Annotated in this window: 54 protein-coding genes (1 of these 54 only partly in view); 15 read left to right on the top strand and 39 right to left on the bottom strand. The window is 68.0% G+C overall.

Annotated elements, in window-relative coordinates; all coding sequences use genetic code 11:
* The 4 genes from otsB to J3476_RS24700 form a co-directional block, all read left to right on the top strand.
* Window positions 1-1,678, top strand: partial view of a trehalose-phosphatase gene (gene otsB / locus J3476_RS24715; protein ID WP_207068947.1) — the end only. 2,309 nt of this gene lie to the left of the window's left edge; 1,678 of the gene's 3,987 nt are visible here — the last part of the coding sequence; its start codon lies beyond the left edge, outside the window; it ends in the stop codon at window positions 1,676-1,678.
* Window positions 1,679-1,769: 91 nt separating this feature from the next.
* Complete coding sequence (locus J3476_RS24710) at window positions 1,770-2,204, top strand: pyridoxamine 5'-phosphate oxidase family protein (protein WP_207068946.1); 435 nt, start codon at window positions 1,770-1,772, stop codon at window positions 2,202-2,204.
* Between the two features lie 105 nt (window positions 2,205-2,309).
* A complete protein-coding gene (locus tag J3476_RS24705) occupies window positions 2,310-4,355 on the top strand; it encodes an erythromycin esterase family protein (protein ID WP_207068945.1) in 2,046 nt (681 codons plus the stop codon).
* Between the two features lie 28 nt (window positions 4,356-4,383).
* Window positions 4,384-5,370 carry a 1-phosphofructokinase family hexose kinase gene (locus J3476_RS24700; protein WP_207068944.1) on the top strand — a complete coding sequence of 329 codons (987 nt, stop codon included), beginning with the start codon at window positions 4,384-4,386 and terminating at the stop codon, window positions 5,368-5,370.
* Window positions 5,371-5,519: 149 nt separating this feature from the next.
* Here the strand turns inward: J3476_RS24700 and J3476_RS24695 are convergent, their stop codons facing one another.
* Window positions 5,520-5,663, bottom strand: coding sequence for a hypothetical protein (locus J3476_RS24695; protein ID WP_207068943.1), 144 nt, complete (start codon window positions 5,661-5,663; stop codon window positions 5,520-5,522).
* A 396-nt stretch (window positions 5,664-6,059) separates the two neighbouring features.
* On the opposite strand from J3476_RS24695, the gene J3476_RS24690 reads away from it, so the two are divergent.
* Entirely contained in the window at window positions 6,060-6,413 is a 354-nt protein-coding gene (locus tag J3476_RS24690) for a Fe-S protein (RefSeq protein ID WP_207068942.1), read from the top strand.
* On the opposite strand, the gene J3476_RS24685 is transcribed toward J3476_RS24690, so the two are convergent.
* Window positions 6,414-7,235, bottom strand: coding sequence for an SDR family NAD(P)-dependent oxidoreductase (locus J3476_RS24685; protein ID WP_207068941.1), 822 nt, complete (start codon window positions 7,233-7,235; stop codon window positions 6,414-6,416).
* Window positions 7,236-7,265: 30 nt separating this feature from the next.
* On the opposite strand from J3476_RS24685, the gene J3476_RS24680 reads away from it, so the two are divergent.
* The gene (locus tag J3476_RS24680) at window positions 7,266-8,153 is read left to right on the top strand and encodes an alpha/beta fold hydrolase (RefSeq protein ID WP_207068940.1); all 888 of its coding nucleotides are present in this window, start codon (window positions 7,266-7,268) and stop codon (window positions 8,151-8,153) included.
* A gap of 83 nt (window positions 8,154-8,236) precedes the next feature.
* Entirely contained in the window at window positions 8,237-9,019 is a 783-nt protein-coding gene (locus tag J3476_RS24675; RefSeq protein ID WP_207068939.1) for a glucose 1-dehydrogenase, read from the top strand.
* Here the strand turns inward: J3476_RS24675 and J3476_RS24670 are convergent.
* Both J3476_RS24670 and J3476_RS24665 read right to left on the bottom strand, forming a co-directional pair.
* Window positions 9,016-11,823 (bottom strand): LuxR family transcriptional regulator, encoded by a 2,808-nt coding sequence (locus tag J3476_RS24670; protein WP_207068938.1) that lies wholly within the window; start codon window positions 11,821-11,823, stop codon window positions 9,016-9,018. The two genes, J3476_RS24675 and J3476_RS24670, sit on opposite strands and share 4 nt — an antisense overlap.
* 38 nt (window positions 11,824-11,861) lie before the next feature.
* Entirely contained in the window at window positions 11,862-12,836 is a 975-nt protein-coding gene (locus J3476_RS24665; RefSeq protein WP_207068937.1) for an NADPH:quinone oxidoreductase family protein, read from the bottom strand.
* Window positions 12,837-13,020: 184 nt separating this feature from the next.
* On the opposite strand from J3476_RS24665, the gene J3476_RS24660 reads away from it, so the two are divergent.
* On the top strand, window positions 13,021-13,983 hold the full coding sequence (locus J3476_RS24660) for an alpha/beta fold hydrolase (RefSeq protein WP_207068936.1): 963 nt from the start codon (window positions 13,021-13,023) through the stop codon (window positions 13,981-13,983).
* On the opposite strand, the gene J3476_RS24655 is transcribed toward J3476_RS24660, so the two are convergent.
* Window positions 13,959-15,338, bottom strand: coding sequence for a flavin monoamine oxidase family protein (locus J3476_RS24655; protein ID WP_286183665.1), 1,380 nt, complete (start codon window positions 15,336-15,338; stop codon window positions 13,959-13,961). The two genes, J3476_RS24660 and J3476_RS24655, sit on opposite strands and share 25 nt — an antisense overlap.
* Before the next feature lie 136 nt (window positions 15,339-15,474).
* On the opposite strand from J3476_RS24655, the gene J3476_RS24650 reads away from it, so the two are divergent.
* Both J3476_RS24650 and J3476_RS24645 read left to right on the top strand, forming a co-directional pair.
* Window positions 15,475-16,965, top strand: coding sequence for an NAD(P)/FAD-dependent oxidoreductase (locus J3476_RS24650; RefSeq protein ID WP_207068935.1), 1,491 nt, complete (start codon window positions 15,475-15,477; stop codon window positions 16,963-16,965).
* A 10-nt stretch (window positions 16,966-16,975) separates the two neighbouring features.
* A complete protein-coding gene (locus J3476_RS24645) occupies window positions 16,976-18,514 on the top strand; it encodes an NAD(P)/FAD-dependent oxidoreductase (RefSeq protein ID WP_207068934.1) in 1,539 nt (512 codons plus the stop codon).
* A 13-nt stretch (window positions 18,515-18,527) separates the two neighbouring features.
* On the opposite strand, the gene J3476_RS24640 is transcribed toward J3476_RS24645, so the two are convergent.
* Window positions 18,528-19,670 carry a hypothetical protein gene (locus tag J3476_RS24640; protein ID WP_207068933.1) on the bottom strand — a complete coding sequence of 381 codons (1,143 nt, stop codon included), beginning with the start codon at window positions 19,668-19,670 and terminating at the stop codon, window positions 18,528-18,530.
* The gene (locus J3476_RS24635; RefSeq protein ID WP_207068932.1) at window positions 19,670-20,806 is read right to left on the bottom strand and encodes a phosphotransferase family protein; all 1,137 of its coding nucleotides are present in this window, start codon (window positions 20,804-20,806) and stop codon (window positions 19,670-19,672) included. Before J3476_RS24635 ends, J3476_RS24640 begins: the two co-directional genes overlap by 1 nt.
* Window positions 20,807-20,849: 43 nt before the next feature.
* On the opposite strand from J3476_RS24635, the gene J3476_RS24630 reads away from it, so the two are divergent.
* Entirely contained in the window at window positions 20,850-21,464 is a 615-nt protein-coding gene (locus tag J3476_RS24630; protein WP_207068931.1) for a TetR/AcrR family transcriptional regulator, read from the top strand.
* A gap of 61 nt (window positions 21,465-21,525) precedes the next feature.
* Here the strand turns inward: J3476_RS24630 and J3476_RS24625 are convergent, their stop codons facing one another.
* The gene (locus J3476_RS24625; RefSeq protein WP_207068930.1) at window positions 21,526-22,176 is read right to left on the bottom strand and encodes a stage II sporulation protein M; all 651 of its coding nucleotides are present in this window, start codon (window positions 22,174-22,176) and stop codon (window positions 21,526-21,528) included.
* Window positions 22,177-22,332: 156 nt separating this feature from the next.
* On the opposite strand from J3476_RS24625, the gene J3476_RS24620 reads away from it, so the two are divergent.
* Window positions 22,333-22,920, top strand: a complete 588-nt coding sequence (locus J3476_RS24620) for a TetR/AcrR family transcriptional regulator (RefSeq protein WP_207068929.1) — start codon at window positions 22,333-22,335, stop codon at window positions 22,918-22,920.
* Window positions 22,921-22,943: 23 nt separating this feature from the next.
* Here J3476_RS24620 and J3476_RS24615 read toward each other — a convergent pair whose 3' ends face one another.
* The 17 genes from J3476_RS24615 to J3476_RS24535 form a co-directional block, all read right to left on the bottom strand.
* Window positions 22,944-23,705: an enoyl-CoA hydratase gene (locus tag J3476_RS24615; RefSeq protein WP_207069006.1), complete on the bottom strand. Its 762-nt coding sequence runs from the start codon at window positions 23,703-23,705 to the stop codon at window positions 22,944-22,946.
* A 111-nt stretch (window positions 23,706-23,816) separates the two neighbouring features.
* A complete protein-coding gene (nuoN, locus tag J3476_RS24610; RefSeq protein ID WP_207068928.1) occupies window positions 23,817-25,397 on the bottom strand; it encodes an NADH-quinone oxidoreductase subunit NuoN in 1,581 nt (526 codons plus the stop codon).
* Complete coding sequence (locus J3476_RS24605) at window positions 25,394-26,974, bottom strand: NADH-quinone oxidoreductase subunit M (RefSeq protein WP_207068927.1); 1,581 nt, start codon at window positions 26,972-26,974, stop codon at window positions 25,394-25,396. The genes nuoN and J3476_RS24605 overlap by 4 nt, the downstream gene beginning before the upstream one ends.
* Window positions 26,968-28,848, bottom strand: a complete 1,881-nt coding sequence (nuoL, locus tag J3476_RS24600; RefSeq protein ID WP_207068926.1) for an NADH-quinone oxidoreductase subunit L — start codon at window positions 28,846-28,848, stop codon at window positions 26,968-26,970. Before nuoL ends, J3476_RS24605 begins: the two co-directional genes overlap by 7 nt.
* A gap of 197 nt (window positions 28,849-29,045) precedes the next feature.
* Window positions 29,046-29,345, bottom strand: a complete 300-nt coding sequence (gene nuoK, locus J3476_RS24595) for an NADH-quinone oxidoreductase subunit NuoK (protein ID WP_207068925.1) — start codon at window positions 29,343-29,345, stop codon at window positions 29,046-29,048.
* Entirely contained in the window at window positions 29,342-30,070 is a 729-nt protein-coding gene (locus tag J3476_RS24590; protein WP_207068924.1) for an NADH-quinone oxidoreductase subunit J, read from the bottom strand. The genes nuoK and J3476_RS24590 overlap by 4 nt, the downstream gene beginning before the upstream one ends.
* Entirely contained in the window at window positions 30,063-30,710 is a 648-nt protein-coding gene (gene nuoI, locus J3476_RS24585; protein ID WP_286183662.1) for an NADH-quinone oxidoreductase subunit NuoI, read from the bottom strand. The genes J3476_RS24590 and nuoI overlap by 8 nt, the downstream gene beginning before the upstream one ends.
* A complete protein-coding gene (gene nuoH, locus J3476_RS24580) occupies window positions 30,703-31,983 on the bottom strand; it encodes an NADH-quinone oxidoreductase subunit NuoH (protein ID WP_207068923.1) in 1,281 nt (426 codons plus the stop codon). Before nuoH ends, nuoI begins: the two co-directional genes overlap by 8 nt.
* Window positions 31,980-34,364: an NADH-quinone oxidoreductase subunit G gene (locus tag J3476_RS24575; RefSeq protein WP_207068922.1), complete on the bottom strand. Its 2,385-nt coding sequence runs from the start codon at window positions 34,362-34,364 to the stop codon at window positions 31,980-31,982. Before J3476_RS24575 ends, nuoH begins: the two co-directional genes overlap by 4 nt.
* A complete protein-coding gene (gene nuoF / locus J3476_RS24570; protein ID WP_207068921.1) occupies window positions 34,361-35,719 on the bottom strand; it encodes an NADH-quinone oxidoreductase subunit NuoF in 1,359 nt (452 codons plus the stop codon). Before nuoF ends, J3476_RS24575 begins: the two co-directional genes overlap by 4 nt.
* The gene (gene nuoE / locus J3476_RS24565) at window positions 35,716-36,591 is read right to left on the bottom strand and encodes an NADH-quinone oxidoreductase subunit NuoE (protein WP_207068920.1); all 876 of its coding nucleotides are present in this window, start codon (window positions 36,589-36,591) and stop codon (window positions 35,716-35,718) included. Before nuoE ends, nuoF begins: the two co-directional genes overlap by 4 nt.
* Before the next feature lie 60 nt (window positions 36,592-36,651).
* Window positions 36,652-37,980, bottom strand: coding sequence for an NADH dehydrogenase (quinone) subunit D (gene nuoD / locus J3476_RS24560; protein ID WP_207068919.1), 1,329 nt, complete (start codon window positions 37,978-37,980; stop codon window positions 36,652-36,654).
* Window positions 37,980-38,666, bottom strand: a complete 687-nt coding sequence (locus J3476_RS24555) for an NADH-quinone oxidoreductase subunit C (protein WP_207068918.1) — start codon at window positions 38,664-38,666, stop codon at window positions 37,980-37,982. The genes nuoD and J3476_RS24555 overlap by 1 nt, the downstream gene beginning before the upstream one ends.
* Entirely contained in the window at window positions 38,663-39,217 is a 555-nt protein-coding gene (locus J3476_RS24550) for an NADH-quinone oxidoreductase subunit B family protein (protein ID WP_152516343.1), read from the bottom strand. Before J3476_RS24550 ends, J3476_RS24555 begins: the two co-directional genes overlap by 4 nt.
* Window positions 39,208-39,609, bottom strand: coding sequence for an NADH-quinone oxidoreductase subunit A (locus J3476_RS24545; protein WP_152516344.1), 402 nt, complete (start codon window positions 39,607-39,609; stop codon window positions 39,208-39,210). The genes J3476_RS24550 and J3476_RS24545 overlap by 10 nt, the downstream gene beginning before the upstream one ends.
* 301 nt (window positions 39,610-39,910) lie before the next feature.
* A complete protein-coding gene (locus tag J3476_RS24540; protein WP_207068917.1) occupies window positions 39,911-40,324 on the bottom strand; it encodes a response regulator transcription factor in 414 nt (137 codons plus the stop codon).
* Window positions 40,325-40,404: 80 nt separating this feature from the next.
* Window positions 40,405-40,803, bottom strand: coding sequence for a DUF4440 domain-containing protein (locus tag J3476_RS24535; protein WP_207068916.1), 399 nt, complete (start codon window positions 40,801-40,803; stop codon window positions 40,405-40,407).
* 43 nt (window positions 40,804-40,846) lie between these two features.
* Here J3476_RS24535 and J3476_RS24530 point away from each other — a divergent pair, with 43 nt between their 5' ends.
* Window positions 40,847-41,476, top strand: coding sequence for a class I SAM-dependent methyltransferase (locus J3476_RS24530; RefSeq protein ID WP_207068915.1), 630 nt, complete (start codon window positions 40,847-40,849; stop codon window positions 41,474-41,476).
* 5 nt (window positions 41,477-41,481) lie between these two features.
* Here the strand turns inward: J3476_RS24530 and J3476_RS24525 are convergent, their stop codons facing one another.
* From J3476_RS24525 to J3476_RS24475, 11 genes are all read right to left on the bottom strand, one after another.
* Complete coding sequence (locus J3476_RS24525; RefSeq protein ID WP_207068914.1) at window positions 41,482-41,826, bottom strand: DUF6285 domain-containing protein; 345 nt, start codon at window positions 41,824-41,826, stop codon at window positions 41,482-41,484.
* Window positions 41,823-42,791, bottom strand: a complete 969-nt coding sequence (locus J3476_RS24520) for a phosphotransferase family protein (protein WP_286183659.1) — start codon at window positions 42,789-42,791, stop codon at window positions 41,823-41,825. The genes J3476_RS24525 and J3476_RS24520 overlap by 4 nt, the downstream gene beginning before the upstream one ends.
* Complete coding sequence (locus J3476_RS24515; protein WP_207068913.1) at window positions 42,788-44,032, bottom strand: acyl-CoA dehydrogenase family protein; 1,245 nt, start codon at window positions 44,030-44,032, stop codon at window positions 42,788-42,790. Before J3476_RS24515 ends, J3476_RS24520 begins: the two co-directional genes overlap by 4 nt.
* A 41-nt stretch (window positions 44,033-44,073) precedes the next feature.
* Window positions 44,074-44,688, bottom strand: a complete 615-nt coding sequence (locus J3476_RS24510; RefSeq protein ID WP_207068912.1) for a TetR/AcrR family transcriptional regulator — start codon at window positions 44,686-44,688, stop codon at window positions 44,074-44,076.
* A gap of 5 nt (window positions 44,689-44,693) precedes the next feature.
* Window positions 44,694-45,608 carry a hydroxymethylglutaryl-CoA lyase gene (locus tag J3476_RS24505; protein WP_207068911.1) on the bottom strand — a complete coding sequence of 305 codons (915 nt, stop codon included), beginning with the start codon at window positions 45,606-45,608 and terminating at the stop codon, window positions 44,694-44,696.
* The gene (locus J3476_RS24500; protein WP_207069004.1) at window positions 45,605-46,813 is read right to left on the bottom strand and encodes a CaiB/BaiF CoA-transferase family protein; all 1,209 of its coding nucleotides are present in this window, start codon (window positions 46,811-46,813) and stop codon (window positions 45,605-45,607) included. Before J3476_RS24500 ends, J3476_RS24505 begins: the two co-directional genes overlap by 4 nt.
* Window positions 46,814-46,818: 5 nt before the next feature.
* Entirely contained in the window at window positions 46,819-48,027 is a 1,209-nt protein-coding gene (locus J3476_RS24495; RefSeq protein WP_207068910.1) for an alpha/beta fold hydrolase, read from the bottom strand.
* Window positions 48,024-49,142, bottom strand: a complete 1,119-nt coding sequence (locus tag J3476_RS24490) for a homogentisate 1,2-dioxygenase (RefSeq protein WP_207068909.1) — start codon at window positions 49,140-49,142, stop codon at window positions 48,024-48,026. Before J3476_RS24490 ends, J3476_RS24495 begins: the two co-directional genes overlap by 4 nt.
* Before the next feature lie 71 nt (window positions 49,143-49,213).
* Window positions 49,214-49,603 carry a nitroreductase/quinone reductase family protein gene (locus tag J3476_RS24485; protein WP_207068908.1) on the bottom strand — a complete coding sequence of 130 codons (390 nt, stop codon included), beginning with the start codon at window positions 49,601-49,603 and terminating at the stop codon, window positions 49,214-49,216.
* Window positions 49,604-49,636: 33 nt separating this feature from the next.
* Entirely contained in the window at window positions 49,637-50,800 is a 1,164-nt protein-coding gene (locus J3476_RS24480; protein ID WP_207068907.1) for an acyl-CoA dehydrogenase, read from the bottom strand.
* Between the two features lie 36 nt (window positions 50,801-50,836).
* Window positions 50,837-51,400, bottom strand: a complete 564-nt coding sequence (locus tag J3476_RS24475) for a TetR/AcrR family transcriptional regulator (protein WP_207068906.1) — start codon at window positions 51,398-51,400, stop codon at window positions 50,837-50,839.
* 335 nt (window positions 51,401-51,735) lie between these two features.
* Here J3476_RS24475 and J3476_RS24470 point away from each other — a divergent pair, with 335 nt between their 5' ends.
* Together J3476_RS24470 and J3476_RS24465 are read left to right on the top strand one after the other, a co-directional pair.
* Complete coding sequence (locus J3476_RS24470) at window positions 51,736-52,710, top strand: esterase family protein (protein WP_163673712.1); 975 nt, start codon at window positions 51,736-51,738, stop codon at window positions 52,708-52,710.
* 71 nt (window positions 52,711-52,781) lie between these two features.
* The gene (locus J3476_RS24465; RefSeq protein WP_207068905.1) at window positions 52,782-53,783 is read left to right on the top strand and encodes an MDR family oxidoreductase; all 1,002 of its coding nucleotides are present in this window, start codon (window positions 52,782-52,784) and stop codon (window positions 53,781-53,783) included.
* An 8-nt stretch (window positions 53,784-53,791) separates the two neighbouring features.
* Here the strand turns inward: J3476_RS24465 and J3476_RS24460 are convergent, their stop codons facing one another.
* The 3 genes from J3476_RS24460 to J3476_RS24450 form a co-directional block, all read right to left on the bottom strand.
* On the bottom strand, window positions 53,792-55,003 hold the full coding sequence (locus J3476_RS24460) for an acyl-CoA dehydrogenase family protein (protein ID WP_207068904.1): 1,212 nt from the start codon (window positions 55,001-55,003) through the stop codon (window positions 53,792-53,794).
* Window positions 55,004-55,111: 108 nt separating this feature from the next.
* Window positions 55,112-56,509, bottom strand: a complete 1,398-nt coding sequence (locus J3476_RS24455) for an acyl-CoA dehydrogenase family protein (RefSeq protein WP_207068903.1) — start codon at window positions 56,507-56,509, stop codon at window positions 55,112-55,114.
* A 249-nt stretch (window positions 56,510-56,758) separates the two neighbouring features.
* Window positions 56,759-57,457 (bottom strand): inositol monophosphatase family protein, encoded by a 699-nt coding sequence (locus J3476_RS24450; protein WP_207069003.1) that lies wholly within the window; start codon window positions 57,455-57,457, stop codon window positions 56,759-56,761.
* Window positions 57,458-57,495 lie beyond the last annotated feature (38 nt).

Here is a 57,495-nt window from a genome sequence, read left to right as displayed (position 1 = left end):
GGCCGACCTCGGCCAGGGTGGGGCGGTGACTCTGGAGAAGGTCGCGGCGGTGTTCACCAGCCGCGATCACGCGATCTCGGGACCGGCGGTCGCCGCCGAACGGGAGCTGCGCCGCACCGGCGACTTCGCCGAGATCGAACGGGGACACCGGCTGGCCTGGGCGCACCTGTGGGAGCGGTTCAGCATCGACATGGGCCACGACCCCGACCTGTTGCGCCTCATCCGGCTGCACCAGCTGCACCTGCTCAACACGGTGTCCCCGCACACCGCAGACCTCGACGTGGGGGTGCCCGCCCGGGGGCTGCACGGGGAGGCCTACCGCGGCCACGTGTTCTGGGACGAGTTGTTCGTCTTCCCGGTGACGAACCTGCGGCTGCCGAAGGTGACCCGCGCGCTGTTGATGTACCGCTTCCGGCGGCTGCCGGAAGCGCGGCGTGCGGCGGCCGAAGCGGGATACGCCGGCGCCATGTATCCCTGGCAGTCGGGCAGCGACGGTCGCGAGGAAAGCCAACGCCTGCATCTGAATCCGCGGTCCGGGCGCTGGAATCCCGATGCGAGCGCCCGCGCCCACCACATCGGCCTCGCGATCGCCTTCAATGTCTGGCAGCACTACCAGGTCACCGGTGACATCGGGTTCCTGATCGACTACGGCGCCGAGATGCTCGCCGACATCGCCCGGTTCTGGGTCAGCCTGGCCGAATTCGACACCGCCCGCGACCGGTACGTGATCAAGGGCGTCATCGGACCCGACGAGTTCCATTCCGGTTACCCCGGCCGCGACTACGACGGCGTCGACAACAACGCCTACACCAATGTGATGGCGGTGTGGGTGATCGTGCGGGCGCTCGAGGCGCTGGACCGGATGCCGATGTACTACCGCTTGGCGCTGCTGGAGTCGCTGGGAGTCGACGACGAGGAGTTGGTGCGGTGGGAAGACGTCAGCCGCCGCATGTACGTCCCGTTCCACGACGGCGTGATCAGCCAGTTCGAAGGCTATGCCGACCTCCAGGAACTCGACTGGGACGGCTACCGCGCCCGCTACGACAACCTGCAGCGGCTCGACCGGATCCTGGAGGCGGAGGACGACAGCGTCAACAGGTACAAGGCGGCCAAACAGGCCGACGTGCTGATGCTGTTCTACCTGCTCTCGGCTGAGGAACTCTACGAACTGTTCGACCGTCTGGGGTATCGATTCACCCCCGAGCAGATCCCGAGAACCATCGACTACTACCACCGGCGAACCTCGCACGGCTCGACACTGAGCAACGTCGTGCATGCCTGGGTGATGGCCCGAGGCAACCGCCACCAGGCCATGGAGTACTTCGCGCAGGCGCTGGCATCCGACATCGTCGACATCCAGCGCGGCACAACGGCGGAAGGCATCCACCTCGCCGCGATGGCCGGCAGCATCGACCTGCTGCAGCGATGCTTCACCGGCCTGGAGATCCGATCCGACCGCATCGTCATCGGTCCGCTGTGGCCCAAATCCCTTGGTCCGCTGGAGTTCACCTTCCGCTACCGCGGACACCGGCTGCGGCTGCAGGTGGCCGGACGCGGCGCCACCCTGCGCGCCGAGCCCGGTGACGCCGCACCGGTGACCGTGGAATGCCGCGGCGAGATCCAGGTGCTCGACGCCGGCGCCGCGGTGTCCTTCAGCGGAGCGGCCCCACCACCCTGATGCGGTGCAGAAGGTGACCGTGGAGGGTGACGGCGCAGAAAGTGACTTTGTGCCACATCGGGTCACGGGGCCGGCGGGTTATCGTCAGCTCATGACCGATGACGTTCACCCGATCTCCATCATGTCGGAGACCGAATGCTGGAATCACATGGCCGGAGTGAGCCTGGGCCGACTCGTCACCAGTGTCGACGGGCAACCCGAGATCTTCCCGGTCAACTTCGCCGTGCAGGGCCGCAGCATCCTGTTCCGTACTGCCGAGGGCACCAAGCTGATCAGTACCGCGATCAACAACCACGTGCTGTTCGAGGTGGACGACCACACCGTCGTCACCGGCTGGAGCGTCATCGTCAAGGGTGTGGCGCGCTCGCTGCGCAGCGACGAGGACATCGCCGAGGCCGAACGCGCGCAGCTGCTGCCGTGGACGTCGACGGACAAGCCGCATTTCGTGCGGATCAAGCCGCTCAGTGTCACCGGGAGGCGGTTCGCGTTCGGCTCGGAACCGAATCGGGCGACCAGCAAGGTCTGACCTGTGCCGCCACGGGTAGGGACCTCGGTCCCTACCGGCGTCGGCCCCGGTGTAGTGCGATGAGGAGAGCAAGGCGCCGCGTCCACCGGTGAACGGAGTACCTCGATGACCACAGCGAGACGGGCATCCCACACCCCGAAACGGCAGATCTACCGGAATCGACGGGAAGCAGGACGGGTGCTCGCCGGCCTGCTCGGCGCCTACCGCGGGCGGGAGGGCGTCATCGTTCTCGGGCTGGCCCGCGGCGGCGTGCCGGTGGCCTGGGAGGTGGCCGCGTCACTCGGCGCCCCGCTGGACGCCTTCATCGTGCGCAAACTCGGTGCGCCCGGGCATGAGGAGTTCGCGGTCGGTGCGCTGGCCAGCGGCGGCCGGGTCGTCGTCAACGACGACGTGGTAAGGGCTTTGCGTGTGACGCCCCAACAGTTGCGCGAGGCGGCCGAACGCGAGGGCCGCGAACTGCAGCGTCGCGAAGCGGCTTACCGCGGCGGGCGCGCACCGTTGGAGTTGGCCGGCCGCACGGTGATCCTGGTCGACGACGGGCTCGCCACCGGCGCCAGCATGTTCGCGGCGGTCCAGGCGCTGCGCGACATGTCGCCCGCCGAGATCGTCGTGGCAGTACCCGCCGCGCCGGAGTCGACATGCCGCGAATTCGCCGGCCTGGTCGACGATGTCGTGTGTGCGTCGATGCCCACCCCGTTCCTCGCGGTGGGGGAGTCGTTCTGGGATTTCACCCAGGTCAGTGACGACGAGGTGCGCCAGCTGCTGGCCACGCCGACGGTGGGCATCGCGACCGCGAGGATCCGCATCGCCGAGACACCCGCCGAGGTCGTCGAGCGGTGCGCCGTCGACGCGCCCGCCGGAGTGCCACCTGCCGAAGCGCTCGAGGAGATCATCGGTGACGCGCGCGTCGTGCTGATCGGCGAGAGTTCGCATGGCACAGCCGAGTTCTACCGGGCACGGGCGGAGATCACGAAGTGGCTGATCGAGGAGAAGGGTTTCTGCGCGGTGGCCGCCGAGGCGGACTGGCCGGACGCCTATCGGGTCAACCGCTACGTGCGGGGCCTCGGACACGACGCCTCGCCCGAGGAGGCGTTGCGCGGGTTCGAGCGCTTTCCGGCATGGATGTGGCGAAACACGGTGGTGCGCGACTTCGTGGACTGGCTGCACGCGCACAACTCCCGGCAGCGAGGGGAGGGCCGACGCCAGACGGGTTTCTACGGACTCGACCTCTACAGCCTGCACCGGTCGATGCGTGAGGTGATCGACTATCTGGACACCATGGACCCGGTCGCGGCAGCGCGGGCCAGACAACGCTACGCGTGCTTCGATCACACCAGCGCCGACGACGGTCAGACCTACGGCTACGCCGCAGCGTTCGGTGCGGGCCTGTCCTGCGAGCGAGAAGCGATCGAGCAATTGGTCGAGCTCCAACGCAACGCTGTGGAATATGCCCGCCGAGACGGCCTGCTCGCCGAAGACGAGTTGTTCTACGCCCAGCAGAACGCCCAGACCGTGCGCAATGCCGAGGGCTACTACCGCGCGATGTTCGGCGCCCGCGTCACGTCCTGGAATCTGCGCGACCGCCATATGGCCCAGACCCTCGACGCGCTGCTGGCCCACCTCGACCGTCATCAGGATGCCCCGCCGGCACGAATTGTGGTGTGGGCGCACAACTCCCACGTCGGAGACGCTCGAGCGACCGAGGTGGGGGCCGACGGCCAGCTCACACTGGGTCAACTCGCCCGTGAGCACCACGGTTCGGCGGTCCGGCTGATCGGTTTCACGACCTATACGGGCACGGTGACTGCCGCCAGCCGGTGGGGCGGGATCGCCGAACGAAAAATCGTGCGTCCCGCGCTCAACGGCAGCGTCGAGGAGCTGTTCCACGAGGTCGAGCGGTCGGAGTTCCTCATCTCGCCCATGCTCAGCCGCGCCGCCGCCGAACCGCTCGACGTGGTGCGGCTGGGCCGCGCGATCGGGGTCATCTACCTCCCCGCCGCCGAACGGCAGAGCCACTACTACCACGTTCGTCCGGGCGAGCAGTTCGACGCGCTCATCCATCTGGACCGGACGACGGCGCTGGAGCCGCTGGAAGCCGGCAGCGTGTGGAGCGCCGGGGAAACCCCCGAGACCTATCCGACCGGTCTGTGACGCACGTGAGCAAAGGAAACGAGGTCTCATGAGCCGGTCTCCGCTGACCGTCCGCGCGTCGATCGTCACGCTGACGATGAACCCGGCTCTGGACGTCACCGCCGACGCCGAGGAGGTGCGCCACACCAGCAAGATCCGTTGCGGCGACGAGCGCTACGACGCGGGTGGGGGCGGGGTCAACGTCGCGCGCTTCGTGCACGCACTGGGCGGGTCGGTGGCGGCGGTGTTCTCGGCAGGCGGATTGACCGGCTCACGCCTGATCGATCTGGTCGACGAGGCCGGTGTGCCCAACATCCCGGTGCCCGTTGCCGGGTCGACACGGGAGAGCTTCACGGTCAACGAGCGCAGCACCGGCAAGCAGTACCGGTTCGTGCTGCCGGGGCCCCGGCTGACCGCCGACGAGCAGAAGCGTTGCCTGGACGTGCTGCGCGCGACCGCCGCGACGGCGCAGTACATCGTGGCCAGTGGCAGTCTGCCGCCCGGGGTTGCCCCCGACTTCTATGCCCGTGTCGCCGACGTCTGCGCCGGGGCGGGCTGTCGGTTGATCCTGGACACCTCCGGCGGCGGGCTCAGCCACGTCACGTCCGGGGTGCATCTGCTCAAGCCCAGTGTGCGCGAGCTACGCGAGTGTATGGGGCGGGCGCTGTCGACCGAAGGCGATCAGGTGGCCGCCGCGCGGGAACTCGTTCACCGCGGCCTCGCCCAGGCGGTGGTCGTGTCGCTGGGTCCGGACGGAGCACTGCTGGTGACCGACTACGACAGTCACCGGTTCCCGGCGCTTCCGGTGCAGGTGGTCAGCGGCGTGGGCGCCGGCGATGCGATGGTCGCCGGCATCACCGTGGCCCTGAGCCGGGGATGGTCACTGACCGAGGCGGTGCGGTACGGCATCGCCGCGTCGGCCGCAAAACTGCTGACGCCGGGCACGTCGTGCTTCGCCGCGGCCGATGTCGACCGATTCTTCGGACGCGTGGCGGGACCCGCCAGTGCCGTGCGCGTGACGGCTCTGGCTGACTGAAGAACGAACAGCGCCGACCGGACGACCGCGCCGACCGGACGACCGCGCCGACCGAAGGTCAGTGCGGCCCCGAGGGGCAGTGCTGCCCCGAAAGCGGTGAAGCCGGCAGCCCGTAGGGGCCACCGGCTTCGGTGTGTGGGATCGCCACGTCAGCGATGAAGGTCCTCGTGGCGCTGTGCGATCGCGAGCAGCTCGTCGCGAACCGTGGATTCCGGCAGGGCGTAGATCCGCGCGTAGAGCCGTCGCCGGTTCACGGCACGCTTCACGTCTGCGCGAAACTGACCGAAGGACATGTCTATTCACTCCTGTGCTGGTTTCCGGATAGCGGAAACATGTTTGCTGTCTGGCGCCCTCCAGTTGAGGATCACCCAATGGAGGAACGCCAAGATCGTCCTTGTTAATTCTGCGTAAATCAACTTTCCAGGTGTGATTTTGGCGACAGAAGCGCATGAACTGCGCCTCTGGAGGGGCGCCGACGCCGTCGTTGTGATCCGGGTGACACCGCGGGGTCCACGCTCGAGTGGGTTTGCTGGGCGACGCGGCTTCGCTGCGTTGGGCCACCACGCATCTGCGGATCACCTCGCCCGCCGACGGGGTGATCTGCGACGGCCGCGCCACAGCCCGACCGCACCGTGACCGAAGTAGTGCGATGAGCCGTTCGTGCCACGGTGCTGCGGTACGCTCACGCCATGGAGGTACTACGGTCTGTAGTTGTCCTGTTGCACATCGTCGGTTTCGCGATCACCTTCGGCGCGTGGGTCGCCGAAGCCGCGGCGGGCAGATTCCGCACCACCAGGGTGATGGACTACGGCTTGCTCGTGTCGTTGGTCACCGGGCTCGCGCTGGCAGCCCCGTGGCCGGCCGGAATCGAGCTGAACTATCCGAAGATCGGGGTGAAGCTGGTGGTCCTGGTGGTCATCGGCGGACTGCTGGGCGTGGGCAACGCCAAACAGCGGCGCACCGGCGAGGCGGTGCCGCGCGGAGTGTTCGCCGCCGTGGGGGTGTTGACGTTCGCCGCGGCCGCTGTCGCGGTGCTGTGGTGATCACTGTTCGCCCAACCCCAGGAGTTCGGTGACCTGGTGGTCGCGTCCGGCCGTGTAACCGCCGTCGACCGCGATCGCCTGGCCGCTGACGAAACTCGCGTCCCCCGACACCAGGAATGCCGCTACCGCCGCCACCTCCTCGGGTCGGCCGAACCGCCGCAGCTTGTGTTCGTGTCGGAGGCCCTCGCGTGGCCCGTCCATCCCTGGCAGACCCATGACCGATTCGAACAGTGGCGTCTCGATGAAGCCGGGGCAGATGGCGTTGACCCGGATTCCGCTGGGGCCGTAGTCGATCGCGGCGTTCTTCGTCAGCAGCACGACGCCGCCCTTGGAGGCGTTGTAGGCGCTGCCGCCCGCGGTGCCCTCGAGTCCCTCGACGCTGGCCAGCGTGACGATGGAGCCACGCTCGCCGTCGACTCTGCTCTGGTTCACCATCTGTGCGAGGGCCGCGCGCATCACGACGAACGTGCCCTTCAGGTTGACGTCGACGACTCGGTCCCACTCATCGTCGCCCAGCAGGTGCATCGGTCCGCCTCCGCCCACCCCGGCCGAATGGACCACGGCGTCGAGGCGACCGGCGGCGTCGACCACCGCGCGCACCGCGTCCTCGACGGTGGCGGCGTCGAGGACATCGCCGCGCCGGTAGCGTCCTTCGGCGAGGTCCGGCGGCGCCTCACCGGCCAGATCGACACCGACGACGTCGGCGCCCTCGGCGGCGAGCCGGGCCACGGTGGCTGCGCCGATACCCGAGGCTGCGCCGGTCACGAGCACACCCTTGCCGCGAAGTCCGTTCACGCCTCGCAGTATGGCCCACCCGATCATCGGGTGCGGGCGGGTTCATACCATCGACAGATGGGGTCTCCACCGTCGCCGCACGTGCCGTTCACGACCCACGGGCACAAGGGTGTGCGCATCGCCGCCGACCGGCACGGCGACCCGGCCGCCCGGGCGGTGGTGTTCCTGCACGGGGGAGGACAGACCCGGCGGTCCTGGGGCCGGGCGGCCGGCGCGGTGGCCGAACGCGGATGGCAGGCGGTCACCGTCGACCTGCGCGGACACGGCGAGTCCGACTGGGCCGCCGACGGTGACTATCGGGTGGCCAGTTTCGCCGCCGACGTCCGGGAGATCCTCGAGCAGTTGCCGCCGCATCCCGTCCTGGTCGGCGCCTCCCTCGGCGGGCTGACCTCGATGCTGTTGGCCGGTGAACTCTGCCGCGGAATCGCCTCGGCCGTGGTGCTGGTCGACATCGTGCCCGACATGGATCCCTCGGGCGCGGAACGGATCCATGCGTTCATGGCCGACAAGATGGTCGACGGTTTCGGGTCCCTCGACGAGGTGGCCGACATGATCGCCGAGTTCAACCCTCACCGGCCGCGGCCGACCGACCTCGACGGCCTGCGAAACAACCTGCGCCGACGGGGCGGTCGCTGGTATTGGCATTGGGATCCACGGTTCATCGACGGTACGGCGGCGCATCCGCCGCGCGAGGTGGAGGACACCGACCGCCTGCACCGCGCGGTCGCGGCGATCCTGGCCGACGCGGTGCCGATGCTGCTGGTGCGCGGGCAGGTCAGCGACCTCGTCAGCCGAGATCGCGCCGACGACTTCCTGGTCCGGTTTCCGCAGGTCGAGTTCGTCGACGTGGAAGGAGCAGGACACATGGTGGCGGGGGACCGCAACGACCTGTTCGCCGATGCCGTGCTGGCCTTCCTCGACCGCCACCGCCCACCGGAGAGGTGACCTCCGGCGACGCCGCGGCGCTAGGGTGTGACCGGAGCCACATCCGCGGCCGCATCGAACAGGCCGCCACGACAGGAGGATTGATGACTGCACGGTTGGCCGGCAAGGTAGCTCTCGTCAGCGGCGCCGCCCGGGGGATGGGGGCTTCGCATGCCCGCGAGATGGTCGCGCACGGCGCGCGCGTGGTCTGCGGTGACATCCTCGACGCCGAAGGCGAACGGGTCGCCGAGGATCTGGGTGACGCGGCCCGCTACATCCACCTCGACGTCACCAGCCCCGACGACTGGGAACGCGCGGTGGCCGTCGCCCTCGCCGAGTTCGGCGGCCTCGACATCCTGGTGAACAACGCCGGCATTCTCAACATCGGCACCGTGGAGGACTTCCCGCTCTCGGAATGGCAGCGCGTCCTCGACATCAATCTGACCGGTGTCTTCCTCGGCATTCGCGCCGTCACACCGGCCATGAAGGCCGCAGGCCGAGGCTCGATCATCAACATCTCGTCCATCGAGGGGATGGCGGGCACGGTGGCGTGTCACGGCTACACCGCCACCAAGTTCGCCGTGCGCGGGCTCACCAAATCGACCGCTCTGGAGCTGGGAGCGTTCGGGATCCGGGTCAACTCGGTGCATCCCGGCCTGGTGAAAACGCCCATGGCCGATTGGGTTCCGGAGGACATCTTCTCCAGCGCGCTGGGCCGCATCGCCCAGCCGCGCGAGGTCAGCAACCTGGTGGTGTACCTTGCCAGTGACGACTCGAGCTATTCGACCGGCTCCGAGTTCGTCGTCGACGGGGGCACCATCGCGGGCCTGCCCCACAAGGACTTCTCGGCCGTCGACGTCGATCAGCAACCGGAATGGATCACCTAAGCGGAGTCGTTGCCGCCCTGGTCCATCCGCCTGCCCAGCTCCGCACGCGAACTGATCTGGAGCTTGCGGTAGATCTTGGTCAGGTTGTGCTCCACCGTCTTGGCGCTGATGAACATCGCTGCGGCGATGTCCTTGTTGGTCGCCCCTGACGCCGCCATCTCGGCGACCCGCTGCTCGGACGGCGTCAATTGGCTCAGATCCTCCGACGGCGCCACCACGGTACGCGCCAGCTCGGCCTCGGCGCGGCGCGCCCACAACGGTGTGCCCAGCCGCTCGAACACCTCGCGCGCCTCGGCCAGATTGGTTGCCGCCGTGTTCTTCTGGCGTAGCCTGCGCTGCAGCTGACCCAGGATCAGCTGCGTCCTGGCCCGCTCGAACGGCATCGGCAACGACTCGTGCTCGGCCAACGCGCGGTGTGCGGTCTCCTCGGCGGCGGTCACATCGCCACGCGCCGCCAGCAGCATCGCCCGGCACCGCGCCCCGACCGACTTCATCCAGGCACGGTCGTGCCGCGCCCCGTTCTGTTCCAGCGCGCGGGTGAGCGTCTCGGCATCGTCGAGCCGGCCCACTCCCACCATCGCCTCGATCACGTCGGGCAAATGCCAGGCATACATCTGCTCGGTGCAGGGCATCTGGTCCGCCAGGAAAGCCGGATCCAGCGCGTCGAGCGCCTCCCGGTGGTTTCCCAGCGACTCCTCGAGAAAGCACAGCGTCATGCCCGGCCAGTCGGCGATGTGCGACGAGCTGCGATTCCGCATCGCGGTCAGCACCCAGCGGGCGTCGGCGCGGGCAGCGTCCTCACGGCCGGCGTAGGCGGCCACCGCAGCGCGCACCGTCATCGGGATGATCAGCACATCGTCGCCGCCGAGCTGCTCGGCCCGCTCCACCGCCTCCGCCGCCTCGACGGCGGCCTCAGCGACCTGCCCACGCCAGATGTGGTTGATCGCCAGAAACCCTGCGATGGCCATCATGTCGCTCTCGGCGCCGCGCTCGATGCAGACGCTGCGGACCGCGGTCAACTCGTCATGCGCCTGCTCGAGCCGGCCGGTCCACGACAGCGCCAAGGCGTGGACGAAGGGCGCCCGGAAGATGATCGGCACATCCAGCGCGCTGTCATAGGACTGCATCGCCCGGTCCAATGAGTCCTCGTCCAAGCCGCGGCCGCACTGGAAGTTCACATGCACCGACCAGGCCAACGCGGCGCTGGTGATCGCCGGCACCCCGAGCTCCTCGGCCAGCTTGACCGCATCGCGGACGTGCCGGCGCGCATCGTCGAGCTCGCCGATGCTGTTCAACGCGAAGGACAGTCGCAGCAGCACCTGCACCATGAGCGCCGGGATCCCCGCGGCGTCGTCGAGCGCGCTGCGCAGCAGTTCGACTGCCTCGGCGTGTTCGTTCTCGTACATCCGCACGGTGGCCAGCAGGCTCGTCGCCATGGCGCGCAGCATGCCCGGTTCCATCGTCGCGGCGTCGTCGAGCAGCGCCCCGGCCCTGGCGGTGTTGCCGGCCAGGAAGTGGTTCTCCGCCGACTTCATTCGGCGCAGCACCGTGTCTCCGCCGAGCCCCAGAGCCAGGTCGACGAGCTCAGCGGCCGCCGCCGGCGCTCCGCGCGACCGTGCGGAGTCCGCAGCCTGGTCGAGCGCCGTGAGGATCTCCTCGTCGCCGTGCGCCGACGCCAGCGCCAGATGACGGGCTCTGAGCTCGGGCTGGGTTTCCAGCGCGGCCAGCGTGCGGTGCATCGCGCGGCGCGCCGGCGGGCCTGCGTCGCTGTAGACACCGCTGGCCAACAGCGGGTGGGTGAACCGCACCCGGTGACCGTCGAGGCTGAGAATGCCGGCCGCCTCGGCGCGCTCCACGCGGCGCGCCAGCTCGTCGGCATCGACGTCATTGGCCTTCGCGAGCAACTCGATCGTCGGCTCGGCGACGCAGGCCACGCTCAGCAACAGCGCGCGCTCGGCGTCATCGAGCGCCGCAATGCGCCGCCGGACCAGATCGGTGAGCGTGGCGGGGAGCGGCTGCTCGGGGCCGGCCTGGTCGTCCCGCAACGCACGCGCGAGTTCCAGGGCGAAAAACGGGTTGCCGCCGGAGGTTTCGGCGATCCGCAACACCGTCGGTCGGGAGAACGTGCGGCCCAGGCGATCGGAGATCACCGCGTGCAACTCCCGGGTGTCCATCGGCTGCACCGCCACCCGGCCCAGCCGGTCGGGCCGGTCGAGCTGCAGCCACCGTGCCACCTGGCTGTCCCCGGCGGTGCACCGCTCGGTCATCAACACACCGAAAGCGCCGTTGAGCCGGCGCGCCGCGAACTCGACGGCGGTGCGGCTGGAGCTGTCCAGCCACTGCGCGTCGTCGATCGCCAGCAGCACCGGGGTCCGGTCGTCGGACCGGTGCATCTGATCGAGAACCGAGACGAACGCTGCGGCCACCACCCGCTGGTCGGTCGGGGGGCCTTCGGCGCCTGCGCGCAGCAGCACCCGGTCCAAGGCCAGGCGCTGCAGCGCCGGCAGGTTCGCAAAGTGCTCGGCGTCCACCTCGCTGAGCAGATCGGCCAGCGCGGCGAACGCCATCACCGTTTCGGCCTGGCCGACCCGCGCGGTCAACACGCGGAAGCCGCGGGCGCGCGCCTGGCGCAGCAGCGACAGCCACAGGGTGGTCTTTCCGATGCCGGCCTCGCCCTCGATCACCAGCGCGGTGGGCCCGTCCGTCACCGCATCCAGGAATCCAGCAACCTGGGGATCCTCGACCGGACGCAGGCTAGCGGTGGGCACGGCACTCATCATCGCAGCCGGCAAAGACCCTTGCATTCAATCGGACATTCTGGGGTCGCAGCCCGCCGATCCGCTCAGCGCAGCGAGACGACAACCTTGCCCCTCGCTGTCCGGTCCTCCAGCGAGGCGATCGCCGCGGCGGCATCCTCGAGCGGGAACACCACCGGTTCCGGGGCGCCGACCCGACCGGACGCGAGCAGCGGAAGCAGTTCTGCCCACTGCTGCTGCAGGTAGCCGGGATGGCGCATCGTCCACGCGCCCCACCCGACGCCGACCACGTCGACGTTGTTCAACAGCAGCCGGTTCACCTTCACGGTCGGGATGTCGCCGCCGGTGAACCCGACCACCAGGAGGCGTCCACCCGGCGACAGCGAACGCAGCGAGTCGGTGAAACGATCACCGCCCACCGGGTCGACCACGATGTCCACCCCGCGGCCCTCGGTCAACTCCTTGACCGCGTCCTTGAACCCGTCGGCCAGCACGACGTCGGAGGCGCCGGCCGCCCGGGCGACATCCGCCTTCTCCTCGCTGCTGACCACCGCAATGGTGCGGGCGGCGCCGAATGCCGGCGCCAGCCGTAACGTCGACGTGCCGATCCCACCCGCGGCGCCGTGTACGAGCACCGTGTCGCCGTTGCTCAATCGGCCGCGGGTCCGAAGCGCGAAGTGCACCGTGAGGTCGTTGAACAGGACGCCGGCGCCGGCTTCGAACGACACCGAGTCCGGCAGCCTGAACAAGCGCTCCGGCGGCAGGGTCACGACTTCGGCCATCGCGCCGCACAGCATCGTCAGCCCCGCGACCCGATCGCCGGGGCGGACGTGGGCCTCTTCGGGGGCGCTGCGTACCACCCCGGCGATCTCGGCACCAGGGATGTAGGGCATCTCGGGCTTGTACTGGTAGAGCCCGCGGGACTGCAGGGCGTCGGGGTAGGCCACCCCGGCGGCGTGCACGTCGACGACGACCAGATCGTCACCGCCGGCGGGTTCGTCGATCTCGACGACGTGGGCGGCCTGCGGTCCGTCGAGCCGGGCTATCTGTATCGCACGCATCCGACCATTTAACGCCCCCGTGGCTCACCGTCGGCGACGGTGTCCGCCGGTACAGTCTGGTCCACCGACGCCGTCGGTTGGTCCACCGACGCCGGCCGGCGTGGTTCGATCTCGCCACCGGCGTGGTTCGATCTCGCCACCGGCGTGGGGCACGGCAACGTTGCTGGAACCGAGGAGCATGCGCATGGCACGAGGCGGCACCAGGGTGCGCGGCGGTGGTTACGCCGCCGACGGGCTTCCCCCCGGACGGTTCGTCGACGTGCGATCGGTCGACGGCGTGCGGCTGCACACCGAGGTCTTCGGCCCCGAGGACGGCTATCCGGTCGTGTTGGCCCACGGCATCACCTGCGCCCTGCGGGTGTGGGCGCACCAGATCTCCGAGCTGGCCCGGCACCATCGGGTCATCGCCTTCGACCATCGCGGTCACGGACGCAGCGGGGTGCCGCCGCGGCGTGGCGGCTACAGCCTCGACCACCTCGCCAGCGACCTCGACGCGGTGCTGGCCGCCACGCTGCAGCCCGGCGAGCGCGCGGTGGTGGCCGGGCACTCGATGGGCGGCATCGCCATCACCTCCTGGGCCGAGCGTCATCCGGACCGCGTGTCCGAGCGCGCCGACGCCGTCGCGCTGATCAACACCACGACCGGCGACCTGCTACGCAACATCAACCTCCTGCCGGTGCCCGCGCAGTTCTCCGAGGCCCGGGTGCGCGCGGCCGGCACCCTGCTCAAAGCGTTCGGCGGGGCGCCGCTGGTCCGTGCGGCCGACCGGCCCAGCCGCCGTTTCGTGTCCTCGATCGCCGTCGGCCGCGACGCCGACCCGGCGGTCACGGATCTCGTCTACCAGTTGTTCAACGCCACCCCGGCGGCCGGGCGCGGCGGCTGGGCCCGGGTGCTGGTCGACCATCTCGGACCGCGGCACATCGGCCTGAAGAACCTGACGGTGCCGACGCTGGTGATCGGCAGCAGCCAAGATCGCCTGTTGCCGATGGTGTCGTCCAGGCGGATCGCCGCGACCGCACCGAACCTGGCGCGTTTCGTCGAACTCGACGGCGGCCACTGCGCGATCCTGGAACGTCCCGCCGACGTCAACGCGCAACTGCAGTGGCTGATCGACTCTGTCCGTCAGGAAGGCCGCGCGAGCTCCTGATGCGCCTCGGCGGCGGCGCGCAGACCTGAACGCACCGCCCCGTCGAGGAACCCCGTCCAGACGTCCGCGGTCTCGGTGCCGGCCCAGAAGATGCCGCCGCAGGCGCGTCGCAACCACCGGCCGTGCGCCGTCCACGCCCCCGGCGGGACCGCTGCGGTCGGCCCGCCCGGCGCGAAGTCCTCGGCGCTCCAGCAGTGATCGAGATAGTCGACCGGCCGGGTCGCGGGCGGGCCGAACAGCGACGCGAAACCCGCGAGCGCGACCTCACGCCGATCCGCCGGCGGCAACGGGTCGAAGCTGCGCGCGTCGGTGAACCCCAGCAGGATGCCCGGCCCCGCATCGCCGTCGCCGCTGACGTCGGGGCTGACGTCGAAGGTGATGAAGACGGGCCCCTCGTCGGAGAGCGCCTCACCCGAGTAACCGTCGGCCCGCCAGAACGGGCTCTCGTACGCGGCGTAGGCCTTGCTCAGGTTGCCCTGCGGCCAGCTCCGGATCAGCGCGGCCTGCTCGGGTGGCAGCGGCGGGTCGAACTCGATGCCGCCGCGATGCGCGGGCGGGACGGCGACGACGACAGCGCGGGCGGTGACCTCGCCGCCCCGGCAGCTGACGGTCAGCGTCGTGTCAGGGTTACGCGCGATACGGCCGACCGGCGCGTCGAGCCTCACCCGCTCGCCGAGCGCATCGGCCATCCTGATGGCGATCTGCTGAGTGCCGCCCGGATACCGGTCCTGCTGGGCTCCGCCCTCGACGTCGAGCATCCTGTTCAGTCCACCCGCGGCCTTGACGTAGCGCACCGCGTGCAACATCGACACCGCGTCGGGTTCGGCGCCCCAGGTCACCCGCGACATGATCGCCATCAGGTCACGCGTGGACGCGCCCGCGTGCACCGAGCGCAGCCACTGCTCCAGCGACACCCGGTCCAGTTCCTCGGCGACGGGGGACGCCCACGGCTCGGCGACACTCACCCTGCGGCTGATGCGATCGAATCTCCACTGGATGCGTGAGACGTCGAGCAACTCGAGGATGGACAGCCGAGGGATCGTGCTGCGATAGGAACGCACCTTGCCGCGCCAACGGATCAGGTTCTTGCCACGTCCGTAGGTGGGCACCGAGTCACAGCCCAGCTCGGCGGCCAGAGCCAGCACGGCGTCCTGCGTGGGCCCGACGAATGTCGCACCCAGGTCGACCGGGGCGCCGGCCAGCATCGCGGTGAAGGAGCGGCCCCCGACCCGGTCACGGCCCTCCAGCACGAGCACGTCGTGTCCCAGCCGGCTCAGCTCCCGCGCGGCGGACAGCCCGGCGAACCCCGCCCCGACGACGACGACATCCACGACCTCACCCGCGCCTGCATCCACGTCCCCATCCTCGCGTATTCGATGCGGCCGTCGGGGCAGAGCGTCGAACTCTCGTCCGATTCATTGAGCCGGATTGTCGACGCGTGCGGTCCCGGACCCATATCGTGGTACGTGGCGGGACCAAAGGAGGTTGCGGGTGCATCAGGTCAGTCCGGCGGCAGACGACTTCTCCGACGTCTTGATCATCGGAGCGGGCATCTCCGGGATCGGTGCGGCGTACCGGATCCAGGAGCGCAACCCACAGCTGAGTTACACCATCCTGGAGCGACGGTCGGCCATCGGGGGCACCTGGGACCTGCACCGCTATCCCGGTATCCGCTCCGACAGCGACATCTTCACGCTGTCGTTCCCGTGGGAGCCGTGGACCCGGCCGGAGAACGTCGCCGACGGCGAGGACATCCGCACCTATCTGGTCGACGCCGCGCACAAGCACGACATCGACCGTCACATCCAGTTCGACACCCGGGTGCTCTCGGCGGACTGGGACTCGTCGACCGACATGTGGACGGTGCAGACCACCCATGACGGTGCCGCCCGCACCTACCGGGCGCGGTTCCTGTTCTTCGGCACCGGCTACTACGACTACGACGAGCCCTATCGACCGGACTTCGCCGGCATCGAGAACTTCGCCGGGCCGGTGGTGCATCCCCAGCTGTGGCCCGAGTCGTTGGATTACACCGGCAAACGGGTCGTGGTGATCGGCAGCGGCGCGACCGCGATCAGCATGATCCCCGCGGTGGCGCGCAAAGCCGGCCATGTCACGATGCTGCAGCGCTCACCGACCTATCTGCTGTCGGGCCAACGCATCAACCCCGTGGTCAACCTCCTGCGCAAGGTGCCCCCGCGCAGACTCGGTTACCGGCTGGCCTGGTTGTACAACGTGCTGTTCATCGTGGCCGTCTACGGCATCGCGCGCAAAGCTCCGGGATTCAGCCGGAAGGCGATCCGCGCTGTGGCCAAGCACTACCTGCCCGAGAACTATCCCGTGGACACGCATTTCAAGCCGACCTACGATCCGTGGGACCAGCGGCTGTGCCTGATCCTGTCCGGTGATTTCTACGATGCGATCGCCGAAGGGCGAGCCGAGGTGGTGACCGACGAGATCGACCACATCGACGAGTCCGGCGTGGTGTGCAAGTCCGGCACACGGATCGACGCCGACGTGCTCGTCACCGCCACCGGGCTACGGCTGCAGGCACTCGGCGGTGTCGCGCTCAGTGTCGACGGGGCGGAGGTCCAGCCCGCTGACCGGTTCGTCTACAAAGAGCATCTGCTCGAAGACGTTCCCAATCTCGCCTGGTGCGTCGGCTACATCAACGCCTCGTGGACGCTGCGGGCCGACCTGACCGCTCGGGCGGTGGCGAAACTGTTGGCCTACATGGACTCCCACGGTTACACACACGCCTATCCGCACCTCGGTCGCACGCCGATGGAGGAGAAACCGGCGTGGGACATCAACGCCGGCTATGTGCGCCGTGCCGTGCACGTACTGCCCAAGTCGGGCACCCACCGGCCCTGGAATGTGCGGCACAACTACGTCCTCGACGCGATCGACCACCGCCTGGACCGGGTCGAGGAATCGATGGTGTTCGGCCGGGCCGCGGTGCGGGCGGTCAAGACAGCGTAAGGAGTAGGCCATGGCCGGCAGCGACGCCACCGGCAGCGACGGCGGCCTCGACACCGACCGCCTCGACGCTGACCGACGTCACGCAGAACATGTCGACGTCATCATCATCGGTGCCGGAATCTCCGGAATCGACGCCGCGTACCGCATCCGGGAGAAGAACCCGGACCTGACCTACCTCATCCTGGAGCGGCGCGAACGGCTCGGCGGGACCTGGGATCTGTTTCAGTATCCCGGAATCCGTTCCGACAGTGACATCTTCACCTTGTCGTTTCCGTGGGAGCCCTGGAAACGCGAGGAGATGATCGCCGACGGCGGACACATCTGGCAGTACCTGGCAGACACGGCGCACAAGCACGGCATCGACGACCACATCCGGTTCAACACCCTTGTCCAGTCGGCGGATTGGGACTGGACCACGCACACCTGGACCCTTCGCGCCGACCGGGGCGGGACGGCGGCGGTGTACACGACCGGCTTCGTGGTGTTCGCGAGCGGATATTACGACTACGACGAACCGTACGTGCCGAGCTTCACCGGAATCGAGGACTTCGCCGGCGAGGTCATCCATCCGCAACACTGGCCGCGCGGGCTCGACTACACCGGCAAGCGCGTGGTGGTCATCGGCAGCGGCGCCACCGCCGTCAGCATGATCCCGGCGCTCACCGAACGCGCCGCACACGTGACGATGCTGCAGCGCACCCCCTCGTACATGTTCTCGGTCAGCCGAGTGGTCCCGCCGATCAACGCGATCCGGCGGATGTTGCCGGCGAGGGCGGGGGCTTGGGTGGCCCGGTGGATACTGGCCCTGTTCGGCTCGTTGATCTGGCTCGTCTCACGCACCGCACCGGGCCTGAGTAAGCGGCTGCTGCGTCGCACCGCGTCTCGGTCACTTCCCCCCGGGTACGCCGTCGACACGCACTTCAATCCGCCCTACAACCCCTGGGACCAGCGGCTGTGTTTCATCCTGGACTCCGATCTGTACAAGGCGGTGGCCGCCGGGGACGTCGAGATGATCACCGATCACATCGACCACTTCGATCGTGACGGCATCGTGCTCGCGTCCGGGCGCCGGGTCGACGCCGACGTCGTCGTCACCGCGACCGGCCTGCAGTTGCAGGCGCTGGGCGGGGTGGCGGTCAGCGTCGACGGTGAGAAGGTCGCGCCCAACGAGCGGTTCATCTACCGGAGGCACATGCTCGAGGACGTCCCGAACGCGGCGTGGTCGCTGGGCTACACCAACGCCTCGTGGACGTTGGGCGCCGACCTGACCGCGCGGTCGGTGGCAGACCTGTTGGCCTACATGCGGTCCCGCGGCTACACCTACGCCTATCCGCATCTGGGGGACGCCCACATGCCGGAGCAGCCGGCATTCAACCTGCAGGCCGGTTACGTGCTGCGCGGCGCCGACGCGTTACCGAAATCGGGCACCCGCAGGCCGTGGATGCTGACGCACAGCTATCTGCGGGACGTGCTGAACCACCGGCTCGGCGACTCCGACCGGTCGTTGGTGTTCGGGCGTGCCGGCACACCGCAGTCCAGGAGCGCGTGACCCGGCTCGAAGGTCACGGCGCGACGGACAACCAGTCGGCGAAGCCTGACGGGTCGTGGCGGCCCAGGGCGCCGTGCTCGAACAGTCCCCACCCTTCACGCTCGACACCGTCGGCGTCGCGGCACACCGCCCGGCCGACGTGATCGATGACCCCGAAACCCGCCCGCCCGATGACGGCGGGATCGGTCATGTCGTAGGTGAGGCGTTCGGTGAACGCCGCTCCCTTCCACATCCCGTGCAGCCAGTCGGAGTCGCCGCCGTATCCACCACCGACATGGATCGGCACGGCGAGCTTCGACTCGACGTCGAAGTGCACCGGGCTGCCGTCGGATGCGGTGGCGTCGATGGACGCACCGGTGGGGATGCGGGTGCCCGAGCGGTAGCTGACGGTCACTCTCGGCCAGCCCAGCTGTTCGACGCGGCCGTCCTTCCAGATGCGGGTGCAGTCGTTGAGCGAGCGGAACCCGTGCGGATCCTCCTGGATGATCAGCACGATGCCGAAGTCGTCGAACGCCATCGGTACGTAGAGCCACCACATGCCTTCGAACGGCGGATCGTCGGGCCGGCCGGCGGGCTCGGCCTCGCCGACCGGGCGGATGCCCCACGACCGGTCGCGGGTGCCGATCCAGCGGGTCGGGTCGACCTCGATCTCCTGGCCGTCGATCAGCAGTCGGCCGCTCCAGGTGCCGGCCTGGGCGAACCGCTGGGCGTCGAGCGTGATGCGGTTGCCGCGCCGCATGATGTGCGGCTGCTCCTGTACCGCGTCGAACAGGCCCTCCCAGGTCAGGTCCGCGGCGATGCCGTCGGTCTCGTCGAGCACGATGCGGAGCTTGCGCAGCGGCTCGATGACCTCGACGCGGTAGGCGCCCACGTGCTGGTTGAGTCGGTCCTGGTCGATCGCGTCGGACAGGTGTACTGCGGTCTGGGTGTCGCCGCCTCCGCCGTATTTGCCGCTGTCGCGGCGTGAGACCAACAGGAACGCGTCCTTGACCCCGAGGTTGGGGTAGTACCCGATGCCGGTGATGACGAAGATGTCGCCGCTGCGGTCGTGGGCGTTGAAGTAGGAGCGGTCGTAGAAGTTGCGGTCCGAGGATCCCGGCCACGCGATGGGCTGGGGGAGTTGGTGGACCGGGTATTCGTCCATGGGTCCGAGCATCAGCCGGCCTCCCCGATCATGCGCTTGAGCAACGGCGCGTGGTAGAACAGCGTCTCGATGTCGTCCGGTTTCTCGATCTCCCCGAAGTGCACCCGGCGCGCTCCGGTGCGCATGAAGACGCAGGCCCACACCACCCCGGAATAGACGTAGAACCAGTCCAGGTCGCCGACGTCGACACCGGTCAACTCCCGGTATGTGGCCCGGACATCGTCCTCACGCAGGAAGTCCGGCATGCCCGGCAGTCCCGCGAGGCCGGTGAGTTCCTGAAAGACCATGTGCGCGTAGCTGATCCAGGCCAGATCGAACTCGCGCGGGCCCACGGTGGCCATTTCCCAGTCGAGCACCGCGACCGGGCTGAAGTCGCGGTACATCACATTGCCGATCCGGGAATCGCCCCAGACCAGCACGGGTTCCTGCGCCGCCACGTCGGCCGGGAAATGCTCCTCCAGCCAGTCCAGCGCGCGCTCCACGAGGGGTGAGCGGCCGATGTCCGGGACGCTGAACGCATACCAGTTCTTCAGCCACCCGAAGTGGCGGTGCAACGCCGTCTCGCCCGGCGGGTCGACGTCCTGGAGGAAGCCGAACACCTGACGGGCGTTGGGGATCGAATGCAAGGCCGCCAGGATCTCGACAGTGTTGTCCTGGAGCCGGCGTTGCTGCTCGGGGCTGGCGTCGTAGAGCCAGTTGTCTCCGAATGTGTAGGGCATGACGTCCGGGGGGACCTCCCCGTCGATGCGGTCCATCAGGAAGAACGGCCGTCCCAGGACCGTGCCGGTGTCTTCGAGCCAGCGCACCGGCGGCACCGCGACGTCGGTCAACTCACCGACCAGGCGCATCACTTCGTGCTGATGGTCGAGGCGGTAGTGGTCGAAAACCGGCACGTCGGCCTCGGTGGGCGCGACGCGGGCAACCCAGCGCTGCTCCACCGGTCGTCCGCCGTGCGTCCAGCGCCCCGACAGTAAGATGGTCTCCGAGGACATGCCGTTGGAATCCACGCCGCTTTCCACGGTGATCTCGGGTGTGGTGTTCGGTAGTACAGTGGATAACCACTGCGAAAGAGCCGCAGGGACATTCGTCAGGTCACGACTGGACCGCTGGAGCCGTTCGACGTCCTCAACGGCTGGATCACTGGGCACAGACTGGTCCTTCCGCCACAGTTACGATACCGGGGGTAGCGATATGAAAGCAGACCCGTTGTCGGCTGGCAAGCCCCCGGGTGCAGGCCGTCCCCGCGACCCTCGTATCGACGCTGCCATATTGCGCGCCACCGCGGATCTACTTGTCGAAATCGGCTATTCCAACGTCACCATGGCCGCCGTCGCCGATCGGGCCGGAACCACCAAGACCGCGCTGTATCGCCGGTGGTCGAGCAAAGCGGAATTGGTGCACGAGGCGGCGTTCCCGGTGACTCCGTCGGCGATGCAGGCCCCGCCCGGTGACATCGCCGCCGACCTGCGCGCGATGATCGAGGCCGCCCGCGACGTGTTCACCAGCCCGGTCGTGCGGGCGGCGCTGCCCGGGCTCATCACCGACATGACCGCTGACGCGGCGCTCAGCGGGAGGGTCAGCGCCCGCTTCACCGAACTGTTCGCCGCGGTGCGGGATAGGCTCCGCGATGCCGTCGACCGCGGTGAGGTCCGCGCCGAGATCGACCCCGACCGGCTCGTCGACCTGATCGGCGGCGCCACGCTGCTGACGGTGATCCAGTCGCCGGACACCCTGCCCTCCGCGCGGTGGGTCGACGACGTCACCTCGATCCTGCTGCACGGGGTGCTCGCCGGACCCACGACGTAACCGATTTGTCGCCGTCCCCCGAAGACCGGGGCGCCCCCGGCTGTCGTTTGGGTTCACCCGGTCACAACAGCCACTGAGCCAGTGGGTGGACCAGGTAACGCAGCGAGAACGCTTCGTACACCGCGCCGATGATCAGCAGAACCGCCGCGAGCACAGCAAGCCGGCCGAGTTGTCGCAGCCCGTAGAGGTAACCGCCGCGTCGGTTGTCCGCACCGGCGGTGGCGGGCCGGATCCAGTGCCTGCCGAGCAGGTACACACCCAGCAGCAGCACGAGGTACGCCTGGAACTCGATGACCAGTGTCAGGGAGTGGGGGATGAGTGCGACCCATCCCAGGTCGTTGGCCGGAACCAGCGTGATCCCCGTGGTGAAGGCCCAGTAGGCGAACAGTGCGAGCCCGGCAAACGGCACGACCAGGGACGGCAGAACGATGGTCAACACGCTCATCCTGATGACGTTCACGCCCAGAATGGTCACGGCGAACAGCCAGGGACGGTCGATCAGCGACTGCACCAGATCCGTGGTGCCGTTGTCGTCGAGGCGGGTCGCCTGCGCTCGGCTGAGGTGCGGGAAGGTCAGGCCGACGATGAAGCCGGCCAGGAACAATCCGTACACGGCCACATTCAGAGCCAGGTAAGCCCGGAAGTTGTCCGCCACGATGGCGACACCCGGCCACCGCAGGAGCCGACTGGTGACCTGCTGGTCAGATGTCATCGCTTGCCTTTCGATTTCCGTGGTCGGGTCCCGCGCGGCGTCGCCGTTCATCGCCCAGCCGCACGAGGATACGATCACTAGTACGCTGTGTTAGACCGACACTAACACAGTGTGTTAGTGAAGCCTTGTCGGTCGGTGACAGCAAAGGAATCGCCCTTGCACACGCGGGAGAAGATCCTCAAAGCGGCGGCAGAGATGATCGCCGAAGACGTCACGACGACACTCAGTGTCCGAGCGGTGGCGGCGCGGGCCGGCGTGAGTACGGGCTCGTTGCGGTTTCACTTCCCGACCCAGCGAGCGCTGCAGGACGAGTTGCTGACGCGGATCTACGAGCACTTCATCCCCGACGACCCGATCCGGGATCCGTCCCGCCCCGCGCGTGACCGGTTGGTGGAGTGCCTGCGCCAGGTGCTCGCTCCCGCCGGGGTCGGGATGGAGGCGCGACAAGCCTGGGCGACCATGTATCAGAACTTCATTGCAGCGGAGCCGACCGAGAAGGTCCGCGCGGCGTATCAAGCCTTCGATCGCACGTCGGCACGACGCGTCGCATACTGGTTGAGCGTGCTCGCCGACGAAGGGGTGCTTCGCACCGGGGACCGCACCCTGCAGGCGCGATTCCTGCTCACCGTTCTCAACGGCCTGGCTCTGGAGCGTGCACTACCCAGCGGCGACTCGGTCTTGCACACCGAAACCGAGACGCTCTACACCGCCGTGGACGCCGTGCTCGAGCCGGGCGCACCGTGACCGTGCATGCCGGCAAGCAGGTGTCAGCCGGGGTTCATCTGCTCCTTGTTGCGCTGTGTCACCGCGCGGAACGTTGCGTCGAGAGCGTCGAAGTCGCGGTGCTGGGCGACCGCGATCGCCGCTTCGGCCGCCAGCGCGGGGTCGGTCACCGCTGCTGAGCCGGTGGTGTAGATCTGCTTGAGGCTGCGCATCGTCGAACGGGGGACGTCGGCGATCTGGGTGGCCAGCTCGACAGCGCGGTGCAGCAGCGTTTCATGGGCGACCACCTCGGTGACCAGTCCGATCCGTTCGGCCCGCACGGCATCGACGACCTCGCCGGTCATCGACAACCGCCGTGCCATCGCAGCGCCCACCAGCTGCGGCAGCCGCGCGGTCATCCCGCCACCGGGCAGGATGCCGACCCGGGCGTGGGTGTCGGCGAACACGGCGCGCTCGGAAGCGATGAGAAAGTCGCAACCCAGGGCGATCTCGAGTCCGCCGGTGAAGGTGGCCCCGTTGATGGCGCCCACGATCGGGGTGTGCATCGCCGCCACCGCCGCGATGGAACTGTGTGACTGGAATTCCTCGAAATAGCGCAAGCCGTCGCGCGCGGCCTCCTTCAGGTCGACACCGGCGCAGAACGCCGGGTCGGTCCCGGTCAGCACTACCGCGGACACCGCTTCGTCGGCGTCGGCGTCGGTCAGCGTGGCGTAGAGGGCGCGGTTCAGAGCGCCGCTGAGCGCGTTGCGGGCCGCGGGGCGGTTAAGGGTGATGACCCGCACGGGGCCACGGTCCGCGGTGCGGATGGTTTGGCCTGTGTCCGCGGTGCGGATGGTTTGGCCTGTGTCCGCGGTGCGGACGGTTTGGCCTGGGTCCGCGGTGCGGACGGGTTGGTGCTCGGTCACGTCGCAGTCGTATCAGAGGAAGCGGTCGGCGGCATTGGCCAGGTCGAGCAGCGGTTGGGGCAGCGCGCCGAGAAGGAAGGTGACGGCGGCCGTGACGGCGATGACGCCACTGGTCAACACGCTGGGTACCACGACCTCCGGCGCGTCGTCCGGACGCTCGGTGAAGAACATCAGCACGATGACGCGCACGTAGAAGTAAGCGGCGATCGCACTGGCGATCACGCCGACGACCACCAGTGCGATGGCCCCACTTTCACCCGCCGCCTTGAACACCGCGAACTTGCTGACGAAGCCGCTGGTCAACGGGATTCCGGCGAAGGCCAGCAAGAACAACGAGAACACGAGGCCCGCCGCGGGATAACGCCTTCCCAGCCCGGCCCACCGGGAGATGTCGGTGTCCTCCTCGCCCATGCGGTCGCGGACGAGACCGACCACCGCGAACGCGCCGACGGTGGAAAAGCCGTAGGCGAATAGATAGAACAGCGTCGCAGACAACCCGGCCGGGGTGCCTGCGACCACGCCGGTGAGGATGAACCCGGTGTGTGCGACTGCCGAATACGCCAGAATCCGTTTCACGTCGGCCTGGGTGACGGCGGTGATCGTGCCGACCAGCATCGTCAGGATCGCCACGGCCCACAACACCGGCTGCCAGTCGTCGCGCAGCTCCGGCAACGCCACGTAGAACACCCGCAGCAGTGCTCCGAACGCGGCGATCTTGGTGGCCGCCGCCATGAACGCGGTGATCGGGGTAGGCGCTCCCTGGTACACGTCGGGAATCCACGAATGAAACGGCACCGCACCGACTTTGAACAACACCCCGACCAACACCAGTCCGGCCCCGATGAGCGCCAGCGCGGGCTTTCCCGTACCCGACGTGACCGCATCGGCGATCCCGTCGAAGCGCAGAGTGCCCGCGTAGCCGTACAGCATCGCCGAGCCGTAGAGGAAGAATGCTGACGCAAACGCGCCCAGCAGGAAGTACTTCATCGCCGCTTCCTGTGACAGCAAGCGGCGGCGGCGGGCCAGACCGCAGAGCAGATACAACGGCAGCGACAACACCTCCAGCGCGACGAACATCGTCAGCAGGTCGTTGGCGGCGGGGAACAACAGCATTCCACCGACCGCGAACAGTGTCAGCGGGAACACCTCGGTCTGGATCAGTCCCGCCCGGGTGTCCTGCTTCTCGGCCACGCCGCCGGGGACCACCGAGGCTTGCGGCGTGAACGCATCCAAGCCGCCCGACTGCCCGTCGGCGGGATCGCAATCGCCAGAACGGATCCGGCGCTCGCCGATGAGCAGTATTCCGAGCACGCCGACCAGCAGAATGGTGCCCTGCAGCAGCAGGGCCGGCCGGTCGACGGCCACCGCGCCCAGCATCGCCGTAGCGCCGTTGCCGTCGCCGAGGTCGCCCGCCAGCACGACGACGGCGACCAACGCGGCGACGAGGGCCGCCAGGCTGACCCCGATCTGCACCTGGTAGCGAAGGCGGCGCGGCACGAACGCCTCGATCAGCACACCGAGCACCGCCGAACCCAGCACGATCAGCATCGGGGACAGCAGGCCGTACTCGATCGACGGCGTAGGGATGGTCATCTCGGGAACCCCTCTGCGATCGCAGGACTCGGGTCTCGCTGATCGATCGAGGTCAGCGTGTGAGACACCGCCGGATCGATCACGTCGAGCGCAGGCTTGGGATAGACCCCGAGCACCAGCAGCAACGCGATGAGCGGTGCGACCACGACGATCTCGCGAGGCACCAGATCGGGAAGCTTTGACTCACCGTCGGCGAGGTCACGGGGCAGGGGACCCGTCATCATCCGCTGGTACATCCACAGGATGTAGATCGCAGACAGCACCAGAGCGGTGGCGGCGAGCACACCGAACACGGGATAGCGGGTGAAGGTGCCGATGAGCACCAGGAACTCACTGATGAACGGCGCCAGCCCGGGCAGCGACAGCGTCGCCAACCCGGCCACCAGGAACGTGCCCGCCAGGACGGGCGCGACCTTCTGCACGCCGCCGTAGGCGCTGATGAGACGCGAACCGCGGCGCGACACCAGGAACCCCGCGATCAGGAACAGTGCGGCGGTCGAGATGCCGTGGTTGACCATGTACAGCGTCGAGCCGGCCTGTCCCTGGCTGGTCATCACGAAGATGCCCAGGATGATGAACCCGAAATGCGAGATCGAGGTGTACGCGATCAGGCGCATGACGTCGGTCTGGCCGATCGCGACCACAGCGCCGTAGATGATCCCGATCACCGACAGCGTGATGATCACCGGTGCGAACAGCGCGGCCGAGTCGCCGAACAGCGGTAGACAGTATCGGATCATGCCGAACGTGCCCACCTTGTCCATGATGGCCATCATCAGCACCGCGCTGGCCGGGGTGGCCTGCACCGCGGAGTCGGGCAACCACCGGTGCAACGGCCACAGCGGCGCTTTGATCGCGAACGCGAACATGAAGCCACCGAAGAGCAGATGCATCACCATGGGGTTCAGCGCGAAGTCGCCGTCGGCGATCGCGGCGACGATCGCGCGGAAATCGAACGTGCCGCCCTCGAACGCGTCGCTTCCCGCGGTCGCGACGTAGAGGCCGACCACGGCGGCGAGCATGATCAGCCCACCGAACAGGTTGTAGAGCAAGAACTTGACTGCCGCGGCGCTGCGCTGCGCACCACCGAACCCGCCGATCAGAAAGTACATCGGGATGAGCATCGCCTCGAAGAACACGTAGAACAGCAGAATGTCCAACGCCATCAACGAGATCAGGACCATGCCTTCCACGGCCAGCATCAGCGCGAAGTACACGTGCACCGACCGGCCGCCCCAGCTGATGTCGTCGCGGGTGTCGTTCCATCCGGCGACGATCAGGATCGGCATCAGCACGGCGGTGAGCACCACCAGGGCCAACGCGATCCCGTCGACACCGAGTTGGTAACCGGTGCCGAACGACGGTATCCAGCGGTGGGATTCGACGAACTGGAACTGCGCCCCCGCCGGGTCGAAGCCGACGGCCACGACCGCCGTGACGGCCAGCACCGCCAGCGAGACCCCCAACGCCACCCACTTGACCAGGTCCCGCTGTGCGGCGGGCAGAACCATCACCGCGACCGCGCCGACCATCGGGACGGCCCACAGCACAGTCAGCCAGGGAATCGAGCTCACCACAGGTTCACCGCCAGGATCGTCGCGACCACCAGCGTGGCGCCCACCAGCATCGACAACGCATACGATCGGGCAAAGCCGGTCTGCGTGTTCCGCAACCCTCGGGATATCCGCGACACCCCGCCCGCCAGGCCTCCGGCCACGCCGTCGACCACTTCGTCATCGATCTCGACCAGTTCCTCGGTGAAGACCCGACCCGGTCGCATCAACACTTTCTCGTTGAATGCGTCGCCGTAGAGATCCTGGCGCGCAGCGGCGGTCAGCGCCGAACCGGTGGGCGGCTGCTCGGCGACCGCTCGGGAGCCGTACATCCGGTAGGCGATCACGATGCCGACCGCGACGACCGACAACACGATCACGGTGACCACCCACACCGGCAGCACGTGGTGGACTTCATGAGCGCCCACCACCGGCTCCAGCCAGTGCTCGAGCGTGCCTCCGACGGCGAGCGCCGCGCCCGCAGTCACCGACCCGACCGCCAGCAGAATCATCGGCCAGGTCATCACCGACGGCGCCTCGTGCGGATGCGATGTCTCGGCCCAACGCTTCTCGCCGAAGAACGTCATCAGCATCACCCGTGTCATGTAGAAGGCCGTGATGCCGGCGCCGAGTATGGTCACCGCGCCCAGCACAACCCCCTTGACGCCGCCGGCGCCCAGCGCGGCCTCGATGATGCCGTCTTTGGAGAAGAAGCCGGCCAGCGGTGGGATGCCGATGATCGCCAGGTACCCCAGTCCGAACGTCACGAACGTGACCGGAAGCGCTGTGCGCAGCCCGCCGTAGCGCCGCATGTTCACCTCGTCGTCCATCGCATGCATCACCGACCCGGCGCCGAGGAACAGACCCGCTTTGAAGAACCCGTGGGTCAGCAGGTGCATGATCGCGACCGCGTAGCCGACCGGCCCGAGTCCGGCTGCGAGCACCATGTAGCCGATCTGGCTCATCGTCGATGCGGCCAGCGCCTTCTTGATGTCGTCCTTGGCGCAGCCGATCACCGCACCGAACAGCAACGTGACCGCGCCGACGACGACGACGGCGGTCTGCGCGTGCGGCGCGAGGTCGAACACCGGGCCCGACCGCACGATCAGGTAGACACCGGCGGTGACCATCGTCGCGGCGTGGATGAGCGCCGACACCGGCGTGGGACCTTCCATGGCGTCACCGAGCCACGACTGCAACGGCACCTGGGCGGACTTGCCGCAGGCCGCCAACAGCAGCATCAAGCCGATCAGCGTCAGCATGGACTCGCTCAACTGCGGTGCCGCGTCGAACACACCGGTGAACGACACCGACCCCACCGCGGAGAACATCAGCATCAACGCCACCGCCAACCCGATGTCACCGACCCGGTTGACGACGAACGCCTTCTTGGCCGCCGTCGCTGCCGACGGCTTGTGCGACCAGAACCCGATCAGCAGATAGGACGCCAGGCCCACGCCCTCCCAGCCCATGTACAGACCGAGGTAGTTGTCGGCGAGCACCAGCAGCAGCATGGCCGCGAGGAACAAGTTGAGATACCCGAAGAACTTCCTGCGCTCGGGATCCTCGGCCATGTAGCCGATGGAGTAGATGTGGATCAGAGACCCGACCCCGGTGATCAGCAACACGAAGCACATCGACAGCTGGTCCAGGTGCAGGCCGAAGTCCACCTGCAACTCTCCGACGGGAACCCACGAGAACAGCGTCTCCGTGATGCGGCGGTCCTCGGCGGGTCGGCTGACCATGTCGGCGAACAACACTGCGGCGCAGACGAACGAGGCCAGCGACGCGGCGGTTCCCACCCGATGGCCCCACGGGTTGCTCCGCCGGCCGGACAGCAACAACACCATCGCCCCGCCGAGGGGGAGCGCGATCAGCAGCCACACGGGTACGGTCATCGGCGCCTCAGTGTTTTTTCTTCTTCGCGCAAGCGCTCATCAGGTGCTCTCTTCTTCGCGCAAGCGCTCATCAGGTGCTCTCTTCTTCGCGCAAGCGCTCATCAGGGTTCTCTCTTCTTCGCGCAAGCGCTCATCAGTGCCTTCTCTTCTTCGCGCAAGCGCTCATCAGTGCCTTCTCTTCTTCGCGCAAGCGCTCATCAGTGCTTCAGCAGGTTCGCCGCGTCGACATTGGCAGAGCGGCGCGACCGGAAGATGGTCATGATGATGGCCAGCCCGATCACGACTTCACAGGCAGCGACCACCATGGTGAAGAAGGCCACCACTTGTCCGTCCAGCTGGCCGTGCATCCGCGAGAACGTGACGAAGGCGAGGTTGGCGGCGTTGAGCATCAACTCGACACACATGAACATGACGATGGCGTTGCGACGCAACAACACTCCGGCGGCGCCGATGGTGAACAGCAGCGCCGACAGATACAGGTAGTAGTCAGGACTCATCGATCACGCCCGCGCGAGTTGTCGTCCTGGCCCTCCGTGGGCACCCGCCGCACCTGCAGAGTCGCGCTGACCGACAACGAGGATGCCGAGCCGTCGGGCAGACGGGCCGGGACGTCGACCGCGTTGTGGCGGGCGTAGACACCCGGGTTGGGCAGCGTGGTCGGATACCCACCAGGGGCGAAACGCTCGATCGCCAGCTCGCGCTGGGTTTTACGTCGCTCGGTGCGTTCACGGTGGGCCAGCAGCATCGCGCCCAGCGTTGCGGTGATCAGCAGCGCGCCGGTCAGCTCGAACGCCCACAGGTATTGCGTGAAGATCAGCGCGGCCAGACCCTCGACGTTGCCGTTCTGGTTCGCGGCGTCCAGGCCCACGAAGCCCGCGACTGCGACGTTGCCGATACCGGCGATCAGCAGGACCCCGAAACCGATACCGATGCAGATCGCCGCGAGCCGCTGTCCACGAAGGGTTTCCACCAGCGACTCCGACGAATCCACCCCGATCAGCATGAGCACGAACAGGAACAGCATCATGACCGCTCCGGTGTAGACGACCACCTGAACCACCCCCAGAAACGGGGCATCCTGCGCAATGTAGATCACCGCGAGCGCAATCATCGTGGTGGCCAGCGAGATCGCCGAATACACCGCCTTGGGAGCGGCGACCACCCCGATCGCCCCTACCACGGCCACCAGGGCCAGCACCCAGAACAACACGGCTTCACCCATTGGTGCTCCTTACGTGCGCGGCGCCATTGTTGTCCGTTGCGTGCGCGACGCCATTGTTGTCCGTTACGTGCGTGACGCCATTGTTGTCCGTTACGTGCGCGGCGCCATTGCTGTCCCGTCGGTGTGCGGTGCTCTGACGGGTGATGTTGCCGAGGTAATAGTCCTCATCGGTGCTGCCCGGGGCCATCGGGTGCGGCGGTTGCTGCATCCCCGGCTCGAGCGGCGCCAACAACTTGTCCTTGCCGTAGATCAGGTCCGCGCGATTGTCATCGGCCATCTCGTAGTCGTTGGTCATCGTCAGCGCCCGGGTAGGGCAGGCCTCGATGCACAGGCCGCAGCCGATGCACCTCAAGTAGTTGATCTGATAGACGCGCCCGTAACGCTCGCCGGGGGAATACCGTTCGGCGTCGGTGTTGTCGGCGCCCTCGACGTAGATGGCGTCTGCCGGGCAGGCCCAGGCGCAGAGTTCGCAGCCGATGCACTTCTCCAGGCCGTCGGCGTAGCGGTTGAGTTGGTGCCGTCCGTGGTAGCGCCGGGCCACCCGGCCGGGCTTTTCCGGATACTCCTCGGTGATCGGCTTCTTGAACATCGACCCGAACGTGACGGCGAATCCTGCAAGCGCATCGAGGAATTTAGGCATGTGATTGCTCCTTGGTCGTGTGCGCCGCCGGCAGGGGAGGCACCGGGAAGGCGCCGGCCTGCGCCCCGGCGGCCGGGGTTGCGGGCGCCGGGGGCGGGCTCTCGGTCCGCGGGTTGCTGCGGATGTTGAGGAGCACCACCATGACGGCCAACCCGGCGACCCCCACCAGCGCGGTCACCCAGTCCCGCACGCCGGGCTCGACCAGCGTATGGATGACGGCGACGATCATGATCCAGCCCAGCGCCACCGGGATGAGCAATTTCCATCCCAGCACCATGAACTGGTCGTAACGCAGTCGGGGCAGCGTCGCACGCAGCCACATGAAGATGAACAGGAACAGCCATACCTTCGCGGTGAACCACAACAGCGGCCACCACCCGGCGTTCGCCCCTTCCCAGATGCTCAGCGGCCACGGCGCCCGCCATCCGCCGAGGAAGAGGGTGGTGGCCAGCGCCGATACGGTGGTCATGTTGACGTACTCGGCCAACATGAACATCGCGAACTTCAGCGACGAGTACTCGGTGTGGAACCCGCCGACCAGCTCACCTTCGGCTTCGGGCAGATCGAAAGGCGCACGGTTGGTCTCGCCGACCATCGACGTCAAATACACCACGAACGAGGGCAGCAGCAGGAAGACGAACCAGGTGCGATCCTGCGCCGCCACGATGCCCGAGGTGGACATCGTGCCCGAGTAGATGAACACCGTCGCGAAGGACAGCGCCATCGCGATCTCGTAGGAGACCACCTGAGCCGACGACCGCAGTCCGCCGAGCAGTGGATACACCGAGCCGGAGGCCCAGCCTGCCAGCACGATTCCGTACACCCCGATCGACGTCACCGCCAGGATGTAGAGCACCGCGACCGGCAGGTCGGTCAACTGCAAGGCGGTGCGGTGACCGAATATCGACACCTCACCGCCCAACGGGATCACCGCGAACGCCATGAACGCCGGGATCACCGAGATGACCGGCGCGGCAAGATAGATCCACTTGTCCACCCCGGCGGGTACGAGTCCCTCCTTCAGGGCAAGCTTGATCCCGTCGGCCAGCGACTGTAGCAACCCGTGCGGACCGACCCGGTTCGGCCCGAACCTCATCTGCATGCGGCCGAGTAGCTTGCGCTCGATCAAGATTGCCGACAACACCGTCAGCACCAGGAACGCGAACACACCGAGCGCCTTGGCAAGGATCAACCACCAGGGATCGTGACCGAACAAGGCCGGATCTGGATAGGTCGCCGCGTGTGGATAGGTCGCCGCGTTTGGATAAGTCATTGCGTCACCCGGCCGATCGCCACCGGTTGGCCGACGGTCACCCCGAGGGTGGCGTGAACGGCGCTGCCCGCGGAGTTCAGTGGCAGCCACACCACCCCATCGACCATGTCGGTGATCTCGACGGGAAGTGTCACCGCGCCACGTTCGGTGCTGACGGTCACCGGCTCACCGGCGGCGACGCCCACGTCACTGGCCGTCGCGGCGGACAGTCGTGCCACAGCCGGTCGGGCTGTGCCCGCGAGGTGCGGCTCACCGTCCTGCAGGCGACCGGCATCGAGCAGCATCCGCCATCCGGCCAACACCACCTGACCCGCACGCGGGCGAGCCGGTTCGGGGGAGATCTGCGGTGCCGCCACCCGCTGCCCGGACCACAGACCCAGGCGGGCCCGATCGGCGTCGGCGGCGTCGGCAGTGGGCAGTCCGAGGTCGACTCCGACCTCGTCGGCCAGGAAGTTCAGCACCCGCGAGTCGGGGATCGCGTTGGTGCGCAGTGCCGCCTCGAAGCGACGCCGGCGGCCCTCCCAGTTGAGGTACGAGCCGGTCTTCTCCACGGCCGGCGCGACGGGGAACACCACGTCGGCGCGCTGCGTGATGTCGCTTTCCCGGAGCTCCAGGCTGACGACGAACGGCGCGGCCTGGACCGCGGCCAGCGCTGCCGCGGGATCGGGTAGGTCGGCGAGTTCGACACCGCCGACCAACAGTGCCTGAAGTTCGCCGGCGCGGGCGGCGGCCAGAATGGCTTCGGTGTCGCGCCCCACGGTGTCGGGCAGACGGTCCACGCCCCACGCCGCTGCTGTGGCGGCGCGGGCTCGCTCATCGGCCACAGGTCGCCCCCCCGGCAACAGGTTCGGCAGCGCGCCGGCTTCCAGTGCGCCGCGCTCCCCGGCGCGGCGCGGGACCCAGGCCAGTCGCGCGCCGGTGGACTCAGCGAGCCGGCCGGCCGCCGACAGGGCGCCCGGCGACGTCGCGAGGCGTTCACCGACCAGGATGAGCGCTCCGGGCATCGAGAGCAGCTCGTCGCGCTCGAGCTCGGACAACGCGCCCGCCTCTTCGCCGGGACGTGCGCTGATCAAGGTTCCGGCCAGCTTCTCGAGACCCCGGGACGCGAACGGGGCGATCGACAAGACCCGGAGAGCATTGCGCCGCACGGCTTTCCGCAGCCGCAGGAACACGATCGGTGACTCCTCTTCCGGTTCGAACCCGGCGAGGAGCACGGCGGGGGCCTTCTCCACGTCGGAGTAGGTGACCGTCATCGGCGACCCGGCGACATGGTGGGCCAGGAACTCGGCCTCCTCGTGGCTGTGCGGTCGCGCTCGGAAGTCGATATCGTTGCTGTTCAGCACGATGCGGCTGAATTTGGCGTACGCGTAGGCGTCCTCGACGGTGGTTCTGCCGCCGACGAGCACGCCTGTTCGTCCCCGTGCCGACGCCAGACCTGCGGCAGCGACGCCGAGCGCCTCGGACCAGGAGGCGGCCCGCAGTTCGCCGCCGTCGCGCACCAGTGGAGTGGTGAGGCGATCGCCCACACCGGTGTAGGTGAACGCCCATCGGCCCTTGTCGCAGTTCCACTCCTCGTTGACCTCGGGGTCGTCGCCGGCCAGTCGGCGCAGCACCGCGCCGCGCCGGTGGTCGGTGCGCTGCGCACAGCCCGAGGAACAGTGTTCGCACACACTCGGGCTGGACACCAGGTCGAACGGCCGGGCCCGGAACCGGTAGGCGGTCCCGGTCAGTGCGCCCACCGGGCAGATCTGCACGGTGTTGCCCGAGAAGTACGACTGGAACGGCTCTCCGGGCGCGATACCGACCTGTTGCTGCGCGCCGCGCTCGAGCAGGTCGATGAAGCGGTCCCCGGCGATCTGGTCGGAGAAACGGGTGCATCGGGCGCACAGCACGCAGCGCTCGCGGTCCAGCAGCACCTGTGACGAGACCGCGATCGGCTTCGGGAACGTCCGTTTGACGTCCTCGAACCGGGTTTCCGCGCGGCCGTTGGACATCGCCTGATTCTGCAGCGGGCACTCACCGCCTTTGTCGCACACCGGACAGTCCAGGGGGTGGTTGATCAGCAGCAGCTCCATCACACCCTGCTGCGCCCGGTCGGCGGCCTCGGACGTGAACTGGGTGCGCACCACCATGTCGGGGGCGACGGTGGTGGTGCACGAGGCCAGCGGCTTTCGCTGGCCCTCGACGTCCACCAGACACTGACGGCAGGCGCCGACCGGCTCGAGCAGCGGATGATCGCAGAACCTCGGTATCTGCACTCCCATGAGTTCGGCGGCCCGGATCACCAACGTGCCCTTGGGCACGCTTACTTCGGTGCCGTCGATCGTCAACGTCACCATCTCGACCGGCGGTGCGTCGTGGCTGTGTTCGGCGAGCGTCATACCCCGACCCCTTCCGGCGCGGACAGCATGGAGGCGTGCGGGTCGAAGGGACAACCCCCGTCGAGGTGGGTCTCGTACTCGGCGCGAAAATACTTCAGCGACGAGATGATCGGGCTGGCCGCACCGTCTCCGAGCGCGCAGAAAGATTTGCCCAGGATGGCGTCGGAGATGTCGAGGAGCTTGTCCAGGTCGGCTTCGGTGCCGGCGCCTTCCTCGAGGCGCCGGTAGATCTGTGCCAACCAGAAGGTGCCTTCGCGGCACGGGGTGCACTTGCCACAGGACTCGTGTGCGTAGAACTGTGTCCAGCGGCGCACCGCGCGAACCACGCACGTGGTCTCGTCGAAGATCTGCAGCGCCTTGGTGCCCAGCATCGACCCAGCGCCGGCCATCCCCTCGTAATCCAGTGGTACGTCGAGATGTTCGTCGGTCAGCAGCGGTGTCGACGACCCGCCCGGGGTCCAGAACTTCAGCCGGTGTCCGGCACGCACACCGCCGGCGTAGTCGAGCAGTTCGCGCAGCGTGATACCCAGTGGCGCCTCGTACTGCCCGGGGTTGGTCACGTGCCCCGACAGCGAATAGAGCGTGAAACCGGGTGATTTGTCCGAGCCCATCGACCGGAACCAGTCGACACCGTGGAGCAGAATCGGCGGCACGCTGGCGATGGATTCGACATTGTTGACCACCGTCGGACAGGCGTACAGGCCGGCCACCGCGGGGAACGGCGGCCGTAGCCGAGGTTGCCCGCGGCGCCCTTCGAGCGAGTCCAGGAGCGCGGTCTCCTCACCGCAGATATAGGCCCCCGCACCGGCGTGCACGACGAGTTCCAGGTCGAACCCCGACCCGTGGATATCGGTGCCCAGGTGACCGGCGGCGTAGGCCTCGGCCACCGCCTCCTGCAGACGTCGCAGTACCGGTACCACCTCGCCGCGCAGATAGATGAACGCGTGGTGTGCCCGGATGGCATACGCCGCGATGATGGCGCCCTCGATGAGGAAGTGCGGGGTGGTCAACATCAGCGGGATGTCTTTGCAGGTGCCGGGTTCGGATTCGTCGGCGTTGATCACCAGGTAGTGCGGCTTGGCGGCGGCGTCCTCCTGGCCGGCGGCCTTCTGGTCGGTCCGCGGGCCGCGCACCTGCGGGATGAAGGACCACTTGGTGCCGGTGGGAAACCCTGCGCCGCCGCGGCCGCGCAGGCCCGCGTCTTTGACAGTGGTGATGACGTCGTCGGGACTCATCGCCATGGCGCGCTGCAGCGCCTGGTAGCCGCCGTGGCGCAGATAGGTCTGCAACGACCACGGCTCGGGGTCATCCCAGAACCGGCTCAGCACGGGCGTCAGGGGGGTGTGTGCAGTCACTGCGAGTCGGCCGCCTTCGGATCGGTCTCGGGCGTGGCCGGTCGGGCCGGCACGTCGGCGGACGGCGCCGGCGCCGGCTGATCCCGCACCGCTTCGGCGGCTTCGGCTTGATCACTTCCGGGGTCGCCGGACACGCTGTCGGTCGCCGGCCGGTCGGGCGGCGGTGCAGCCATCCCGCGTTCGTGAGCGCAGCGCAGGCCGGCCAGGGTGGCCGGGCCGGCGGGCGCCGCGGTGTCCGGACTCCCGGAGTGGGACAGGCCCGCAAGAGTTCTCGCGGTTTCGCGGAACGTGCACAGTGCTGGGCTGCGCGAGGGTGCGGGCGGGTGGCCCGAGCGCAGGGCGTCGACGAGGTCACGGGCGGACGACGGGGTCTGGTTGTCGAAGAACTCCCAGTTGACCATCACCACGGGTGCGTAGTCGCACGCCGCGTTGCACTCGACGTGCTCGAGGGTGACGACGCCGTCGTCGGTGGTCTCGCCTGGGCGGACGCCGAGGTGGTCGGTGAGCGTCTCCAGGATCGCGTCACCACCCATGATGGCGCACAACGTGTTGGTGCACACCCCGACCAGGTAGTCGCCGGTGGGGGTGCGCCGGTACATCGAGTAGAACGTCGCCACCGCGGTGACCTCGGCGTCGGTCAGCCCCAGTTCGGCGGCGCAGAAGGCGATTCCGGCCGGGGTCAGACAGCCGTCTTCGGCCTGCACCAGATGCAGCAACGGCAGCAGGGCCGAGCGTGGATGGGGGTAGCGGCCGATCACGGTCGCCGCATCTGCGCGTAGCCGAGTGGTCACCTCGTCCGGATAGCGGGCGGGGCCGTGGATCGGCGGGCCGGGCTCGTCAGGCTGCTGGCCGAGTTCGAGAAAGATAGTCATGGTTGTCTGTTCTTCATCGTTGGCTCCTCGCCCGAGGGCTCGTCGCGGCGCAAGCGCTCATCACCTGTCCACCCCGCCCATAACCGGGTCGATCGACGCCACCGCCGAAATCGCGTCGGCAACGAGTCCGCCCTCGCACATCGCCGCCACCGCCTGGAGATTGGTGAACGAGGGATCCCGGTAGTGCACCCGGTACGGTCGGGTGCCGCCATCGGAAACCATGTGGACACCGAGTTCCCCGCGCGGCGATTCCACCGCGACGTAGACCTGACCCGCCGGCACCCGTATTCCCTCGGTGACGATCTTGAAATGGTGGATCAGCCCCTCCATCGAGTGACCCATGATCTTGGCGATGTGCTCGGCGGAGTTGCCCAACCCGTCCGGTCCGAGTTTGAGGTCGGCGGGCCACGCGAGCTTCTTGTCGGTGATCATCACGGGTGCACCGCTGCTCTGTTCGAGTCGCTGAATGCACTGCTCGACGATGCGTAACGACTCGCGCATCTCCTTGACCCGGATCAGGTACCGCCCGTAGGCGTCGCAGCGGTCATCGGTGATGACGTCGAAATCGTATGTCTCGTAACCACAATAGGGTTGTGACTTACGCAGGTCGTGGGGCAGTCCGGTGGATCGCAGCACCGGGCCGGTCACCCCCAGCGCCATGCAGCCGGTCAGGTCGAGGTAGCCGACACCCTGGGTACGGGCCTTCCAGATGTAGTTCTCGTTGAGTAGGTCCTCGAGATCGCGCAGGCGTCTGGGCAGCAGGTCCATCAGTTCGTGCAGCTGCGGCAGCGCCTCGACCGGAAGATCGACTGCCACCCCACCGGGACGGATGTAGGCGTGGTTCATCCGCAGCCCGGTGATCGTCTCGAAGATCGACAGGACGAGCTCGCGTTCGCGGAACCCGAGGAACATCGCGGTCATGGCCCCCAACTCCATGCCGCCGGTGGCCAGTGCCACCAGGTGGCTGGAGATCCGGTTGAGCTCCATCAACATCACGCGGATCACCGAAGCGCGCTCCGGGATCGCGTCGGTGATGCCCAGCAGCGCCTCCACCCCCAGGCAGTAGGCGGTCTCGTTGAAAAACGGTGACAGATAGTCCATTCGGGTCACGAACGTCACGCCCTGCGTCCAGGTGCGGTACTCCAGGTTCTTCTCGATGCCGGTGTGCAGATACCCGATCCCGCAACGTGCCTCGACGATCGTCTCGCCCTCGATCTCCAGGATCAGGCGCAGCACGCCGTGTGTGGACGGATGCTGGGGGCCCATGTTCACGACCAGACGCTCGCCGGCGTGCTCCCCGGCGTTCTGCCTCGCCGCGGTGACGACCTGATCCCAATCTTGACCGCCGACGACGACCACCCGCTCGGGTGGGTTCTTCGATGTGGTCATCAGTTGTAAGCCCTCCGCTCGTCGGGCGGAGGAATCTCGGCTCCGTGGTACTCCACCGGTATGCCGCCCAGCGGGTAGTCCTTGCGTTGGGGGTGTCCCACCCAGTCGTCGGGCATCTCGATGCGCGTCAAAGAGGGATGGCCGTCGAAGATGACGCCGAAGAAGTCATAGGTTTCGCGTTCGTGCCAGTCGGTGGTCGGATACACCCCGTACAGCGACGGGATGTGCGGGTCGGAGTCGGGTGCCGTCACCTCGAGGCAGATCCGGCGGTTGTGCGTGATGGAGCGCAACGGGTAGACGGCGTGCAGCTCACGTCCCTCGTCGTCGGGGTAGTGCACACCGCTGACACCCAGGCACAGCTCGAATCGCAGATCGGGATGGTCGCGAAGCTGCTGGGCCACCGTGACGAGGTGCTCGCGGCGGATCTCCAAAGTCAGCTGGTCGCGGTGGACCACCACCCGCTCGACGGCATCGGAGAGCGGCACCGTCGCCTCCAGCGCAGCGCCCAGTGTGTCGACGACGTCGTCGAAGTAGCCCCCGTAGGGACGCGGTGAGCCGCCGGGCAGGGCCACCGGTCGCACCAGACGTCCATAACCCGACGTGTCGCCGCTTCCTCGGGCCCCGAACATGCCGCGGCGCACGCCGATGACCTCCGGCCGGGTTTCACCGCTGTCCTCGCCGCTCACCTGAGCAGCCCCTTCAGCTCGATGGTCGGCGGTATCGCCAGCGCGGCCTGCTCGGCTTCCCGGATCGCCTCCTCGCGATTGACGCCCAGCGGCATCTGCTGGATCTTGTCGTGGAGTTTCAGAATGGCGTGCAGCAGCATCTCCGGCCGCGGTGGGCACCCGGGAAGGTAGATGTCGACCGGAACCACATGGTCGACGCCCTGGACGACCGCGTAGTTGTTGAACATCCCACCCGAGGATGCGCAGACCCCCATGGCCAGCACCCATTTGGGCTCGGCCATCTGGTCGTAGATCTGGCGCAGCACCGGCGCCATCTTCTGGCTGACCCGCCCGGCCACGATCATCAGATCGGCCTGCCTCGGCGTCGCCGAGAAGCGTTCCATGCCGAACCGGGAGATGTCGAAGCGCGGCCCGGCGGTGGCCATCATCTCGATTGCGCAGCAAGCCAGGCCGAACGTCGCCGGCCACAGCGACCCTTTGCGCACGTATCCGGCGACCTTCTCCACGGTCGACAGCAGGATGCCGCCGGGCAGTTGTTCCTCTAGTCCCATACCAGCCCTCCGCGCCGCCACTCGTAGGCGTACGCCACCGAGACGTTGAACAGAAACAGGCCCACCGCGACGACGCCGAAGGCGCCCAGATCGTCGAACGCCACCGCCCACGGGTAGAGGAACACGATCTCGATGTCGAAAATGATGAACAACATCGCGGTCAGGTAGTACTTGATCGGCATCTTCTGCTGGGTCGCTCCGCCGGCGCCGCTCCGCAGTTGCCCGGCCGCCGCAGGCGAGGACGTGGCCATCGGCTCGATGCCGCACTCGTAAGCCTCGAGCTTCGCGCGGTTGTACCGCTTGGGTCCGATGAGCAGGGCAATGCCTACCGACCCCACGGCGAAGACAGCGGCTATCGCACCAAGCACCAGTATCGGCGTGTACAGGCTCATACTGCGCAGGCGCTCCTCGGGGCTGTCGATGTGAGCTAGCCCACAGCGTAGCCCTGTTTCGGATGCCTGCCACTCATTTTGGTTAGTATCGCTATTGGCGCCCTCCGGCGATGCCTCCTTGCCTCGAATAGGTAAGTGGGCCAGTCACTTTCATGTTCAGCGCGCGGGCAGGTCCCGAATTCGGCGCGGCTGGGCGGCGTGTTCGACGCCCGGCTGGGCCGCATGTTCCACGCCCGGGCGCACCTCTGTCTGCGCGCGGCTGGGTTGCCTGTTCCACGCGCGGTCGAGTCGCGGTTTGCGGTCAGGCCGCGGTCCGCAGAAGCGCCGCCACCGCGTCACCCAACCGGATCGGGTCGATGGGGTGCGGGACGGCTGCTTCTGCGCGCGACCACCGGGCCAGCCAGGCGTCGTCGGGCCGGCCCGTCAGCACCAGCACGGGCGGGCAGTCGGCAAGCTCGTCCTTGAGTTGCTTGGCGATGCCCATGCCGCCGACCGGGGTGGCCTCCCCGTCCAGGATGGCGAGGTCGATGCCGCCGGCGTCCATGTGCCGAACCACCATCGGGCCGGTGGCGACGTCGAGATAGGTCAGCTCAGGCAGTTCAGGGTGTATGCGTTTGCCGAGTGCGAGGCGAACCTGCTCCCGGATTCGCGGGTTGTCGCTGTAGACCAGAATCCGCAGCGGCGGCCCGGAGGGCCCGCGGGACGGCACTGCCATGCGCGTGATGGTAGCCGCGGGTGAGCACGGCGTCTGCCGAAACGGCTGCCTGACCGCCGTGCCCGCCCGGCGGGGCGTCCTCAGGCTGAATCCCGTACCAGCGGCGCAAGCTCGGCCGGATCGAAATACTCGTCGATGCGGCTGATCAGACCATCTGCGTCGATCTTGATGACGATGCACACCCGCATCGCGAGGACGCCGCCGCGGTGGGTGGTGGCGTGCAGGATGTGCTGCTGGACGAAGCCGCCGGGGAACAGCTGGCGGTCGAGGATCTGATAGCGCCGCTCGACGGTGCTGTCGATGAACCAGCTGATGATCCGCAGCGAGCGGTCGCGGTCGTTGTCCCGACGGTCACCGCTCTTCCACACCCGCACATCGGTACCGAACAGCTGCGTCACCGCGGCGACGTCGCTGCGTTCGATGGCGCCGAACAGCTGCTCGGCGAGTCCTAGGACGGCGGGTTCACCGGTGGTTGACATGACGCTTGACCTCAACTCCCGTTCAGGTTGAACACTGGCAGGCATGGATCAGAGCCCCACATTGTCCCGATTCGACGAGTTCTACAAGCACCGGACACCACCGTGGGTGATCGGCGAGCCCCAACCCGCCGTCGTCGCGCTCGCCGACGCCGGGCAGATCGGCGGGCGGGTGCTCGACATCGGATGCGGAACCGGCGAGCACACCATCCTGCTGGCCGGCGCCGGACATGACGTCGTCGGCCTCGACGGCGCCCCCACCGCGGTGGACCAAGCCAGACGCAACGCCGCAGCAAAGGGCGTGGCGGCGCGCTTCGACGTGGCCGACGCGTTGAACCTCGGCGCCGAGCCCACCTACGACACCATCATCGACTCGGCGTTGTTCCACGTGTTCGACGACGCCGACCGAGCGCGCTACGTCACGAGCCTGCAGGCGGCGACCCGACCGGGGTCGGTCGTGCACCTTCTGGCTCTGTCCGACGCCGGGCGCGGGTTCGGTCCCCAGGTGGCGGAAGCGACGATCCGCGACGCGTTCCGTGACGGCTGGGTGGTCGAGGAGCTCAGCACGACCAGCTACCGCGGCGTCGTAACCGACCTTCATGCCGAGATGCTCGATCTGCCCCTCGGCAGCACGGTGGACGAACCGGCGTGGCTGGCCCGCATCCGGCGCCTGTGATCGGGTCAGTCCGCGTCGGCGTAGCCGGGGTGGTCGAACGACAGGCGGTGGCGAACCAGCAGCTGCAAGACGGCGACAACCTCGTCGCCCCGGTCGTCCATCCGCCCCGCGCGGATCGCATCGGCCAGCGCCGCCTCGTCGGTGAAGCCCAGTTCTGCCAGCGCATCACGCACCGGTCCGGCGTTCTCGCCGCTCAGCTCACGCTGCACCGTGCGCAGCACGTTCACCGCCACCCGGACGTGGAAACCCACCGACCCCGAGCAGGCGTCGCGTACCTCGGCATCGAGAAAGTCGGCGACGGCGCCGACCAGCTCCGCGGCGGTGGGTCGCCCCGACAGCGACGCGCTCATCGCGGACCCCCTCCGGTCAGCAGGTCGAGAAGGTCCCATTCGGTCTCGCTGACCCGTCGGCCGATCGCGGCGAGCTCCACCGACTTCGTCTGTCCGGACAGGTGCCGCTCGGCCTGGTAGCGGCAGATCACACCCCAGCGCAACGTGGCCACTGCCAGCCACCACCGGAACGTGTCCCGGTCCACCGCGGTGCCGGCGGCTTCTTCGTAGGACACCAGGAACGTCTCGACGCCGCCGAGCCCGCCGGCGCCGAGGGACGAGGGCGCACCGAAGCGCCACGCCCGCACGCAGAACCAGGCCAGATCTTCGTACACCTCGCCGAGGTGCGTCAGCTCCCAATCCAGCACCGCCGCAAGACCCGAATCGTCGACGATGAGGTTGCCCATCCGGAAGTCTCCGTGCACCAACCTCGTCGGCGAGGGGGCGGGCCGGCTCTTCTCGAGCTCTCGGAACGTCCATTCGAACGTCGCGGTCGTGTCGCCCATCTCGTCGAGTCGTTGACGCCAGTCGGTGAGTTCATCGACACGGCTCAGCCCGATGCCGTCGAAGTCCGCGCGGTGAACGGCGGCCAGCGCCTGCGCGCACTGCCGCAGCAGTCGTGCGCGGCGGACGTCGTCGAGGCCGCGGTAGATGCGGCGCACGATCGTCTCCCCGGAGACGGCTGCACAGATCAGATACGGGTTGCCCAGCGCGGCAGCAGAATTGTCGGCGGCCAGGATGCGCGGAACCGGAGCGCCGGCTGCGGCGGCGCGCTGCTGGACTGCGGCTTCCAGTTCCATCGAGGCGTGCATGTCGTCGGGTGGGCCGGTCCGCAGGATGAGAGCGGGGGCGTCGGCGGAGCTGGTCGAGAACGCCCACGTCGTTCGGCTCGCGCCACCGGTGAGCCGCTGCAGATCTGAGACCTCGACCTCGCCGAGCGCAGGCGCGAGGACTTGTTGCAGGCTTGCGGCCAGGTCGTGGCTCACCTGGCTGCTCGCCCGAACCCGAAGAGCCGCTGCGCCACCCGGCGAATCTGGATCTCCTCGGCGCCCTCGGTGATCCGATAGCGGCGGTGGTGGCGATAGATGTGCTCGAACGGTTCGTGGCGGCTGTAGCCCACCCCGCCGAACACCTGCATGGCCCGGTCGGCGGCTTCACACACGAGGCGGTTGGCCCGGTAGTTCGCCATCGACACCTTGTCCGACACTTCCATGTGATGGTTCGCGTCGAGGTGGCTGGCGGCGTAGTAGACGAGCAGCCGCACCATCTGCGCCTCGGTCTGTAGTTCGACCAGCGGCCACTGCACGGCCTGGTTGACCGCCAACGGCTTGCCGAAGACCGAGCGTTCACCGGCGTAGGCGACGGCGCGGTCGATGCAGTACTGGGCCGCTCCCAGGCTGCTGGCGGCCTGCCGGATCCTGTTCTCGTGCAGAAACGTCTGACCGACCTCGAGGCCGCGGTCGAGTTCGCCGAGAACCGCGTCGGCGGGGACCCGGACGTTGTCGAGTTCGACCTCGCCGTGGTCGGTGGGCATGTTGAACGTCCACCAGTAATAGGGCACCGAGAAGCCCGGGGCGTCGGTCGGTACCAGAAAGGCGGTGATGCCCCGGGCCTGACCGGGCTCGCCCGAGGTGCGCGCGAACACCAGGTCATGGGTGGCTCGGTGGACGCCGGTGTTGAACCGCTTGGTGCCGTTGATGATCCACCCGTCGCCGTCGCGCTCGGCGCGGGTCTCCAGCCACGTGGCATCCGAGCCGTGGTTCGGCTCGGTCAGGCCGAACGCCATCGAGCGCTCACCGGTGATCAGCGCTTCGGTCCACTCCTTCCTCTGCGCGTCGGTGCCGAACCGGTCCATCATGATGACCTGGGGAAAGTTGCCGACGATCGAGGACTCGTCCTGCAGGTCGTTGTGCAGCCCGAGGCCCTTGTGGGCCAGGTGCTCGCGGATGATCGCCATGTCGATGTTGCTGCCGTCGCGCCCACCGAATTGCGACGGGAGTCCGTAGCGTAGCCAGCCGGCAGCGTCGGCACGGCGGCGCATCTCGCCGAGCAGCTCCTCCCACTCCCGCCGGGGAACCCCGCCGTTGTCCCAATCGGTGCGGGCGTGCTCGCGGCGGTGGTCGAAGTACTGGATGTGCTCACGCTCGAGCGGTTTGATCTCCACCTCGATGAACTCGTCCATGTCGGCGAGTACGCCGGGGAGATGGTCCGGAAGGCTGAAATCCACGTTGACTCCTCGTTGTTCTTAGAGTGCGATGCCCTTGCAGTTCAACACCCGTACAGTGTTTTCTTCCAGATGCGCGACAGCGTCGCGATGGCGTTCTCGTCGTCGATGTCCAGCCCCAGCTCCGAGTTGCCGGCGACGACGGTCGTGAAGTTCTCGAACAGCAGGGCGATCGCCGCGGCGGTCCACTCCGGATTCAACTCGCCTCCGTAGCCCTGCTCCTGGGCGCGTCGCACCGAAGCCGCGATGATGTCCATTCCGAATCGGCGGAACTCGTTCTGTACCTCGGCGAAACGCGACTGCGTGGCTGCGAGCTGCGCCACGGCGATCATGATGCCGATGTTCTCTGTGAACATCGTCCAGTATCCCGACACCACCGTGGTGAAGAACGCGTCGTCGTCGGCTGAGGTGGGCAACGCGAGGCGCAACCCCGACGGTGTGACGACGTCGTGCAGGAATGACTCGGCCAGCGCGGCGAGCAGATCCTCCTTGTCGGTGAAGTACCGGTAGAACACCGCCGGCGATTTGCCGGCCGCCGAGGTGATGTCGCCGAGAGTGGTCCCGTGAAAGCCACGCTCGGCGAACAGTGTGCGGGCCGCCTGCGCGATCGCCTCCCGGGTCTGGCGTCCCTTCGCGCTGAGGTTCCCCGGATCGGGCACCGTGCTCAGTCCAGGATCCGGTCGCCGGCTCGCAGCAAGGCGCTCGGCAGTTCGTGGCCGACCGCCCGCCGCGCTACCTGGGCGGCTGTGATCGCTGCGTCGATGTCCACGTCGACGTGAACGCCGCTGTCACGCAACAGGTATGCGAGGTCTTCGGTGGCGATGTTGCCGCTGGCCCCCGGCGCGAACGGGCATCCGCCGAGGCCGCCGATCGAGGCGTCGAGCCGGGTGACACCGGCGCTGACGGCGGCGTACGCGCTGGCCAGGCCGGCGCCGCGGGTGTTGTGGAAGTGTGCGCCCAGGGGGACCTCGGCGATGCGCGGGCGCAGCGTGTCGATCAAGTCGGCGACCCGGCGGGGAGTGGCCGTGCCGATGGTGTCGGCGATCGCCAGGCGGTCGGCGCCGGCGTCGACCGCCGCAGAGATGACGTCGAGTACCCGTTGAGGGGGTGTCGGTCCGTCGAAGGGGCAGTCCCAGGCGGTCGCGATGATGACCTCGACGGCGACATCGCTGTCGTGGGCGATCGCGACGATCTCAGGGATCTGCGCGGTCGCCTCCGCCGATGAGCGACCGACGTTGGCGCGGCTGTGTCCGTCGGCCGCGGAGACGACGTACTCGATGGAGCGCAACCCGGCCGCGATCGCTCGTTTGGCCCCGTTGGGGCTGGCCACCAGCGCGGAGAATTCGATGTCGGGGAACTGTGGCAGCTCGGCGGCGAGCTCGGCGGCATCCGCCAGAGCGGGCACCTTCGACGGGGAGACGAACGCCGTCGCCTCCATCTCCCGCACCCCGGTGGCCGCCACCGCGGCGAGCAGTTCCAGTTTGGCGGCCAGCGGGATGGGCCGCTCGATCTGCAGGCCGTCCCGCAGGGACACATCGCGGATGTCGACGTGGACGGGTAACTCCGCGCGTTGACTCACAGCACGCCCTCCGTTCGCAGCTGGTGCAACTCGGCCTCGGTGTGGCCGAGCAGATCACCGAAGATCTCGTCGTTGTGCTGGCCGGGATGAGCTGAGCCGGCTCGGCGGATCGTGCCGGGCGTCTCGGTCAACACCGGTATGACGCCGGGGCCCTTGACGTTTCGACCGATGCGTTCGTCCCAGTGGTCGGCGATCATGCCGCGAGCCAGCAGTTGGGGATCTTCGACCACTTCGGCGACGGTGTTGATCGGTCCGGCGATCACGCCGGCCTGAGACAGCGTGGCGATGATGTCACCCGGCTCCCGGCAGCCGGCCCAGGCGCCGATGATCTTGTCCAGTTCGTCCTGGTTGCGCCCGCGCGCACCGTGATCGGCGAACCGCTTGTCGGCGGCCAGCTCGGGTTGTCCCATTGCCTGGCACAGGCGGCGGAAGACGGTGTCCTGGTTGGCGGCGATGACCACCCAGCTGCCGTCGGCGGTGGGGTAGATGTTCGACGGCGCGATACCTTCCAGCCGAGTACCGGACGGCCCCCGCACGACGCCGCCGACGTCGTAGTCGGGGATGGTCGATTCCTGCACGGCCAGGCATGCTTCGGTCAGCGCCGCGTCGACCACCTGCCCGTCGCCGGTCACCGTGCGCCGGTACAGCGCCGCCAAAGCGCCCTGCGCGGCGAACATTCCGGCGAGGCTGTCGCCGAGCGACAGCGCCAGCCGTGGCGGCGGCCCGCCGGGGAAGCCGTTCATGTGACGCAAGCCGCTGGCCGCCTCGGCGACCGAGGCGTAGCCGGCCTTCTGCGCGTCGGGTCCGGTCTGGCCGTATCCGGATACCCGGACCAGGATGATGCCGCGGTTGCGTTCGCGCAGCACGTCGTAACCCAGGCCCCATTTTTCGAGCGTTCCCGGGCGGAAGTTCTCGACGACGATGTCGGATTTCTCGACCAGCTCGAGGAACAGGTCCCGGCCACGGGGCACCCGGAGGTCGAGCGTGACCGCCTTCTTGTTGCGCGCGTGCACCGTCCAGAAGAAGTGATGACCGTCCAGTTCGGCCTGACCCCAGGTGCGCAGCGGATCCGGCGCCCCCGGTGGCTCGATCTTGATGACCTCGGCGCCCATGTCGCCGAGCAGGCGGCCGGCGAACGGTCCGGAGATCAGGGTGCCGACCTCGAGGACCCTGATCCCATCGAGCGGACCGGCCGGCGGCGACATTGCGCTCACTGCGGCCTCGCGAACTGGTGCCGCACGAGCCAGTCGGTGACGATCCCGACCGCTTGGCGCAGCTTGTCGCGCTGGTCGGCGCCGGCGTAATAGTGGTTGGCGCCGGGGATCTCGAACATCTCCTTGTCGGCGTGGCCGATCGCCTCGAAGATCCGGCGGGTATGGCTGGGTGTACAGGCGTCGTCGGCGAGGTTGCCGATCACCAGCGCCGGAACCGCGATGTCCGGGCCGCACTTGACGGCGTCGCCGTGTGCGTCGTCGTAGCTCCACTGCGAGAGCCAGCTGCGCAGCGTGCAGAATCTGGCGAGGCCGACCGGACTCATGTTCACCACTCGAGGATCACCCAGATAGCAGGTTCCCGGTGTGCGTTCGTTGGGATCGACCAGCGGATCCAGCCAGCGGGGATCGGCCATCGTGCCGTGCACCACGAACGCGAACTCGTCCTGCGGACGACCGGCCGTCCGCAGCTCGGCCAGTTTGTCCTTGACCCAGCCGGTGATCCGCCGGTTGCGTGCGATCTGGGCGGAGCGGTAGCGCTCCAGGAACTCCGCCGTGTAGGGCGGCTGGTTGGGGTTGGCCGGGTCGTAGAGGTCCAGCTCCGGGTCACGTCTGGTGGGATCGGACTCGTCGAGGATCGACGCATCCAACCACTCGGTCATGGTTCCGTGTCTGCTGATGTGCGCCGCGAGCAGCATGATCCCGTCGGCGGGGGTCAGACCGAGTTGAGTCAGGTCAGGGCCGTCACCCGACGGGCTGGCCGTGACGGTCGGCCGCTGCGCCTGCTGCTGGTAGAACGCCGACAGCGAGCCGCCGCCGCTCCAGCCCGCCAGAACGACCTTGGTGTAGCCCAGGCGTTCTTTGGCGTCTCGGATGCATTCGCCGAGGTCTTCGACCACTTTCTCCATCAGCAACGCGGAGTCGGTGCCCCGGAACCGGCTGTTGCAGTAGATGACGTGGTGCCCGGCGCGGGCGAGCGCATTGATCATGGGCAGGTACGCGCCGCCTCCGATCGGGTGCATGAACACCAGCACGGTGTCCGACGCGCGGTGCCGGGGTTTGAGCAGATAGCTCTCCAGCACCACCAGCTCGGCGATACCGCCGTAGACGTCTCGTACTGCTGAGTTGTTCTGATAGGCAACCAGATACGGGATCCGGTCGTAATCGTGTCTGGCCGGAGCGGGACGCTCGGTGGTGGGGGCGCTCATGCGTGCTGCCCCAGGTCGTTGGCCAGGATCTCCGCTGACGGGATCAGGCGGCGACGGGTGTCGATGGCGATCACCTGCCAATCCACGGAGTGGAACTCGTCGAACTTGCGGCGCGCCCGTTCCCGCGCCTTCTCCGGGGCGCCGTGGTGGACGCCCTGCGGCGCGTGGGACACCAGTCCCGGTGGCATCGGGATGCCGTAGAGCGAGCCGCCGTGGAAGAACGCGATCTCGTCGAAATCCACGTTGCGGTGATACCACGGAGTGCGCTCGGTGCCGGGCACACCTTCGGCGGGTTTGGGCAGAAAGTTCATCACATAAACCCCGGTGGCCTGCATGAACAGGTGCACCGTCGGCGGCAGGTGCACGCTGTCGGAGGTCACGACGTTGTAGTCGTCGATGTTGAACGTGAACGCGAAGTTGTCGCCGCGCCATCCTTCGACGTCGAGGGGATGGTGCTGGTAGTACAGCGTCGTCGTGTCGACGCCGTCGACGGGAGAGTGCCTCAAACGGACTTCGTATTCGCCCTCGACGTGCGGTCCGTCTCCGTCCTCGCAGGGTCGGGGCTCGGGGATGACCACCTGGGACGGATCGAACGGGAAGTGGCGTCCGAGGTTTCCGGGGGGCGGCACCCGGAACTCGTCGGTCGCCTGGATCATCAGCCATGTCGAGGGTTCGGCGGGAACCTGACGCCAGGTGCACGCCTTGGGCAGGTAGATCCAGTCGCCCTTGCGGTAGTGCAGCGGGCCGAACTCCGTCTCGAGGCGACCGGTGCCCTCGTGGACGAAAGCCAGCAGGTCGCCGTCGATGTGGCGGACGAAGAAGGGCATCGCTTCGGAGCGCCGCGACAGCAGCACCTGACAGTCGGCGTTGGAGAACATCAGCAGGGGGGCGCCGTGCGCGTCGGTGGCGTCGGAGGGCTTCAGTTCACTGGACAGCACGTCGAGTGGCCGCAGCGGTCCGACGGTGCGGTAGGCGGTCGGATCGTGGCGGCGATACAGGTTGGCGGTGCGCCCCGTGAAGCCGCCGCGACCCAGTTCGTCGTCCTTGAGACCGTCGAGGTCGGCGTGCAGGCGCCGCGGTGTCTTCCCCTTGCGCAGGTGAACGAACGATTCCATGACCCTCCTCCATCAAAGTAAAAATGAAATTACTTTTGTTTTTTCTGCGGGTCAATGGCGTTGTCGTCTCCTCAGTCCACGAGGTCCACGCGGACGGTGAGGTGGTTGGTCCCGAAGGTGCGCACCCCGATGCTGTTGAACTGCGGCAGCTCACGCAGTCGCGCCTCGGTGTCGTCGTCGGGGAGCAGGTGCGCCGTGCCACGGTGCCAGCGTCCGTTGACCCGCACCCGCACCCGGGGGTCGGCCATGATGTTGCGCACGTAGTGCGATCTCTCGCCGAATTCGGAGACGAACCAGAACGAGTCGTCGACGCGCCGCCCACCCACCGGTGTCCTGCGCGGCTCACCGGATTTGCGCCCCGTCGTCTCGAGCAGGGTCTGGAACGGCATTCGTCTCATCACCTGATTCGCGACGTTCTTCTGGAAGAACCGGGTGATGCGGTCCCGGACGGTGTCGGCCATGGTGGGCCCCTTCCTGGTCGGGTCGGCTGGTGTTCAGACCATCGCCGTACGCGCAATCGGCACCCCTATTGTCAGCGCTCCTGCGAGCTCTCGGCTGGTGTCGTAGTCGAACACCACATGCCCGGCGATCACGTCGACATCGCGTTTGATGCGCTGCAGCGGATTGTCCAGGAAATGAGCACTCGCCCCGGATGCCCCGAGGAGGTCGGCGATCACCGACCGTGACTCGTGGACCACGTGGGCCGCGGCGAGCCTGGCCTGGCCACGCACCTCACGTGCGACCGGCTCGTCCGCGTCGACGAGCTCGTCGATCCGCGCGACGGTGTCGGCGACCAGTGCGCGCAACGCCCGCAGCCGCACCTGCGCATGCCCCAGGTGGGCGGTGGCGATCGGTTTGTCCTTCTGCATGACGCCCTCATAAGCCAGGAAGCGCTCGGCGAGGCGTTCGGCATAGATCTCGGTCGCGCGCTCGGCGCTGCCCAGTGCGGGCATCGCGGCCAGCAGGGCCAGCGCCGGCACCATGGGCCAGCGGTAGGTCGGGCAGTCGTGCACCGCGGCCCCGGGGGCCGCGCCGGAGTAGATGTCGGCCACCGAGACGATGCGGTGCTCGGGGACGAAGGCGTCGTCGATCACGACGTCGTTGGAGCCCGTCGCGCGCATGCCGTCGGTGTGCCAGACATCCTCGATCCGCGCGTGGGCCATCGGCAGGAGCGCCAGGACAGGCCGGATGCCGTCGCGGTTCTCGCGCAGCACGCCCACCATGATCCAGTTGCCGTCCATCACACCCGTCGCCCACGACCACCGCCCCGTCAACCGCATGCCGCCGTCGCACGCGGTGCCGTGACCAGTCGGGGCCAGCGGGGCGGGTGCGAGGAAGGGCCGGGTCGCGAAGGCTTCCGCCTGCGCCTGCTCACTGAACAGCGCCAGCATCCAGTTGTGCAGGGCGTAGAACCCGATGGTCCATGCGCTCGAGGCGCACCCGTGTGCCATCTGGCGGACGGGTTGCAGGATCTCCCGAAACGGCGCTTGGGTGCCCCCGTAGCGCGCGGGAACCAACAGCTCGACGAAGGCGGCGACAGCGGGGTCGGACACCGTGTCGGGCGGTAGTCGCCGAAGCCGCTCGCCTTCAGCGGCCCGTTCGGCCAGGCGGGTGACGAAATCCGGCGTGAACGCAGCGCAGGCGACCGACGAGAGCATGCGCAGAACGTACCATACTGTTTGGTATGGAAAGCGTCATTGTGTGAGCATCAGGTCCAGAAAACGCTGCCGTTGATCTGTGAGCCGCTCGTCGGGCGGGGCGGCGAAGATGTGCAGAAACCCGATGCCGGCTGCGAACGTCGCGTTGGCCCGCAGGTCGGCGTCCGCCGCGGAGAAGCCGGCGTCGACAAAGGCTTGTCGCACCGCCATCAGTACCCGCTGGTCAGCGGCATGGACGCTGTCGGCAGCCGCCCGGTCGGTCCGGGCCCATTCGCGCATGGCCCGTTCGAGGTTCCATTGCCGCAGTCCGGTCAGCGAGGCCATCATCCTGCTCAACCGCTCGCGGGGGGCCAGATCGGCCAGCGCGCCGAAATCGCTGCGATCCCGATCGCGAAGCTCGGCCCACGCATGCACGACAGCGGTGCGATAACTGGCCATGTCTTTGAAATGCCAATAAAAGCTGCCCTTCGTGACCCCCAATCGGGCGCACAACCGGTCGATCTTGAGCGCCTCGAGACCGTCCTCGGCCAGAATGGAGAAACCCGCCTGAATCCAGTCGTCGACGGACAATCTGCCGGAGTTGGAGGGGCTGCTCGCCATCAGCGGAGCCTACTGAACGCGCGAGGGCCGAACTGTGGTCACCGTTTCGTCAGTCCGCCACCTGGCAGCCTTTCGACCGGTCCATTTGCCCGGTCGTCAAATTGGCTTCATGCGTCAGAATTGCAGCGTTGGGCGTGGCCGGGCTTTATCCCGTCCAATTCTCATGTTTTACTGCAATCGCGACAACTGAAGATTCTCGACCCCTCCGCACGCTATTCGGCAGATTCGGAGTGGTCAGACGGCGCGGTGAACCCATTGCTGTACCGTCGGCGACCAGGTCGGGATCCCAGGACAACCCGCTCCAGGCGGTACCGGAAGATGGATGGATTGACGGTATGAGACTTCTTGACAGGATTGCTGGGCGCTGGGCGCGCCGGCTCGGTGTGGCGGCCATGGCCGCGGCCCTGCTGCCCGGCTTGGTCGGCGTGGTCGGCGGTTCGGCCACCGCCGGGGCGTTCTCCCGGCCGGGTCTGCCGGTGGAGTACCTGATGGTGCCGTCGCCCTCGATGGGGCGCGACATCAAGGTGCAGTTCCAGAGCGGCGGCCCGAACTCGCCCGCGCTCTACCTGCTCGACGGCCTCCGCGCGCAGGACGACTTCAACGGTTGGGACATCAACACCCAGGCGTTCGAGTGGTACCTCGACTCCGGAATCTCGGTCGTGATGCCGGTGGGCGGGCAGTCCAGCTTCTACTCGAACTGGTACAAGCCGGCCTGCGGCAACAACGGCTGCCTGACCTACAACTGGGAGACGTTCCTGACCCAGGAGCTGCCCGGCTGGCTGCAGGCAAACCGGGAGGTCAAGCCCACCGGTACCGCCGCGGTCGGTCTGTCGATGGCAGGCAGCTCCGCTCTGGTGCTCGCTGCCCACCACCCGGACCAGTTCACCTACGCCGGCTCGATGTCGGGCTTCCTGAACCCGTCCGAGGGCTGGTGGCCTTTCCTGATCAACATCTCGATGGGTGACGCCGGCGGCTACAGCTCCGACGACATGTGGGGTCCGGCCGAGACCGATCCGGCCTGGCAGTACAACGACCCGATGGTGCAGATCCCGCGGCTGGTCGCCAACAACACCCGCATCTGGGTGTACTGCGGCAACGGCCAGCCCAACGAGCTCGGCGGCGGCGACCTGCCCGCCACGTTCCTCGAGGGACTGACGATCCGCACGAATGAGACCTTCCGCGACAACTACATCGCGGCGGGCGGCAACAACGGCGTGTTCAACTTCCCGAACAGTGGCACCCACAACTGGGCGTACTGGGGAGCGGAGCTGCAGGCCATGAAGCCGGACCTGCAGGCTCATCTGCTCTGATCCCCACGACGAACAGAAGCCCTCGGCCCCACGGCCGGGGGCTTCTTTCGTGCGGGGCTACTGTGGCCGTCATGGCGGAATTCAACGCGATGGTGGCCCATGAGGATGCCGAGGGCGGCATCGTGCTGCGCGGGGAGGTGCTCGACGAATCCTTCCTGCCCGACGGTGACGTCGAGATCGCGGTGGAGTACTCGTCGGTCAACTACAAGGACGCCCTGGCGGTCACGCCCAAGGGCGGCGTGGCACGGTCTTATCCGCTGATCCCCGGCATCGACCTGGCGGGAACGGTGAGCGCGAGTTCCTCGCCGGACTTCGCGGTGGGAGACCGGATCGTCGCTCACGGCTACGACATCGGCACCGCCCGGCACGGCGGCTACGCCGAGAAGGCCCGGCTGCCCGGCGATCACGTGGTGCGCCTCGATGCGCTGAGCACCGGGGAGGCCGCGGCCATCGGTACTGCCGGATTCACTGCTGCGATGAGCGTCAACGCGCTGCGCACCGGGGGTGTCTCACCTGCCGACGGTCCGGTGCTGGTCACCGGCGCCACCGGCGGGGTGGGCAGCGTCAGCGTGGACCTGTTGGCCGGACTCGGCTACGAGGTGGTGGCCTCGACCGGCAAGACCGATTCCCATGACTGGCTGATGGAGCTGGGCGCCACTGAGGTGATCGGGAGGCTGCCCGGGGAGGGGGAGAAGGTCCGCCCGCTGGGCAAGTCCCGATGGGCCGGGGTGGTGGACAGCGTCGGCGGTGACACCCTGGCTTACGCGCTGAGCACGCTCAATTACGGCGGCGTGGCGGCGATCTCGGGTCTGGCGCGTTCGGCCGACCTGCCGACGACGGTCATGCCGTTCATCCTGCGCGGAGTGACGCTCGCCGGCATCGACTCGGTGCAGTTGCCGATGGCCGCGCGCAGGCAGGTGTGGGGCCAGCTCGAGGGTGAGCTCAAGCCCCGCCATCTCGACCGGCTCACCACGGACATCTCGATCCGTGATCTTCCCGATGTGCTCTCGACCTTCATCGGGGGCAGCGTCACCGGCCGCACCCGCGTCATCGTCAAGGGCGAGTTGGGCTAGCGCGCAGACTACTTCAGCTGCGCCGAGGTCAGGTTGAGCAGCCGGCGGGCGACCACCAGCTGCTGAATCTGCTGGGTGCCTTCGAAGATGTCGAGGATCTTCGAATCTCGGGCCCACTTCTCGAGTAGCGCCTGCTCGGAATACCCTGTGGTGCCGGCCATCTCGACGGCCTTCAGGGTGATGTCACTGCCCACGCGCGCGGCCTTGGCCTTGCCCATGGAGGCTTCCTTCGAGTTCGGGATCTTGTTGTCGGCCTGCCACGCCGAACGCACCGTCAACAGGTAGCCGGCCTCCCAGTCGGCCTCCATCCGCAGGAATTCCGCCGCCGGCGCGCTCTGGGCGTGGGCCGGCTTGTCGTAGGAGATTTCGATGCCGGCGTCGGTGAGGATCTTGCGGAGCTCCTCCAGCGCGGCACGCGCCACGCCGACGGCCATCGCGGCGACGATCGGGCGGGTGTTGTCGAAGGTCTCCATGACGCCGGCGAAGCCCTTCTCGACATTGATGTCGGGGCTGCCCAGCAGGTTGTCTTTCGGTATGCGCACATCCTCGAATCGGATGGCCGCGGTGTCGGAAGCCTTGATGCCGAGCTTGTTCTCGAGTCGCTCGACGGTGACGCCGGGGTAGTCGCGCGGCACGATGAACGATTTGATCGCGGCCCGGCCCTTGGTCTTGTCCAGCGTCGCCCACACCACGATGTGGCTGGCCCGAGAACCTGCGGTGACGTAGATCTTCTCGCCGTTGATGACGTAGTCGTCGCCGTCGACAACAGCGGTGGTGCTCACCGCGGCCGAGTCCGAGCCGAAACCCGGCTCGGTGATCGCCATCGCCGCCCACACGTCCTTGCCGAGCTTCTCCAGCTGTTCGGGGGTCGCCACCGACGAGATCGCCGCGTTGCCAAGCCCCTGGCGGGGCACCGACAGCAGCAACGCCACGTCGCCCCAACTCACTTCGAGCGCATTGAGCAACGCCGACATGTTGGCGCCGTTGATGTTGCCCTTCGGCCCGTCTGCGTCACGGAATGCATCGGTGCCGGCGAACGAGATGGTCTTGGCCTCGGAGATGCCTTCGAACAGGTCCGCCAGCGTGTCGAGTTCGACGGGGTAGGCATGCTCTTTGAGGTCGTACTTGCGCGAGATCGGCCGCAGCATCTCCGCCGCGCCCTGGTGGCCCTTTTCGATGACCGCCTGCAGCTTTTTCGGCATCTCGAGATTGATTGCCATATCAGGTCTCCTTACGGACTGCCGGGGTTGAAGAACGCCGTTGTTGATGGATGCCATTGTCGGAGAACGCCGGAGAACGCCGGAGAACGCCGGCGCCAAACACCGGTGTCACAGAACGAGGACGCCTTCGGCGACGCCGATGGCCCGCAGGTCGCGGTACCAGCGCTCGACCGGATGTTCCTTGGTGTAGCCGTGGCCACCGAGTAGCTGCACCCCGTCGAGGCCGATCTGCATGCCCTTGTCGCTGCCGAGCTTCTTGGCCAGCGCAGCCTCGCGGGCGAACGACAGGCCCTGTTCGGCGCGGGCGGCGCCGCGCCAGGTGATGAGCCGCAGCCCGTCGAGTTCGATCGCGATGTTGGCGCACATGAACGCGACCGACTGGCGGTGCGCGATCGGCTCGCCGAAGGCTTCCCGCTCCTTGACGTAGGGGACGACGTAGTCGAGCACGGCGTGCGAGGTGCCGACGGCCAGCGCCGCCCAGCCCAGCCGGGACAGCGCGATCGCCTCCGAATAGATCCGCGCGGAGTCGTCGGCGCCGGCGTCGTCCTCGCCGAGGCGCGCGCTCAGCGGAACCATGACCTTCTCGAGCTTGACGCGACCGAGCGCGGCCGCCCGGATACCCATGCTCGGATCGGCCTGCACGGTGAGCCCGTCGGTGTCGGCCTCGACGATGAACAGCGTCGGCTTGCCGTTGAGCTGTGCGGCGACGATGAAGATCTCGGCGTCGGCGGCCGCGGGGACCAGCGACTTCTCCCCGTCGAGGCGGTAACCGCTGGGGGTGCGCACCGCCGTGGTCTTCAGCGCGGTCGGGTCGAACAGGGGATGCGGCTCGGCGATCGCGACACACGCCTGCGGCACGTTCTCGCCGGCGAACTCCCGCAGATAGGTGGCCTGCTGGTCGGCGCTGCCCCAGTGCGTCAGCGCGGACGCGACGCCGCCGGGCGCCAGGATCGGCAGTGCCAGACCCATGTCGCCGTAAGCGAGGGCTTCGGCGACCAGCGCGTTGGTGACCGTGCTGCGGTGTTCGGCGATTCCCTCGAAGTCCTCGGGGACGTTGATGGCCGTGATGCCGAGCTCGGCGGCTTTCGCGATGAGGTCGGGCGGGTAGACCGCCGCCTCGTCGGCGTCGTGAGCGGCGGGCCGCAGGATCTCCTCGGCGAACTCGTTGACCGTCTCGACGATCATCTTCTGGTCGTCGTCGGGTGTCAGGTCGAAATAGTCGGAACCGCTCGCGGGCCGCGGTGCGCCGAGCCGGGTCGGCGGCTTTGCCAGACCCTGAACGCGTTTGAACTGCCGCGTCGACGCGCCGGCCGCGGAGAACACGGTTCGCACTCCGTACCGGAGGCCGCGGTTGAGTGGATCGCGCAGGTTGTACTTGTCCAGGAACTCCTGCCCCAGCAGCGGAGTGATCAGGGCCAACCCGATGTCGGTGGCGGAGCGCTTGTGCTTCTGCAGGCCCACGGCGCTCTCGGCGCCGGTCCGCTTGGACGGGAGGGTGTTCGTCATGGTCAGCTGCCCTCGTGTGGTGGTCCGCGCTGCGCGGTCTGCGCAACTGACTCCAGAGTAAGGTACGCGATCTGACCGTCCAGTAAGTTGCGTGCAGGTGTAATGCACCTCACAGTGAATCTCGCTCCTGGGCTGCCCGTGTGCGAAGGGGGTCCCGGAACGGCCGGCGCACGACCCCGAACGGGAACCGCCCGTCGCCGCCACCGACCCCGCGATTACCGGGCCCGCGCTGCCGCCGGTCCGTCGCCGTCAGCGCGTCAACGCCGCCAGCACCGCCTCGTGCAAGGCACCGTTGGTGGCCACCGCGCTTCCGCCGTGCGGGCCAGGCCGTCCCGCCAGATCCGTGAACGCGCCCCCGGCCTCGCGGACCAGGATGTCGAGCGGCGCGAGATCCCACAGCTTGACCTCCGGCTCCACCGCGACGTCCACCGCGCCCTCGGCGACCAGGCAGTACGACCAGAAATCCCCGTAGCCGCGGACGCGCCACACTGCGTCGGTGAGCTCGACGAACCGTGAGCGGGCGTCCTCCCACCCGGTGGTCAGGTCCGAGTAGGACAGGCTCGCCGCGTCGAGAGAGGTGACCTCCGACACCGACAGCCGCCGCGTCGAGTCGCCGAATGAGGCGAACGCGCCCCGACCTTCGGCGGCCCACCAGCGCCGCCCCAGGGCCGGGGCGCTGATGACACCGACCGCCGGCACGCCGTCGACGAGCAGCGCGATCAGCGTCGCCCANNCGCGGAACTCGCGGGTGCCGCCGAACTCCTCACCGAACACCGAGTCGTCCGGCCGGAGCTCGGCGAGCCGGGCGCGGAGCAGCTTCTCGGCGTCCAGGTCGGCGTCGGTCGCCGGCGTCATGTCCGGTTTGGTCTGCACGCGCAGGTCCACCGCGCCGAATCGCTGCATCGTCAACGCGTCGGCCTCGGCGGCCAGCTCGAGAGCGAGCGTCAGGTCATCAGGCGCGGAGCTCTCGGGGGTCGGGGAGGTCT

The sequence above is a fragment of the Mycobacterium sp. PO1 genome, from assembly GCF_017312405.1.
Classification (GTDB): Bacteria; Actinomycetota; Actinomycetes; order Mycobacteriales; family Mycobacteriaceae; genus Mycobacterium.
Note: the sequence above shows the minus strand (reverse complement) of the source record. Positions and strands in the feature narration are given on the sequence as shown.

Coding starts and splice junctions, on each gene's coding strand:
- J3476_RS24630 (WP_207068931.1), top strand. CDS start 20,850: ATGAAAGCAGACCCGTTGTCGGCTGGCAAGCCCCCGGGTGCAGGCCGT.
- J3476_RS24550 (WP_152516343.1), bottom strand. CDS start 39,217: ATGGGACTAGAGGAACAACTGCCCGGCGGCATCCTGCTGTCGACCGTG.
- nuoK (WP_207068925.1), bottom strand. CDS start 29,345: ATGAGTCCTGACTACTACCTGTATCTGTCGGCGCTGCTGTTCACCATC.
- J3476_RS24460 (WP_207068904.1), bottom strand. CDS start 55,003: ATGGCAATCAATCTCGAGATGCCGAAAAAGCTGCAGGCGGTCATCGAA.
- J3476_RS24690 (WP_207068942.1), top strand. CDS start 6,060: ATGGAGGTACTACGGTCTGTAGTTGTCCTGTTGCACATCGTCGGTTTC.
- J3476_RS24455 (WP_207068903.1), bottom strand. CDS start 56,509: ATGACGAACACCCTCCCGTCCAAGCGGACCGGCGCCGAGAGCGCCGTG.
- J3476_RS24490 (WP_207068909.1), bottom strand. CDS start 49,142: ATGGAATCGTTCGTTCACCTGCGCAAGGGGAAGACACCGCGGCGCCTG.
- nuoN (WP_207068928.1), bottom strand. CDS start 25,397: ATGACCATCCCTACGCCGTCGATCGAGTACGGCCTGCTGTCCCCGATG.
- J3476_RS24485 (WP_207068908.1), bottom strand. CDS start 49,603: ATGGCCGACACCGTCCGGGACCGCATCACCCGGTTCTTCCAGAAGAAC.
- J3476_RS24675 (WP_207068939.1), top strand. CDS start 8,237: ATGACTGCACGGTTGGCCGGCAAGGTAGCTCTCGTCAGCGGCGCCGCC.
- J3476_RS24695 (WP_207068943.1), bottom strand. CDS start 5,663: ATGTCCTTCGGTCAGTTTCGCGCAGACGTGAAGCGTGCCGTGAACCGG.
- nuoI (WP_286183662.1), bottom strand. CDS start 30,710: ATGCCTAAATTCCTCGATGCGCTTGCAGGATTCGCCGTCACGTTCGGG.
- J3476_RS24625 (WP_207068930.1), bottom strand. CDS start 22,176: ATGACATCTGACCAGCAGGTCACCAGTCGGCTCCTGCGGTGGCCGGGT.
- J3476_RS24685 (WP_207068941.1), bottom strand. CDS start 7,235: ATGATCGGGTGGGCCATACTGCGAGGCGTGAACGGACTTCGCGGCAAG.
- J3476_RS24465 (WP_207068905.1), top strand. CDS start 52,782: ATGGCGGAATTCAACGCGATGGTGGCCCATGAGGATGCCGAGGGCGGC.
- J3476_RS24475 (WP_207068906.1), bottom strand. CDS start 51,400: ATGGCGAGCAGCCCCTCCAACTCCGGCAGATTGTCCGTCGACGACTGG.
- J3476_RS24590 (WP_207068924.1), bottom strand. CDS start 30,070: ATGGGTGAAGCCGTGTTGTTCTGGGTGCTGGCCCTGGTGGCCGTGGTA.
- J3476_RS24670 (WP_207068938.1), bottom strand. CDS start 11,823: ATGCAAGGGTCTTTGCCGGCTGCGATGATGAGTGCCGTGCCCACCGCT.
- J3476_RS24640 (WP_207068933.1), bottom strand. CDS start 19,670: ATGCTCGGACCCATGGACGAATACCCGGTCCACCAACTCCCCCAGCCC.
- J3476_RS24705 (WP_207068945.1), top strand. CDS start 2,310: ATGACCACAGCGAGACGGGCATCCCACACCCCGAAACGGCAGATCTAC.
- nuoD (WP_207068919.1), bottom strand. CDS start 37,980: ATGACCACATCGAAGAACCCACCCGAGCGGGTGGTCGTCGTCGGCGGT.
- J3476_RS24495 (WP_207068910.1), bottom strand. CDS start 48,027: ATGAGCGCCCCCACCACCGAGCGTCCCGCTCCGGCCAGACACGATTAC.
- J3476_RS24535 (WP_207068916.1), bottom strand. CDS start 40,803: ATGTCAACCACCGGTGAACCCGCCGTCCTAGGACTCGCCGAGCAGCTG.
- nuoH (WP_207068923.1), bottom strand. CDS start 31,983: ATGACTTATCCAAACGCGGCGACCTATCCACACGCGGCGACCTATCCA.
- J3476_RS24470 (WP_163673712.1), top strand. CDS start 51,736: ATGAGACTTCTTGACAGGATTGCTGGGCGCTGGGCGCGCCGGCTCGGT.
- nuoL (WP_207068926.1), bottom strand. CDS start 28,848: ATGACCGTACCCGTGTGGCTGCTGATCGCGCTCCCCCTCGGCGGGGCG.
- J3476_RS24545 (WP_152516344.1), bottom strand. CDS start 39,609: ATGAGCCTGTACACGCCGATACTGGTGCTTGGTGCGATAGCCGCTGTC.
- J3476_RS24660 (WP_207068936.1), top strand. CDS start 13,021: ATGGCACGAGGCGGCACCAGGGTGCGCGGCGGTGGTTACGCCGCCGAC.
- J3476_RS24710 (WP_207068946.1), top strand. CDS start 1,770: ATGACCGATGACGTTCACCCGATCTCCATCATGTCGGAGACCGAATGC.
- J3476_RS24645 (WP_207068934.1), top strand. CDS start 16,976: ATGGCCGGCAGCGACGCCACCGGCAGCGACGGCGGCCTCGACACCGAC.
- J3476_RS24680 (WP_207068940.1), top strand. CDS start 7,266: ATGGGGTCTCCACCGTCGCCGCACGTGCCGTTCACGACCCACGGGCAC.
- J3476_RS24480 (WP_207068907.1), bottom strand. CDS start 50,800: ATGCTCTCGTCGGTCGCCTGCGCTGCGTTCACGCCGGATTTCGTCACC.
- J3476_RS24575 (WP_207068922.1), bottom strand. CDS start 34,364: ATGACGCTCGCCGAACACAGCCACGACGCACCGCCGGTCGAGATGGTG.
- J3476_RS24540 (WP_207068917.1), bottom strand. CDS start 40,324: ATGGCAGTGCCGTCCCGCGGGCCCTCCGGGCCGCCGCTGCGGATTCTG.
- J3476_RS24700 (WP_207068944.1), top strand. CDS start 4,384: ATGAGCCGGTCTCCGCTGACCGTCCGCGCGTCGATCGTCACGCTGACG.
- J3476_RS24500 (WP_207069004.1), bottom strand. CDS start 46,813: ATGTCGCCGCCGGCCGGTCCGCTCGATGGGATCAGGGTCCTCGAGGTC.
- J3476_RS24525 (WP_207068914.1), bottom strand. CDS start 41,826: ATGAGCGCGTCGCTGTCGGGGCGACCCACCGCCGCGGAGCTGGTCGGC.
- J3476_RS24665 (WP_207068937.1), bottom strand. CDS start 12,836: ATGCGTGCGATACAGATAGCCCGGCTCGACGGACCGCAGGCCGCCCAC.
- J3476_RS24530 (WP_207068915.1), top strand. CDS start 40,847: ATGGATCAGAGCCCCACATTGTCCCGATTCGACGAGTTCTACAAGCAC.
- nuoE (WP_207068920.1), bottom strand. CDS start 36,591: ATGACTATCTTTCTCGAACTCGGCCAGCAGCCTGACGAGCCCGGCCCG.